General features: G+C 38.8%; 58 protein-coding genes, 1 tRNA gene and 2 pseudogenes (2 of these 61 only partly in view). 31 read left to right on the forward strand and 30 right to left on the reverse strand.

Annotated features, from left to right (window positions below; all coding sequences use genetic code 11):
* Together QT327_RS15715 and QT327_RS15720 are read right to left on the reverse strand one after the other, a co-directional pair.
* A protein-coding gene (locus QT327_RS15715; RefSeq protein WP_013667294.1) for a LytR/AlgR family response regulator transcription factor crosses the window boundary here: on the reverse strand, positions 1-605 show its 5' portion. 127 nt of this gene lie to the left of the window's left edge; 605 of the gene's 732 nt are visible here — the first part of the coding sequence; its start codon is at positions 603-605; its stop codon lies off the left edge, out of view.
* Positions 589-1,623 carry a sensor histidine kinase gene (locus QT327_RS15720; RefSeq protein ID WP_130855741.1) on the reverse strand — a complete coding sequence of 345 codons (1,035 nt, stop codon included), beginning with the start codon at positions 1,621-1,623 and terminating at the stop codon, positions 589-591. Before QT327_RS15720 ends, QT327_RS15715 begins: the two co-directional genes overlap by 17 nt.
* A gap of 241 nt (positions 1,624-1,864) precedes the next feature.
* Here QT327_RS15720 and QT327_RS15725 point away from each other — a divergent pair, with 241 nt between their 5' ends.
* Complete coding sequence (locus tag QT327_RS15725; protein ID WP_289553306.1) at positions 1,865-2,362, forward strand: hypothetical protein; 498 nt, start codon at positions 1,865-1,867, stop codon at positions 2,360-2,362.
* 120 nt (positions 2,363-2,482) lie between these two features.
* Here QT327_RS15725 and QT327_RS15730 read toward each other — a convergent pair.
* Positions 2,483-2,570 (reverse strand) — tRNA-Ser (locus QT327_RS15730).
* A 336-nt stretch (positions 2,571-2,906) separates the two neighbouring features.
* On the opposite strand from QT327_RS15730, the gene QT327_RS15735 reads away from it, so the two are divergent.
* On the forward strand, positions 2,907-3,203 hold the full coding sequence (locus tag QT327_RS15735; RefSeq protein ID WP_130855739.1) for a hypothetical protein: 297 nt from the start codon (positions 2,907-2,909) through the stop codon (positions 3,201-3,203).
* Positions 3,204-3,268: 65 nt separating this feature from the next.
* On the opposite strand, the gene QT327_RS15740 is transcribed toward QT327_RS15735, so the two are convergent.
* From QT327_RS15740 to QT327_RS15755, 4 genes are all read right to left on the reverse strand, one after another.
* The gene (locus tag QT327_RS15740) at positions 3,269-3,640 is read right to left on the reverse strand and encodes a DUF423 domain-containing protein (RefSeq protein ID WP_013667298.1); all 372 of its coding nucleotides are present in this window, start codon (positions 3,638-3,640) and stop codon (positions 3,269-3,271) included.
* 38 nt (positions 3,641-3,678) lie between these two features.
* On the reverse strand, positions 3,679-3,810 hold the full coding sequence (locus tag QT327_RS15745) for a hypothetical protein (RefSeq protein ID WP_289553307.1): 132 nt from the start codon (positions 3,808-3,810) through the stop codon (positions 3,679-3,681).
* 10 nt (positions 3,811-3,820) lie between these two features.
* Positions 3,821-4,678: an LLM class flavin-dependent oxidoreductase gene (locus tag QT327_RS15750; RefSeq protein WP_289553308.1), complete on the reverse strand. Its 858-nt coding sequence runs from the start codon at positions 4,676-4,678 to the stop codon at positions 3,821-3,823.
* Positions 4,679-4,747: 69 nt separating this feature from the next.
* Positions 4,748-5,389 carry a M949_RS01915 family surface polysaccharide biosynthesis protein gene (locus QT327_RS15755; protein WP_289553309.1) on the reverse strand — a complete coding sequence of 214 codons (642 nt, stop codon included), beginning with the start codon at positions 5,387-5,389 and terminating at the stop codon, positions 4,748-4,750.
* Positions 5,390-5,478: 89 nt separating this feature from the next.
* Between QT327_RS15755 and QT327_RS15760 the strand changes: the two genes are divergently transcribed.
* From QT327_RS15760 to QT327_RS15800, 9 genes and pseudogenes are all read left to right on the forward strand, one after another.
* Complete coding sequence (locus QT327_RS15760) at positions 5,479-6,132, forward strand: HAD family hydrolase (RefSeq protein ID WP_013667301.1); 654 nt, start codon at positions 5,479-5,481, stop codon at positions 6,130-6,132.
* Between the two features lie 130 nt (positions 6,133-6,262).
* A complete protein-coding gene (locus QT327_RS15765) occupies positions 6,263-7,228 on the forward strand; it encodes a lysylphosphatidylglycerol synthase transmembrane domain-containing protein (RefSeq protein ID WP_289553310.1) in 966 nt (321 codons plus the stop codon).
* Between the two features lie 140 nt (positions 7,229-7,368).
* Positions 7,369-8,844 (forward strand): phosphatidylglycerol lysyltransferase domain-containing protein, encoded by a 1,476-nt coding sequence (locus QT327_RS15770; protein WP_289553311.1) that lies wholly within the window; start codon positions 7,369-7,371, stop codon positions 8,842-8,844.
* 193 nt (positions 8,845-9,037) lie between these two features.
* The gene (locus QT327_RS15775) at positions 9,038-9,721 is read left to right on the forward strand and encodes a response regulator transcription factor (protein ID WP_013667304.1); all 684 of its coding nucleotides are present in this window, start codon (positions 9,038-9,040) and stop codon (positions 9,719-9,721) included.
* A gap of 15 nt (positions 9,722-9,736) precedes the next feature.
* Positions 9,737-11,071 carry a sensor histidine kinase gene (locus QT327_RS15780; protein ID WP_013667305.1) on the forward strand — a complete coding sequence of 445 codons (1,335 nt, stop codon included), beginning with the start codon at positions 9,737-9,739 and terminating at the stop codon, positions 11,069-11,071.
* A gap of 148 nt (positions 11,072-11,219) precedes the next feature.
* A complete protein-coding gene (locus tag QT327_RS15785) occupies positions 11,220-12,032 on the forward strand; it encodes a TolC family protein (RefSeq protein WP_289553312.1) in 813 nt (270 codons plus the stop codon).
* A 155-nt stretch (positions 12,033-12,187) separates the two neighbouring features.
* Positions 12,188-12,577 (forward strand): hypothetical protein, encoded by a 390-nt coding sequence (locus tag QT327_RS15790; protein WP_502910537.1) that lies wholly within the window; start codon positions 12,188-12,190, stop codon positions 12,575-12,577.
* Between the two features lie 51 nt (positions 12,578-12,628).
* Positions 12,629-15,907, forward strand: a pseudogene (locus QT327_RS15795) (efflux RND transporter permease subunit).
* 12 nt (positions 15,908-15,919) lie between these two features.
* Positions 15,920-17,047, forward strand: a complete 1,128-nt coding sequence (locus tag QT327_RS15800; RefSeq protein ID WP_130855735.1) for an efflux RND transporter periplasmic adaptor subunit — start codon at positions 15,920-15,922, stop codon at positions 17,045-17,047.
* 73 nt (positions 17,048-17,120) lie between these two features.
* Here the strand turns inward: QT327_RS15800 and QT327_RS15805 are convergent, their stop codons facing one another.
* A complete protein-coding gene (locus QT327_RS15805; protein ID WP_130855734.1) occupies positions 17,121-17,942 on the reverse strand; it encodes an arylamine N-acetyltransferase family protein in 822 nt (273 codons plus the stop codon).
* 138 nt (positions 17,943-18,080) lie between these two features.
* Here QT327_RS15805 and QT327_RS15810 point away from each other — a divergent pair, with 138 nt between their 5' ends.
* The gene (locus tag QT327_RS15810) at positions 18,081-18,710 is read left to right on the forward strand and encodes a helix-turn-helix transcriptional regulator (RefSeq protein ID WP_013667310.1); all 630 of its coding nucleotides are present in this window, start codon (positions 18,081-18,083) and stop codon (positions 18,708-18,710) included.
* A gap of 82 nt (positions 18,711-18,792) precedes the next feature.
* On the opposite strand, the gene QT327_RS15815 is transcribed toward QT327_RS15810, so the two are convergent.
* The 3 genes from QT327_RS15815 to QT327_RS15825 all read right to left on the reverse strand — a co-directional run bounded on the left by QT327_RS15815 (position 18,793) and on the right by QT327_RS15825 (position 21,675).
* A complete protein-coding gene (locus tag QT327_RS15815) occupies positions 18,793-19,371 on the reverse strand; it encodes a phosphatase PAP2 family protein (protein WP_289553314.1) in 579 nt (192 codons plus the stop codon).
* Positions 19,372-19,663: 292 nt separating this feature from the next.
* Positions 19,664-20,422: a TIGR03915 family putative DNA repair protein gene (locus tag QT327_RS15820; RefSeq protein WP_130855732.1), complete on the reverse strand. Its 759-nt coding sequence runs from the start codon at positions 20,420-20,422 to the stop codon at positions 19,664-19,666.
* Between the two features lie 2 nt (positions 20,423-20,424).
* On the reverse strand, positions 20,425-21,675 hold the full coding sequence (locus tag QT327_RS15825; protein ID WP_130855731.1) for a putative DNA modification/repair radical SAM protein: 1,251 nt from the start codon (positions 21,673-21,675) through the stop codon (positions 20,425-20,427).
* A gap of 203 nt (positions 21,676-21,878) precedes the next feature.
* Between QT327_RS15825 and QT327_RS15830 the strand changes: the two genes are divergently transcribed.
* Entirely contained in the window at positions 21,879-22,295 is a 417-nt protein-coding gene (locus tag QT327_RS15830) for an OsmC family protein (protein ID WP_013667314.1), read from the forward strand.
* Positions 22,296-22,351: 56 nt separating this feature from the next.
* Here QT327_RS15830 and QT327_RS15835 read toward each other — a convergent pair whose 3' ends face one another.
* A complete protein-coding gene (locus QT327_RS15835; RefSeq protein WP_289553316.1) occupies positions 22,352-24,577 on the reverse strand; it encodes an alpha-galactosidase in 2,226 nt (741 codons plus the stop codon).
* 466 nt (positions 24,578-25,043) lie between these two features.
* On the opposite strand from QT327_RS15835, the gene QT327_RS15840 reads away from it, so the two are divergent.
* Together QT327_RS15840 and QT327_RS15845 are read left to right on the forward strand one after the other, a co-directional pair.
* A complete protein-coding gene (locus QT327_RS15840; protein ID WP_289553317.1) occupies positions 25,044-25,661 on the forward strand; it encodes a dihydrofolate reductase family protein in 618 nt (205 codons plus the stop codon).
* Positions 25,651-26,178, forward strand: a complete 528-nt coding sequence (locus tag QT327_RS15845) for a hypothetical protein (protein ID WP_013667317.1) — start codon at positions 25,651-25,653, stop codon at positions 26,176-26,178. Before QT327_RS15840 ends, QT327_RS15845 begins: the two co-directional genes overlap by 11 nt.
* A 122-nt stretch (positions 26,179-26,300) precedes the next feature.
* Here the strand turns inward: QT327_RS15845 and QT327_RS15850 are convergent, their stop codons facing one another.
* The 3 genes from QT327_RS15850 to QT327_RS15860 are packed head-to-tail and all read right to left on the reverse strand — an operon-like array spanning position 26,301 to position 28,525.
* Positions 26,301-26,993, reverse strand: a complete 693-nt coding sequence (locus tag QT327_RS15850) for a response regulator transcription factor (protein WP_013667318.1) — start codon at positions 26,991-26,993, stop codon at positions 26,301-26,303.
* A 52-nt stretch (positions 26,994-27,045) separates the two neighbouring features.
* Positions 27,046-27,393 carry a sensor histidine kinase gene (locus tag QT327_RS15855; protein ID WP_289553318.1) on the reverse strand — a complete coding sequence of 116 codons (348 nt, stop codon included), beginning with the start codon at positions 27,391-27,393 and terminating at the stop codon, positions 27,046-27,048.
* A gap of 22 nt (positions 27,394-27,415) precedes the next feature.
* Complete coding sequence (locus QT327_RS15860; protein ID WP_289553319.1) at positions 27,416-28,525, reverse strand: histidine kinase dimerization/phospho-acceptor domain-containing protein; 1,110 nt, start codon at positions 28,523-28,525, stop codon at positions 27,416-27,418.
* A gap of 226 nt (positions 28,526-28,751) precedes the next feature.
* On the opposite strand from QT327_RS15860, the gene QT327_RS15865 reads away from it, so the two are divergent.
* Both QT327_RS15865 and QT327_RS15870 read left to right on the forward strand, forming a co-directional pair.
* Positions 28,752-29,636 carry a GLPGLI family protein gene (locus QT327_RS15865; RefSeq protein ID WP_289553321.1) on the forward strand — a complete coding sequence of 295 codons (885 nt, stop codon included), beginning with the start codon at positions 28,752-28,754 and terminating at the stop codon, positions 29,634-29,636.
* 20 nt (positions 29,637-29,656) lie between these two features.
* On the forward strand, positions 29,657-32,326 hold the full coding sequence (locus QT327_RS15870; protein WP_289553323.1) for a hypothetical protein: 2,670 nt from the start codon (positions 29,657-29,659) through the stop codon (positions 32,324-32,326).
* 37 nt (positions 32,327-32,363) lie between these two features.
* Here QT327_RS15870 and QT327_RS15875 read toward each other — a convergent pair whose 3' ends face one another.
* The 3 genes from QT327_RS15875 to fabF form a co-directional block, all read right to left on the reverse strand.
* On the reverse strand, positions 32,364-34,085 hold the full coding sequence (locus QT327_RS15875; RefSeq protein ID WP_289553324.1) for a M14 family metallopeptidase: 1,722 nt from the start codon (positions 34,083-34,085) through the stop codon (positions 32,364-32,366).
* 42 nt (positions 34,086-34,127) lie between these two features.
* The gene (locus QT327_RS15880; RefSeq protein ID WP_130855725.1) at positions 34,128-35,024 is read right to left on the reverse strand and encodes a LysR family transcriptional regulator; all 897 of its coding nucleotides are present in this window, start codon (positions 35,022-35,024) and stop codon (positions 34,128-34,130) included.
* Between the two features lie 68 nt (positions 35,025-35,092).
* Positions 35,093-36,337, reverse strand: a complete 1,245-nt coding sequence (gene fabF / locus QT327_RS15885) for a beta-ketoacyl-ACP synthase II (protein ID WP_013667324.1) — start codon at positions 36,335-36,337, stop codon at positions 35,093-35,095.
* Positions 36,338-36,452: 115 nt separating this feature from the next.
* Between fabF and QT327_RS15890 the strand changes: the two genes are divergently transcribed.
* The 3 genes and pseudogenes from QT327_RS15890 (at position 36,453) to QT327_RS28270 (ending at position 38,646) form a co-directional block, all read left to right on the forward strand.
* Positions 36,453-36,866 (forward strand): winged helix-turn-helix transcriptional regulator, encoded by a 414-nt coding sequence (locus QT327_RS15890; protein WP_130855724.1) that lies wholly within the window; start codon positions 36,453-36,455, stop codon positions 36,864-36,866.
* A gap of 123 nt (positions 36,867-36,989) precedes the next feature.
* On the forward strand, positions 36,990-37,625 hold the full coding sequence (locus QT327_RS15895; protein ID WP_130855723.1) for a porin family protein: 636 nt from the start codon (positions 36,990-36,992) through the stop codon (positions 37,623-37,625).
* Between the two features lie 179 nt (positions 37,626-37,804).
* Positions 37,805-38,646: pseudogene (locus tag QT327_RS28270) on the forward strand (DUF4349 domain-containing protein).
* A gap of 21 nt (positions 38,647-38,667) precedes the next feature.
* On the opposite strand, the gene QT327_RS15905 reads toward QT327_RS28270, so the two are convergent.
* From QT327_RS15905 to QT327_RS15935, 7 genes are all read right to left on the reverse strand, one after another.
* Positions 38,668-39,774 (reverse strand): ABC transporter permease, encoded by a 1,107-nt coding sequence (locus QT327_RS15905; protein WP_289553326.1) that lies wholly within the window; start codon positions 39,772-39,774, stop codon positions 38,668-38,670.
* A gap of 28 nt (positions 39,775-39,802) precedes the next feature.
* The gene (locus tag QT327_RS15910) at positions 39,803-40,912 is read right to left on the reverse strand and encodes an ABC transporter permease (protein WP_013667329.1); all 1,110 of its coding nucleotides are present in this window, start codon (positions 40,910-40,912) and stop codon (positions 39,803-39,805) included.
* Between the two features lie 43 nt (positions 40,913-40,955).
* Positions 40,956-41,696 (reverse strand): ABC transporter ATP-binding protein, encoded by a 741-nt coding sequence (locus QT327_RS15915; protein ID WP_013667330.1) that lies wholly within the window; start codon positions 41,694-41,696, stop codon positions 40,956-40,958.
* 5 nt (positions 41,697-41,701) lie between these two features.
* Positions 41,702-42,658 carry an ABC transporter ATP-binding protein gene (locus QT327_RS15920; protein WP_242627169.1) on the reverse strand — a complete coding sequence of 319 codons (957 nt, stop codon included), beginning with the start codon at positions 42,656-42,658 and terminating at the stop codon, positions 41,702-41,704.
* Positions 42,645-43,562: an HlyD family secretion protein gene (locus QT327_RS15925; protein ID WP_130855719.1), complete on the reverse strand. Its 918-nt coding sequence runs from the start codon at positions 43,560-43,562 to the stop codon at positions 42,645-42,647. The genes QT327_RS15920 and QT327_RS15925 overlap by 14 nt, the downstream gene beginning before the upstream one ends.
* A gap of 17 nt (positions 43,563-43,579) precedes the next feature.
* A complete protein-coding gene (locus tag QT327_RS15930; RefSeq protein WP_289553328.1) occupies positions 43,580-44,848 on the reverse strand; it encodes a TolC family protein in 1,269 nt (422 codons plus the stop codon).
* A gap of 260 nt (positions 44,849-45,108) precedes the next feature.
* Positions 45,109-45,711, reverse strand: coding sequence for a TetR/AcrR family transcriptional regulator (locus QT327_RS15935; protein ID WP_013667334.1), 603 nt, complete (start codon positions 45,709-45,711; stop codon positions 45,109-45,111).
* Between the two features lie 178 nt (positions 45,712-45,889).
* Here QT327_RS15935 and QT327_RS15940 point away from each other — a divergent pair, with 178 nt between their 5' ends.
* Positions 45,890-46,483 (forward strand): YdeI/OmpD-associated family protein, encoded by a 594-nt coding sequence (locus tag QT327_RS15940; RefSeq protein WP_130855717.1) that lies wholly within the window; start codon positions 45,890-45,892, stop codon positions 46,481-46,483.
* Positions 46,484-46,622: 139 nt separating this feature from the next.
* Here the strand turns inward: QT327_RS15940 and QT327_RS15945 are convergent, their stop codons facing one another.
* The 3 genes from QT327_RS15945 to QT327_RS15955 form a co-directional block, all read right to left on the reverse strand.
* Positions 46,623-47,138, reverse strand: coding sequence for an ExbD/TolR family protein (locus QT327_RS15945; protein WP_013667336.1), 516 nt, complete (start codon positions 47,136-47,138; stop codon positions 46,623-46,625).
* A 139-nt stretch (positions 47,139-47,277) separates the two neighbouring features.
* Positions 47,278-48,066 carry a cold-shock protein gene (locus tag QT327_RS15950; RefSeq protein WP_013667337.1) on the reverse strand — a complete coding sequence of 263 codons (789 nt, stop codon included), beginning with the start codon at positions 48,064-48,066 and terminating at the stop codon, positions 47,278-47,280.
* A 194-nt stretch (positions 48,067-48,260) separates the two neighbouring features.
* A complete protein-coding gene (locus tag QT327_RS15955) occupies positions 48,261-49,106 on the reverse strand; it encodes a restriction endonuclease (protein WP_013667338.1) in 846 nt (281 codons plus the stop codon).
* Positions 49,107-49,553: 447 nt separating this feature from the next.
* Here QT327_RS15955 and QT327_RS15960 point away from each other — a divergent pair, with 447 nt between their 5' ends.
* From QT327_RS15960 to QT327_RS15980, 5 genes are all read left to right on the forward strand, one after another.
* Positions 49,554-49,748: a hypothetical protein gene (locus QT327_RS15960; protein WP_013667339.1), complete on the forward strand. Its 195-nt coding sequence runs from the start codon at positions 49,554-49,556 to the stop codon at positions 49,746-49,748.
* Positions 49,749-50,154: 406 nt separating this feature from the next.
* Entirely contained in the window at positions 50,155-50,349 is a 195-nt protein-coding gene (locus QT327_RS15965; RefSeq protein WP_013667340.1) for a hypothetical protein, read from the forward strand.
* A gap of 177 nt (positions 50,350-50,526) precedes the next feature.
* Complete coding sequence (locus QT327_RS15970; RefSeq protein ID WP_242627168.1) at positions 50,527-51,693, forward strand: HlyD family secretion protein; 1,167 nt, start codon at positions 50,527-50,529, stop codon at positions 51,691-51,693.
* A gap of 47 nt (positions 51,694-51,740) precedes the next feature.
* Positions 51,741-52,583, forward strand: a complete 843-nt coding sequence (locus QT327_RS15975; protein WP_289553332.1) for a cysteine peptidase family C39 domain-containing protein — start codon at positions 51,741-51,743, stop codon at positions 52,581-52,583.
* A 32-nt stretch (positions 52,584-52,615) separates the two neighbouring features.
* Entirely contained in the window at positions 52,616-53,905 is a 1,290-nt protein-coding gene (locus tag QT327_RS15980) for a peptidase domain-containing ABC transporter (protein ID WP_289554438.1), read from the forward strand.
* A 23-nt stretch (positions 53,906-53,928) separates the two neighbouring features.
* Here QT327_RS15980 and QT327_RS15985 read toward each other — a convergent pair whose 3' ends face one another.
* Positions 53,929-55,104, reverse strand: a complete 1,176-nt coding sequence (locus tag QT327_RS15985) for an acyltransferase family protein (protein WP_130855715.1) — start codon at positions 55,102-55,104, stop codon at positions 53,929-53,931.
* Positions 55,105-55,247: 143 nt separating this feature from the next.
* Between QT327_RS15985 and QT327_RS15990 the strand changes: the two genes are divergently transcribed.
* From QT327_RS15990 to QT327_RS28275, 5 genes are all read left to right on the forward strand, one after another.
* Positions 55,248-55,871 carry a patatin-like phospholipase family protein gene (locus QT327_RS15990; protein ID WP_289553333.1) on the forward strand — a complete coding sequence of 208 codons (624 nt, stop codon included), beginning with the start codon at positions 55,248-55,250 and terminating at the stop codon, positions 55,869-55,871.
* 2 nt (positions 55,872-55,873) lie between these two features.
* On the forward strand, positions 55,874-56,104 hold the full coding sequence (locus QT327_RS15995) for a hypothetical protein (protein ID WP_289553334.1): 231 nt from the start codon (positions 55,874-55,876) through the stop codon (positions 56,102-56,104).
* A gap of 4 nt (positions 56,105-56,108) precedes the next feature.
* Positions 56,109-56,618, forward strand: coding sequence for a DinB family protein (locus QT327_RS16000; RefSeq protein ID WP_289553335.1), 510 nt, complete (start codon positions 56,109-56,111; stop codon positions 56,616-56,618).
* 264 nt (positions 56,619-56,882) lie between these two features.
* Positions 56,883-57,296 carry an AAA family ATPase gene (locus QT327_RS16005; protein ID WP_289553336.1) on the forward strand — a complete coding sequence of 138 codons (414 nt, stop codon included), beginning with the start codon at positions 56,883-56,885 and terminating at the stop codon, positions 57,294-57,296.
* On the forward strand, positions 57,241-57,450 hold the full coding sequence (locus QT327_RS28275; RefSeq protein ID WP_354004778.1) for an AAA family ATPase: 210 nt from the start codon (positions 57,241-57,243) through the stop codon (positions 57,448-57,450). Before QT327_RS16005 ends, QT327_RS28275 begins: the two co-directional genes overlap by 56 nt.
* Positions 57,451-57,629: 179 nt before the next feature.
* On the opposite strand, the gene QT327_RS16010 is transcribed toward QT327_RS28275, so the two are convergent.
* Positions 57,630-57,671, reverse strand: partial view of a heavy metal-binding domain-containing protein gene (locus tag QT327_RS16010; protein WP_013667347.1) — the end only. The gene runs 279 nt beyond the window's last position; 42 of the gene's 321 nt are visible here — the last part of the coding sequence; its start codon lies off the right edge, out of view — the gene reads right to left on this strand; the stop codon is at positions 57,630-57,632.

The following is a 57,671-nucleotide window of genomic DNA, read 5'->3' on the forward strand; positions in this document are numbered from 1 at the left end:
ACAATAAACGATTTGTGCATTCTAATAAAGTTATCCTCCGGCAACTTTTCTTCCATATAACTGATTCGCTGATACGTTATAATAGTTTTAGCAGCCATAACAATTTTGATATAATCTCTAACACTTTCTATATAAAGAATGTCTTTCAAAAAAACTTTGATCAATTCTTTGTTAACATTAAAGTACATGTAAACATCTTCTTGTTTTTGAACTTTATGAACGAACTCCAAACTAGAACCGCTCGTTTGCGAATATTTTGATACTGCTCTTAAAAAGCGTTCAAATCGAAAGGGCTTAACTAAATAATCTAAAACATCTAAATCAAACCCCTCTGCCGCATGCTCACGATATGCGGTAGTCATGATTACTGCCGGTCGATAAAACAACGCACGAACAAATTCTAAACCATTAAGACCCGGCATCTGTATATCAATAAATAAAATATCGACCTCATGATGTTGTATAAAATTAAAAGCTTCCAGCGCGTCGCTGCTAGAAAACACCAATTCGAGTGATTGAATTTTTTCGATATAAGAAATTAATAATTGTAATGCAGGCGGTTCATCGTCCACCGCTATACATTTTATTTTATGCAGTGATTCCATTTTTAATTTTTAGAACAACTAGGAAAGTACCGGATTCCTTCATTATACTTATTTCGTGAGCTCCTTCATAGAGAATTTCCAGTCTTCTTTTTACATTGTCTAAACCAATACCGGGGCGTTCCGATTGGGTTGTTTGCTCAGCATAATTATTCTCAATCTTAACGGTTAAGATGTCGCGTTTCATCGAGATATCCATACGTATCCAAGCATCTTTTTGCAATTTGCCTGCACCATGTTTAAACGCATTTTCTACCAGAGGCAACAATAACATTGGACTTATATAAAAATGCTCTATTTCCGAGAGGATATTTATAGAGATATCTAGTCGATCGCCAAAACGAATTTTCTCTAATTCGATATAATGCTGTATGTATTCTATTTCGTTAATGAGTGGTACAGTGTTTTCCTTTGCCTGGTATAAATTATAATCTAAAAAAGACGAAAGGCGATGAATAAGATCTGCCGCCTTCGGTTTTTGCTGAATGGAAAATGAGTAAATATTATTTAAGGTATTAAAAATAAAATGAGGATGAACCTGTAGCTTAAGCAACTCCAATTCAGACCTGATCATTTCTTTCTGAAGGGTTGCATTGAGTTTTTGTTGTTCGTAATAAGAACGAAAAAAATAGATAAGTGAATATAAACCAACAATAAGGTACATATTAACAAAATCGATAATAAGCTTAGGTACATAGAAAAAAGGCAATAACATTCCTTCGGGGTAGTATAGTGGATATGTGTGATAGTAATAAAATAACCTTCTTATCATCAGCAGCACGAACATGGTTAGCATAGAGGCAATCCAAAACAAGCGTTTGCGGCTCTTCAGATAGAATTTAGCGAAATAGACATGTACCGTTAGGATGGCCGCAATAAAGGTGGTAGGTACCATTACACAAGCTGAAATAAAATATCGCCTATACTCTCCGCTCATGGATGGAACACTTAGCCATTCGTATAGAAAATATAATGTCCAGAAAAGAATAATAAAAATGTATTGGTTATTTAACTTTTTCATCACCGGTTATGGAACTAGTCATTTTAAATCTAAGTTACCTAATATATCCGTCGAACGCCATTTTTTTTGTCATACGGCAGTTTTCGAACGACAAACGACTTATATCAAGACATATTATCATTTAGGCTAAAAACATGTCGTATATCTAAAAAAAAATTGCTGATCTATAAATGATACCTTTCTTTTGTTTTAAATCAATGCTATTTGATCATGAAAAGTTTAAAAAACGGCGATAACTTTTATGGTAATGGTTATCGTGATCATCGGTACGACCGATGGCAGGGCACAAATGCTTGTTGCGCAAAACGGATCGGAAATAGGAGAAGATTTAGACGCCCCACTTAATACCGTACTCACCTCAATTGGATCGTCTAACTCAAGGCTTGTACTGAAACATTTTAATAAGCATTTTTATAATATTTCTGACGCTCGATGGTACAAAGTAAATGATGGCCTGGTTACCAAGTTTAAACAGGAAACCATTCCCTATACGGTAAGTTATAGTGCAACAGGTATATGGAAACACACGATTAAATACCTGAATGAATCCGCTACTCCAGAAGATCTAAAAAAAATTATTCGTTCAAAATTTGATGGTTATTCTGTTTTACGTGCACGAGAAATTCAGATTCCGGGTACCGTTATTTACCTTGTTCAAATACAAAAAGACAAGCACTATAAAGAAATTTCGGTACATAACAAGCGTATTCGCACACTAAAGAGCTTATACCCGCTTTAGCTTAGCATCTCATTTCACAGATTGTTAGCCCCGATTATCAAATTGACGGAATAGTAGTAATCATAATAGGTTGGTTTCCGGTAAAAAGAAAAGCCCGATAACTAGTCGGGCCTGTTTTCGCGGAGAGTGAGAGATTCGAACTCTCGATACCCTTTTGAGGTATACACACTTTCCAGGCGTGCTCCTTAAACCACTCGGACAACTCTCCGTTTATCCCTTACCTTGAAGGACTGCAAAAATAGGAGTTTTGGCGTATTTGCCAAAATAAAAATGTATTTTTCGGCTAATGTGAATTTGGTGACCGGGGCGAAAGGGTACTAAAAATGCTGTCCTATAAAAAATGTACTAAATCTCATACATTTCAGCGTACTATCCCCCCTTATTGTATAGCCATCACCAACTTCTTGCTTATCTGCCCTTATTAGCGATCGGTTTAGTTAATAAATGTTAAAGTTCGCTATTGCTAAGCTTTCTACATATTCCTTGGAATGTTTTTTGCCTAAGGGCACATAGAATCGCGGAAAGATTTTTAACAATCTAACTGATGAAATTGATAATAAATTGTTTGATCGCCTTAGCCTTATGCTCCTGTAGCAAGGATAACTTTGAAATAGAGACAGAAACGGATATATATACGTGGAATCGCGAATTATATCGCATAACGCCTTCCTATAAATACATTAATAATGTTCGCATCTCCGATGAACCCAAAGAAGAGTTTGTTTCTTATGACGTAATTAAATTAAGCTCACAACAAGCGCAACAACAACAAGACAGTCTTTTTCAAGCGTCCAACGGTAAATATCTATATCGTTTTAAAAAAGTCAGTACACACAAATAACAGTCAGGCATTAACTATTCGACAGTAAGATAAGATTCCTTCAAAGTAATATGGAAAGTTTATAGTTACTTTGAAAGAACCTGATAGAGCAATAAAGCCCATCCAATTACCAAGAAAAGTCCACCAAGAGGGGTGATGGGTCCTAAAAAACGTAGTTTACGACCGAACGCCGAGCTGAGACACAAACCATAAATACTGAATGAAAACAAGATGACACCAACAATAAATAGTATACTAATTGTTTGAAATAGTGCCACATCTTTGTATAGTTCACCTATACCTATCAAAACAATTGCATGGTACATTTGGTATCTTACACCGGTTTCAAAACTTTGCTGTTGATCAACCGTAAATTTCTTTTTCAAAGCATGAGCACCAAAGGCTCCTAATATTACGGCAAGGAGGCCAAAAGCAGCGCCAAAAATTTGAGCAACCATCTGTTTTTATTTATTAGTCAAGTGATTTAGCATTATTCTTATATGTCCTGTAACGCTTCTTTCAGTATGGTAAAAGAGGCAAGCCTTTTATTCAGATCATAGATATAACTAGTGGCCATCAACTCATTGATACCCATCTCGGCAATAAAGGCCGATAATTGTCGGCTCAAGGTATCTTTGCTACCCCACAAAAGTACAAGCAGTCATATTATTTACCGCTTGCTGGACCTCGGGGCTCCATGCCAGGGCCAAAGAAGGATTCGGTGGTTGCAATGGCTGCCGTTGATCCGTCAAAATGCCAATAAACATCCGATACAAACTGGAGGAAAGAAACTCCGCCTCCTCGTCCGTATCTGCTCCAATAACATTAACACAAGCCATAACATAGGGTTCGTTCAGATGTTCTGAAGGACGGAATTCTCGTTTATATATGGAAACGGCTGCTCGAAATTGAGCGGGTGCAAAATGGGATGCAAAGGCATAAGGTAAGCCTAAACGCGCTGCTAAATGTGCACTATCCGTGCTTGAGCCCAATATCCATATCGGAATATCAAGCCCTTCACCGGGAAATGCTCGAACCTTGCTGTCCACATTATCTCCACTTAAAAACTGTTGCAACTCTTTGACATCATCGGGAAACTGAAAAGCGGCGTGCATATTATTTTTCCGCAAAGCCATGGCTGTCAGCTGATCTGTGCCAGGTGCTCGCCCCAAACCTAAGTCGATACGTCCAGGATATAGTGTTTCTAAGGTCCCGAACTGTTCTGCAACAATCAACGGCGTATGATTGGGTAACATAACTCCACCGGATCCCACCCTAATTGTCTTAGTACGACCAGCGACGTGGCCAATTAATACGGCTGTAGCGGAACTGGCTATATGTTCCATATTGTGGTGCTCCGCTAGCCAAATTCGACGATAACCTAATTCTTCGATGTGCTGGGCTACTCTTACGCTGCTTTCTATTGCTGTTCCTGCATCTCCCCCTTCCACTACTACTGCCAGCTCTAGAGCTGATAAAGGAATTTGTTCTGTCATAGTTCAACAAATGTAGCCTTTAAGGTGAGTTACCGCTGTAAGCTTTAAGTCAAATTCTATTATAAAATGTCAGCCGTCTTTCAGAATCACTCCCCGCTCCGTTCTCATGATTTCCATTAATTGAAGAACATGCCGACGAATACTTAAAGGCAGTGCAGCGTAGCTCTTATCAAATTTCAACGTACGGCAAGCATCCAACGCGCATTCCTGCGCACGAACGCCAATCTTCGCGGTTTTATAAAAAACAAATATCTTGACTCGTAGCGGTTCTTCATCCGATTTATCCTTCCCTTTATAAGAAGCATAAACGACAACAGGATCGATATACCCATCGCCATCTAAATCTGTAAAAGAACAATAGGATGTCCAGAAACGAATATCTCTTTCTTCCTCCTTTATAAAGTCCTTAAATTCTGTTTTTTTTAAATACCCGCCATGATCCTGTAAGTATAAAATCCCCATAATGGATGAATTAGTAGCTGTGTCACTCCCAGCCACATAATTATTTTCCAAAAGCAACATATCCCATAAACCACCTCCATCTCTATATTCAAAGCCACGGAATACAGGCATATCTAAATCACCTTCATAAGCAATTTCGTCTATTTCGGCAGCATTTAAGATTCTTATCTCTTGGGCAAATGATACGGCTATAAACAACATTGTACCAATCAGGCATATTACTTTTAAGAAAATCTTCCTATTCTTCATTAGAGCAAATAGATTTGGTATTTAAACACCACAAAACTAACTTAGTCAAATTGATTAATAAATAGCCATTTTCAAGTATTTCACCAGCCATGATAAAAAAAATAAAAGCAGTTATTTTTGATCTTGATGGAACGATCGCTAATACGCTTCCACTTTGCATTCGAGCTTTCCGTGAGTCTATAGAGCCACTAATTGGCCAATCAATTTCGGATCAGGAAATCATCTCTACTTTCGGCCCTTCAGAAGAAGGGACTATTATGGCCCTGGCTCCGGCGCATTATCAACAAGGCGTTTCCAACTATTTAAGTAATTACGAAGTATTACATGAAATATGTCCACAACCCTTTGAAGGTATACGTGAAATGCTGGCTGACCTAAAAAAGCATCAGGTTGAAACGGCTCTTGTGACAGGAAAAGGAGCACTGAGCACCGCCATTTCCCTAAAGCGTTTTGATCTTCTTTCTTTTTTTAAGTTGATCGAAACCGGGTCGCCGAAAGGGCCAAGAAAAGTTGAGGGTATTCAAGCTGTACTAAATCATATGCCTGATTTTAAGAAAACCGAGGTCATTTATGTTGGCGATGCTCCCAGCGATATAACAGCCTGTAAGGACGTTGGCATTCCCATTGTAGCGGCGGCTTGGGCAGAGACTGCAGAGGCTGATAAACTACGAGCCTTAGCACCCGACTTTATGTTTTATGACGTTAAAGATTTTCATGGATGGCTGCTTGAAAAAGTTAAATGAAGGTGGTACTTGTTACGGAAAATCTCTATTATTCAGCCTATTGATAAAAGTATGTCGCCACGTATCCAAAACACAAACTTAGTATTATCTTAAAATGAAGTTTATTAAGTTTAACAAGATTTGAACCTAAATGAGCAGCTTAATAAATCGTTTTAAACAACATAACTATTACGTAAAGGAAATCATAGGTCTCCTTTTTGTCCTATTTGGCATTTACTTTTTAAAACAGCAGCGTGAAGAGCTGATCAAAGTAAAAGAAACGACCGTTCAAAGCGACCCTTTATGGGTACTAATTGGCATCATCGGTGTACTTCTATATATCCTACTCCAAGCTCTCATGTATGTCCATAGTTTCAAAACGGTTGGAAAAACATTATCTATCCGACTAGCCACGCAGCTGTTCCTCAAAAGAAACTTATTAAGTGTATTCCTCCCGGGAGGCGGCGTGACATCCTTAGCTTTTTTTACGAAAGAAATTGAACGAACGGGCATCAGTAAAACAAAGATAAATTTTGCTTCCTATATATACGGTGTTATCGGCATCATATCAGTTGTCTTATTCGCCTTTCCGGTTATCCTATACATTTCTTTTACAAATCAACGCTATGGAGGTGAATGGGAAACCTTATTGGCTCTCTGTTTGCTGCTATTTTTGATCGGTTATATCAGTTATGATATTTATGTTGAAGGCAGCTTCTATAGATGGCTATTACTGCGCTTCCCCGCACTTGAGGCAGTTGTTTTAGAACTTAAAAACGGACATTTCAGCAAACAACAACTAGGTTTAACATTGCTCTATTCCATATTGATTGAACTGGTTGGAATAATCCATTTACTATTGGCCATGAAAGCTCTCCATTTACAATACGATGTATCGGCTGCTATACTCGGCTATGTAATTGCAACCTTGTTCCTTTGTATTTCACCTTTTTTAAGGGGGCTTGGAGCCGTCGAAGTATCTTTAGTAGTGGTGCTCAACCGATTCGATTTTAGTACTACAGAGTCACTTTCCATTACTTTTCTATATCGTCTTTTTGAATTTTGGCTACCGCTTCTACTGGGTGTTTTTAGCTTCGTTTTTCAAAGGGTAATTTAATTTTACGCATTTTTCCGTCTGTACTACTTTTCACACTGGGAATCGTCAATATCGCCTCTGTATTAACGCCTGCTATAGCGAGTAGAGTTAAAACACTGCATCGCTTCATTCCAAATGATACGATTCACTTCTCTAACTACATGGTTTTGCTGATCGGACTACTGCTGCTTATCTGCTCGGCATTTTTAATTAAAGGGTTAAGAAATGCTTGGCTAATTGCACTACTACTTAGTTCTTTATCTTTTATCGGTCATCTTACCAAGGCGATCGACTATGAAGAGGCCTCTTTGGCACTGTTCACAATCGTCACGTTATCTGTTACCTACAAACAATATTACATCAAAGGTGATAAGAAGCTTCAAACATTTAGTATCACTACCTCCCTCATCGTTATTTGTGCTGTATTAATCTATGGAACAATAGGCTTTTATCTTTTAAAAGCCAATCACTTTCATGAAAATTTTTCAATTCTTGACTCGTTTGTTAACACCCTGGCTTGTCTTATTCTAGTAGACACCACTTATCTAAATCCACATACGGAATTTGCCAGACTATTTGTTTATTCCATTAATTTATTCGGTGCTCTTGCCATCTTAATGTTATTCTATTCATTCATCCAACCCTATATTTTTAAAACTAAAAGAAACGAAGAAGAATTGATTAGAGCACATGCAGTGATTACCAATTACGGAAAATCAGCGGTTGATCATTTTAAGCTTACCAATGACAAGTTATTCTTCTTTCCTGCGGATATAGATTCCATGATCGCGTATAAAATAGCCAATAGCTTCGCTGTTGTCTTACATGAACCGGTATGCTTTGACTCACCACTAGTTAAGGAGCAAACAATTTATGCATTTGAAAGATTCTGCCAACAAAATAGTCTAAAAGCCATTTATTATCGTGTGGATGAGGATAATTTAGAATTCTATAGATCAATTAAGAAAAAAGCACTTCCTATCGGGCAAGAGGCAATTGTCGACTTAAGCCGATTTAACCTGGAAGGTAAAAGCAACAAATCCTTAAGAAATGCCTTGAATAATATCGAAAAGAAGGGTTTTATTACGAAGATTTACACGCCACCAATAAAAGATGGCTTGCTCCAAAAATTAAAGTCGGTCTCAGACGAATGGCTGATTATGCTCAATCGCGAAGAAATGGTTTTCTCTCAGGGAGCTTTTAATGAGACAGAATTGAAACAGCACACCATTATTACCTTAGAGAACACGGATGAAAAGGTTGTGAGCTTCCTAAATATTATACCGGATTATATGCCCGGTGAGACTACTTATGATCTTATTAGAAAAACAGCCGACGCCCCTAGCGGAAATATGGATTGTATTCTTATAAAACTAATAGAGTATGCTCAACAACAAGGGTTCAAATCTTTGAACATGGGCTTAGCTCCTTTTTCCGGTATTGACTCACCGACGGATATACCACAACGGACCATTAAGTTCGCCTACGAAAAACTGCAACAATTCAAACATTACAAAGGCTTAAGAGAGTTTAAAGACAAATATAATCCCACATGGCACACTAAGTATTTAATCTACTCAAACGACTACGATCTCCTGCATATCCCCCTAGCTTTAAATAAAGTGATGAAAGCTTAACGCAATAAGCAACGCCTTTTTTTGGGCAAGGGCACTTCAAATTTTTTTCAAAATTAGTCTCTATCTTGTGCTCTATTTAGCGTTTTGTTAATTTATTCTGTGGAAACCGATAAGTTTAAGCGATAATTGGCTATAAAGTATATTTTTAAGTCCCCGCATCCGGTTTGCTCATCAGATGTAAAACTAGTCGTAAATGAAAATTTTGGTAATAGAAGACAATAAAGAACTCGCTAGCAGTATTCATGATTACCTAGCTGGAGAAAATTATATCTGTGAGCTGGCTTTTAGCGCAACCGAAGCGCGCGAAAAATTGCTCTTCTTTACCTACGACTGTATAATTCTTGATATTATGCTTCCGGATGGAAACGGGCTCGAGTTGCTCAACTTGGTAAAAGAAGAACACATCAACGGTTCTATATTGATTATTTCTGCCAAAGGAGCGCTAGATGATAAAATAAAGGGCCTAGAAGAAGGAGCCGATGATTATCTTACCAAACCTTTTCACTTGCCGGAACTTCATGCACGTCTGAGAGCCATACATCGAAGAAAAAATCTAGACGGCAATAATATCATCTCTTTTAAGGAAATCACGTTAAATACTAATACCTTTGAATTAAAAATACATGGAAAAGCACTAGATGCGACCAGAAAGGAGTTTGAGCTTCTTCTTTATTTTCTGGTAAACAAAAATAGAGTTTTATCACGACAAGCTATTGCCAACCACCTTTGGGGCGATTACACGGATAATCTTAGCAATGTAGACTTTGTTTACCAGCACGTTAAGAATCTCCGAAAAAAAATCAATATGGCGGGTGGCGACGATTACATTGACACGATTTATGGTTTAGGATATAAGTTCAACACAAACAAGGGTTGATATAAATTCCAGATAATGAAATTAGCGGACAAATTTACACTGTGGTTTTTGGCGATAATATTACTTGTAACGCCTATCAGTATGTTCACGACATTAAGTAACATACGCAATCGTATCGATAATTCAGAAATAGAGCGCTTAAAAGCTGTCAACAATGAAGTAGCCGAGCAGTTGAAAGCAGGAATTGCGCCCGATCAGTATTCGCAGGGAAGACCAATCGCTATATTGAAGATAAACAGCGCCTTACCCCAAAACAGGGTACAAGTACAAAAACAACAATGTGACAGTACCGCTTCCGTTACCGATGAATGCCGAATAACGGTCAGTTGTTATTATACCATAAATGGCATCAATTATCAAGTATCTTCCTATAATTACGTAACGCAATCAAAACAGATTTTAAAAGGGATGCTCTTAACGGCCATTTTGAAAACTGTATTGATCGCTTTAGTGGTTCTCTTAACCGTCCGTTTGGTATCCAAAAAGATTCTTTCTCCATTTAATCAAACACTGAAAAGTATACAGAAATTTAGCATTAAAAAAAAGCAGCCGTTAACGCTTAATCATACTAATACGAAGGAATTCCAAGAACTGAACCGATTTCTGAAAAAGATGACGGACAAGGCAATCAAAGAATATAGTTTGGTAAAAGAATTTAGCGAAAATGCATCGCATGAACTGCAAACTCCACTAGCTGTTCTACGAAGCAAATTGGAGCTACTTACGGAAACGGACATACAGCAAAATCAGGCATCGCTTATCGCAGACATGCAAAACGCGATCGAGAAGTTGTCAAGAATCAATCACTCGCTCCTTTTACTCACGAAACTGGAAAATCAGGAATTTGAAGCGACCAAAGAAATAAACTTCACTAAACAGGTTCTTGAGTTACTCACGATTTATGAAGATAGGATAGCAATTAAAGAGCTAAAGGTAACGCAACACATCGATCCTGATATTACCGTCAGAATTAATCCGGCCTTAGCGGACATGTTGTTCGATAATCTGCTTAGCAATGCAATCAGGCATAATGTAAAGAATGGAACCATTTTCCTAGAAATAAATAAAAAGGGAATTTTAATAAAAAATACCGGCCCCGAACCGATTTTCCCAACAGAGGAGTTATTCCAACGCTTTAAGAAAAGCAATCAGTGCAGCAACAGTGTAGGTTTGGGTCTTGCTATTGTTAAACGAATTTGTGAATTGAATAACTTTGATGTCCAATACACTTACGAAAACAGGTTGCATATGCTAACCGTTGATTTTCCAAGAGCTGGGCTTACGGAGACTGATCGAGAGGAAGGTATTTCGGTTTTGGGACAGGACAATCAAATTGTTACATTAGGATAACAAAATAATCACATTTTGATCACTTCCTTCAAATTCTCTTCAAAATCATTCCCCAATTTCACAAAAGATACTACTAATACTTTTATTTTTTGTGAAATATTCATTCCGTTGGATAATAAGGTATTGCATTTCAAGCCTATTATCATTAATGTTAACACAACATGCTTGGACACAGCAAAAATTGTCTCTAAAGGAAGCCCTCGAATTAGCAATTAACAACTACGGCAGTGTCAAGGCTAAAGCGAATTATGCCAAGGCTTCTTTTTCTTCCGTTGAGCAAGCTAAACGAGATTATCTTCCTAACTTGGTCTTATCCGCGCAACAAGATTATGGAACAGTCAATGGTCAGAACGGACCTCTCTATGGTTTTGGTGGATACGGTGTAGCCTCTTCGGGGCTACCGCTTCCAAACCAGAACTGGAATGCCGCGTTTGGATCGCTTTATTTAGCCAATGTCAATTGGGAATTCTTCTCCTTTGGAAAAGCTAAGGAGCGGATCAAAGTAGCACGAGAAGTTGCCGAACGAGACAATATGGATTTGCAACAGGAGCTGTTCAATCATCAGGTAAAAGTGTCAGCGGCTTATTTGAATCTTCTGGCTGCACAAAAACTCACGCTTTCGTATAAGAAGAATCTCTTTCGGGCCGATACATTCCGCCAAGTGGTTGTCACCAGAGCATTGAATGGGCTCATTGCCGGCGTAGATTCTTCCTTGGCAAATGCGGAGGTATCTAACGCTAAAATAGCATTGACCAAAGCAAAAGATTTTGAACAGGAACAGAGTAACAAGCTGGCGCAATTAATGGGTATTCCTCCAACCGAATTTACCTTAGATAGTTTTTTTATTTCGCATGTACCGGCAGGTATGGAACAGTCGACCGACAGTGATATTGCAAACCACCCTACTTTGAGATGGTATCAATCCCGTATTAATGTGGGGAAAGAACAAAAAAATATCTAAAAACACTTTATTACCCTTCCTTATCACTTGTTGGAATCTTTCAGACCAGGGGTTCAGGTTTTCGAAGTGACTACGCGAGTAATCAACAAGCTTTTACACAAAATTATTTCGACGGTATTAAGCCAAGTCGTTCAAATTATCTCATTGGGATCGGTTTGACTTGGAATTTAACCCAACCACTTCGGATTTCGAAACAAGTAAAAGGACAAACCTTTACGAACCAGGCTTTAACAGATGAATTTGAATTGGCGAATCAGCAAATCCGGGCCCAATTAGTTTTAGCGGATACGAAAATTGAAAATGCATTAAGCAATTATAGAGAAGTGCCAACCCAAGTTAAAGCCGCCTCGGACGCGTTTTTGCAGAAATCGGTACTCTATAAAAATGGGTTAACCAATTTAGTGGATGTCACACAAGCCCTGTATGCGCTCATACGGGCAGAGACGGATCGTGATATCGCCTACAACAACGTTTGGCAGGCTTTATTATACAAAGCTGCTGCTTCCGGCGATTTCAGCTTATTTGTTAACAAAATAGAACCTTAGCATTTATTGCTGCAAAAAAAAAACAGTTAAAAAGAATCTAAATAAACTATCATGAATTTAATTCGCTTTGCATTACGTAAACCGATAACCATAATGGTCATAGTAGCAGGGCTATTTTTCTTTGGAATAAAAGCAGTTACTTCCATTAAGATCGATATCTTCCCAAAACTAGATATGCCTGTAATTTATATTTCCCACCCTTTTACAGGTTATACGCCCGAGCAGATGGAGTCTTTCTTTGCTAAACAATATGTAAACATACTCCTCTATACGAATGGGCTAAAAAGTATAGAGACAAAGAATATACAGGGATTAACCCTAATGAAATTGAACTTTTATCCAGGGACCAATATGGCGCAGGCAGCGGCCGAGCTTGCCTCTTTCACAAATCGTATCCAAGCGATATTCCCTCCCGGATCAAACCCACCCTTCATTATACGTTTTGATGCCTCAACATTGCCCGTTGGCCAACTTGTATTGAGTAGCAAAACGAGAAGCAATAATGAGTTGGCAGATTTAGCTAACACCTATGTCCGTTCTTCTTTTACGTCAATAAGCGGGCTAGTCGCTCCCCCTCCTTTTGGCGGAAATGTCAGAACCATTGTTATCAAAGCCGACCCTGCATTACTTCGATCCCACAATATGACGCCAGACCAATTAGTAGAGGCCTTGAAAATCAATAATCAAACCGCCCCGTCGGGAAATGTAAGAGTTGGCGACAAAAATTACATCACACCTACTAATACAACGATTAAAGATGTTAAAGATTTTGAAAATATACCACTTTTCAAAAGTGGTGTCCAAAACCTTTATTTGAGAGATGTAGCAACTGTCGAAGATGCCGCTGACATTACTTCTGGTTATGCCTTGGTAATGGTAAACGCTCAGTCTATTTAAATGTTGCAAAAAGTGCTGATGCCTCCACTTGGGAAGTAGTAAAAAAACTGAAGGCCGCAGTTCCAAAAATTCAAAGTCAACTGCCGGAGGATGTTCAAGTAAGCTACGAATTCGACCAATCGGTTTATGTTATGAATTCGGTAAAAAGCTTATTAACTGAAGGTGCCATAGGTGCTATACTCACGGGATTGATGGTTATTCTATTCTTAGGCGACCTACGTGGCGCTTTGATTGTTATCCTTACCATCCCAACATCCATTATATCAGGGGTCCTATTTCTTAATTTATTCGGGCAAACCATCAATATAATGACACTGAGCGGTTTGGCTTTGGCAATCGGAATTCTGGTGGATGAAAGTACGGTAACCATTGAGAACATTCACCAGCATTTTGATATGGGAAAACCAAAAGCTTTAGCGATTTGGGATGCCTGTAAAGAAATTGCCTTTCCTAAGCTCTTAATTCTCTTTTGTATTTTGGCCGTGTTTGCGCCAGCCTTTACAATGGGGGGCATACCTGGATCGCTTTTTCTACCGCTAGCTTTGGCTATCGGCTTCAGTATGATTGTATCCTATTTTCTGGCACAAACCTTTGTTCCTATTATGGCTAACTGGATTATGAAGGTAAAGCATCACAAAAAAGCAGATGGATCGAATTTAACCGATGCTGAAGAGCTCGAATTGGCTGGCCTTTCTACCGACGATCATCACGCACAGATCGAACAAAAAATTGCTGCTGCCAGAGCTGCCGACAGAAATCATAATGAAAAGATTGGCGTTTTTGAGAAGATACGAATGCGCTATTTACGTTTTATCGAACGCATTATGCCTTATCGCAAAGCAATTGTTGTTGCCTATCTTTTAATTATTTGTGGATTGGCAAGTATATTGATGATGCAAATCGGCCGAGACGTATTACCAAAAGTAAATGGAAGTCAATTCCAAGTACGCCTACGCGCCCCCGACGGCACCAGAATTGAAGAAACCGAGCGCAAGACAAACAAAGCCATTGAAGCTATCAAGAAGTTAGTAGGTCCGGAGAACGTGTCGATCACCTCTGCCTATGTAGGTTTGCATCCATCTCTTTTCTCCACAAGTCCTATTTACCTATGGATGGCAGGCCCACATGAATCCGTCATTCAAGTAGCATTGAGTGAACACTATAAAACTGACCTGGATAAACTCAAAGAGAACATTCGATCTGCATTTGCTAAAGATTTACCGGAAGTAACAACCTCCTTTGAACCGATAGAATTAACGGACAAGATTCTAAGTCAAGGTTCGCCTACTCCTATAGAAGTCCGATTCTCCGGAAGAAATAAAAAGGTGAGCGAGGCATTTGCGCAAAAGCTTATTACTAAACTTAAAAAAATAGATTACCTAAGAGATGTTCAATTGGGGCAGTCTACCAAATACCCATCAATCAATATTAATGTAGATAGAACAAGAGCCGCACAATTGGGCGTTGATATGAATGACGTTTCCCGATCTTTGATTGCCTCTACGTCTTCTTCACGGTATACCGATAAAAATATTTGGATCGACCAACGCATTGGCAACAGTTACAGTGTTCAAGTACAGATTCCGGAAAATAAAATGAACAGTATCAATGAAATCAATGAAATACCTTTATTGAAAAATTCATCCAGACCCGTACTGGGAGATGTTGCTACCATAACTTCGGGTATAACCTACGGTGAAACTGACAATTTAGGAGCGATGCCCATGTTATCTGTAACGGCTAACATTAATCAGCAGGATTTAGGTACCGCGTCTAAAGAAGTAGAAAAGGCGATTGCCTCACTGGGTGAACTGCCTCGCGGTTTGGAAGTAGAATTGATCGGTTTAAGCAATACGCTAACCGAAACTATGGACAGTTTAGAAAGCGGTCTATTAGTGGCTATTGTGGTCATATTCTTAATGCTTGCCGCTAACTTCCAATCGTTTAAAGTTTCTGGAATTGTTTTAGCAACCGTCCCTGCAGTTATTTTAGGTTCTATCGGTCTTCTATTATTAACAGGATCTACCTTAAATTTGCAATCTTATATGGGTATGATCATGTCGGTGGGCGTATCAATATCCAATGCCGTTTTGCTGATTACCAATGCTGAAGAGATACGGAAGACGACAGGAAATGCTATTTCTTCGGCAACAGGGGCCGCCTCACTCAGATTAAGACCTATTGTAATGACGGCATTGGCCATGGTGGTTGGTATGATTCCGATGGCCAGCGGATTGGGAGAGGCCGGTGACCAATCCTCTCCTTTGGGTAGAGCTGTGATCGGGGGGGCTTGTGGCGTCGACTTTTGCGGCACTTTTTATCCTGCCTTTGGTATTCGCCTGGGGGCAAGGTAAAGCCAGCACACAAAGTGTGTCTCTTGATCCGGAAGACGAAGAAAGTATTCATTACATTCCATCTATTACTAAAAATTAAAAAAATTCAAATATGAACTCTTACAGATTTGTTTTATTGACCAGCGGTTTATTGAGCATAACCTGCATGTTGGCTCGGTGCACCTCACCTATACAAAAAGCGGAGGCCGAAAATCAAAAAGCAAAGGAGGAGTCGGCTCCATTGGAAATATTTAAATTGAGCAAAGGCCAACTTTCTTCTTCTATTAAAATTCCCGGAGAGCTTATTGCCTATCAACAAGTGGATTTATACGCCAAAGTTAGTAGTTTCGTAAAAAAGCTGAATGTGGATGTCGGCAGTGTCGTATCTGCAGGGCAAATACTCGCTACAATGGAAGCGCCCGAATTGAATTCACAACTAGCAGGAGCTGAATCCCGCCTGAAATCGCAAGAAGCTGTTTATCTAGCAAGTAAAGCTACTTATCAACGGTTACTGGAAACCAGCAAAACACCGGGGACGGTATCACAAAACGATCTTGATTTAGCATTGGCTAAACAGAATTCAGATCTTGCGCAATTTAAAGCGGCACAGGCTGCCTATCGCGAGGTCGGCGACACAAAAAATTATCTTGAAATAAGGGCACCTTTTTCGGGTATTATAACTGCGCGGAATGTCAGCGCAGGTGCTTATGTTGGTCCTTCCGGTAAAGGTTCTGAGGCCCCTATTTTTACCTTACAGCAGCAGGACAAGCTCCGTTTAGTGGTCAGTGTGCCCGAACTATATTCAGCCTATTTGAATCGCCAAAATGAAATCAAGTTTTCGGTTAAAGCTTTACCAAGTGAATCTTTTACGGCCAAAGTCGCGAGGTTAGCAGGCGCATTGGATCCCCGTCTTCGTTCACAACGTATCGAAATGGATGTTAATAATAGTAATAAACAATTGCTACCGGGCATGATTACAGAAGTTGAAATTCCGCTTACCGGCGCTGAGCATACTTTTGTAGTGCCTACAGAAGCGGTTCTCAATTCAACCCTAGGAACTTTTGTGATTAAAGTAGAACACGATAGTACGAAATGGATCCCCGTCAATCTCGGCCGTCAAGCGGACGGAAAATCAGAAGTTTTTGGACCCCTTAATGAATCTACACAACTCGTTAGATTGGCGACAGAAGAAATACGAGATAAGGAACCCGTACGTGCGCCTGTAAAATTAATACAATAAGGCAATAAAAGCTATTGTAAATAACGTTACAATAGCTTTTCTACCGGCCTTTTCCTTATAGGTTTTCTCTTTTTTAACTTACTTGCTTTGTACTTATTATGGCAGACAGTACCTCTTCCAAATTATCCAACCCTCTAGTACGAATGTTAAAAGTGTGCTGCAGGGCTTCAATAACCTCACAAGCAGTACTAAAAAGAAACGACTCTTTTCTTCCGCTATCATATCGAATATTCAACACATTATCATGTAACGTATAACGGCCATCATCATCTACTTTCGCCACAATAAGCTGTTTTGTAAAGTGTGAATTGGGATGTGTTGAGACATACCAGTTGGCCACTTCATAGTCTATCGACTCCAAAACCTCTGTGTAAAACTGGTAGATCGACCGCCACTCATTCTCTTGCAATACCTGCAGGATATAAAATTTTTCCTTTTGTATAATGCGAAAGATTCCATGTTGCGTTTCCTGCACAATGTCAGGAGCAAAAAGTAAGGGAGCCGTTAAGGTCATAGCCCCAAACCCAACATCGGCTATATAAGCTTGGCCTTCGTAAACTATATGTAATAACATATGAGTTCTCGCCGTTATCTGGGTTGGATCTATATTCCAAATCACTCTTGCCCAAAATCCACTTACCTGAAAACCTAGTTGTATCAATACCTGCTTAAACAACGTATTATGTTCAAAGCAATACCCTCCTCTATGTGACAGTATTAATTTATCGAAAATATCTTCAATGCCTAGACTTATCGGTCTTCCGGTAAGCGGATTCAAATTTTCAAAGGGAATGTATTTTGGGTGTAGTCGATGTATCTCCATCAACGTTTCCAGGTTGGTATCCGGTCGCTGCGTATAATGAATTCGCTCTAAATATGCTTTTAAATCAACCATATATAAATTTATTAAATGGTTATAGATAACAAGAACATCTAACGCCCTCCCCTCCTAATTATTATTCCTTCGTTCTTATTTCTGATTACCGATCAAAGTTAGTATTTTTACGCATTAAACCAAGCGGATACTTTGTTTATGAATCATCATATAAACGATTACGACAGCGCTCTTTGGTTGCTGAAAAAAAAGGGTCCTCAAACGCTCATTGAAGTCGCTAATGAGCTTAAAATCACCACGGAGGGCGCGCGTTTCAAGCTGCAAAAACTTGCCAACGATGAGTTGGTTACCTCCAGCACGCGAGTAAAGGGACGGGGAAGGCCACAACAGATTTGGTCGTTAACCCGTGCAGGACACGCGCGGTTTCCAGACTCGCACGCAGATCTTACCGTAAAGCTTATTGACTTAATTCGTCAAAGCTTAGGCGAACAAGCCATGGAAACCATCATTTCCGAAAACGAAAAGGCAGGCATAATAAAATACAATGAACACTTAAAGGGTGTTAATGAATTGGAAGAACGAGTCAATAAATTGGCCGAGATTCGGAATCAAGAAGGCTATATGGCCGAATGCCAAAAGCAGGGTGATGTTTATTTACTCATCGAAAATCATTGTCCGATTTGCGCAGCAGCACAGACTTGTCAGGGCTTTTGCCGTTCAGAGCTTAATACGTTCCAAAATGTTTTAGGAGAAAATGTATCCGTTGAACGGATAGATCATATTCTTGCCGGGGCAAGAAGGTGTGCTTATAAAATTTATCTTCAGTAATGCGGAACATTCGTCTAAATAGAGGTTGCTTTTGATAAAATAAAAACAATTGCTTCCCACTCTAATCGTAAACTCTGCACGATCAGGGCCTTATAAACCCCATACCAAAGGCGGATCCAGCACCTAAAATAGCTCCTGCCGCAACATCTGATGGATTATGAACACCTAAATACATGCGAGAGTAACCTACAGTTCCTGCCCAAATGAACGATGGCGCAATTATATACCATTTAGGATAAGCGCGCGACAAGGCCGTGGCCGTACTGAATGAAGCGGACGTATGACCTGACGGGAAAGAATAACTAGACGGCTGATAAACAGCTTTAAACCCAATATGTGCGATGAAGGGACGTGGTCTTTTAAATATTTTCTTCAATCCAAAATTTAGCAAGGCGGTAATTGCTGTACTACTAGCTATATAAACTGCGTTCTGCCGCATCTCTTTGTTTCCATCAATTACACCGGCGACAAACAATCCGGCAGGTATGGCGGCGTTGACATAGTTGTTTGCATCAGAAATGATACGCATTGCCTTCGTTTCTTGCTCGCTCCTCTTGGCGGCTAAATTTTCCAAAATGCGTAGATCAATTTGATCAACTGTCGACTGCCCAAAAAGATTAGAAGTACAAAAAAACAAAAATACGATTGTATAAATTTTCATCTACCTTAATTCCAATTTCCAAACTTAGGCAAATTACATCCCGAAAGCAAAGAAGATTGATCACTGTCGTGATTGGATAAACCGTTAAGATTTAAAAATTGGAATAAAAAAAGTCTTCAACCGGGGAGATTGAAGACTTTAACTAACCAATTATAAACCTAAATTATGATGACACAAAGATAGTGTACTTAATACACTATATTGATAAATTAATTGTAATTTATTTGTCATTTCAACCAAGGACTTATTAAACACCGCATGGTGGAAGTTCAGTTCCAGTGACTTGCTGCTTTTAAATGCTTTTTTCAGTCAAGTATTTCCAGTACCTCTTGGGCACATGTTGAACATGCAATCTCACGTTTTTTCTTTCCTTTATATTGGTGGATTTAAAATACTGTTGCCACAAATCGGCATACAGAATCTCGTCTTCTTCAAGCTGTACCATATCATCCAACAGGACTGTCTCATTTGTTAATTTTACTTCCGAAACAAGGTTTAAATCGTAATAGATGCCGTAGTCGCGTTTTGTATCATATATTAACCAACGTTGATCCGCATAACGGCGCATAAAATGCTCGTTAATAAGCGGAAGCACATTAAAGTCCGGTTCAATCACGGCAAAGTATAAACCATTTTTTTGCTTTTTAAAACGCGTAAAGGCTTTCATGCGATGTCGTTCTCTGTTCACCATCTTTGCAGTCTGATGTATTGTTAGCACGTCATTCCGTCCAAATGCTAAGTGCCCCTCTTCAACGGTCGAAAAATAAAAACAGACAGCCGAGCACAAGGTCGCCTCTATTTGGGGAAGCTCAGACAGAAACGCGCAGAACAAGTTTTCCTGAGCATATTTTGGTATCCGCAATTGTAAACCTTTCCAAACGCGCTGGGCTTTTGATTTATCGGTTGTCACTCTTTTCCACGGCACGAAAATATCTTGTTGTAACGGTTGTTCATTCCGGTAAATGGCGGTTACCGAGACCTTGAATTCGAACATCTCAAAAACCAAAGTTAACCAGCCTTCCCATGTTCCATCATAAATTATTACACACATTTCTAGAAGAGGCTTGTTTGATAAAAGTTGCTTCTTGAATATTTACTTTTCGAAGCATTCAAAATATATGATTTAATAAGCTGCTCAGGCTTATCACAGAAAATTTGCTTATATCCTCTACATATAATGAAATACTTAGCTCTATTGAGCGAAACACCTATTTTTTTCAATTGTTCTATATCAAGATGACCATGCTTTCGCGCATTGACTATTTTATGGGCCGAAGTCAGCCCGATACCTGGTACTCTTAGTATAAGATGGAGATCCGCATTATTGATATCAACAGGAAAAAATCCGGGATTTCTCAATGCCCAACTAAGTTTCGGGTCAATGTCTAAATCTAATACAGGATGTTGCTCATTCACCAGCTCGGATGATTTAAAGCCATAAAACCTCATGAGCCAATCGGTTTGATAAAGCCTATTTTCCCGAAGGAAAGGTATTGCCGAACCAATCCCCGGTAAACGCATATCATCACTTATCGGAACATATCCGGAATAGTATACGCGTTTAAGGTTAAATTTGTCATAGAGATTTTGTGCAACCTTTATAATTTGAGCATCCGTTTCGCCACTTGCGCCGATTATCATTTGGGTACTTTGACCTGCTGGTGTAAACGAAGGAGTATATTTGAATTTTTCTTTTTCTTCTTTTACCTCCATGATTTTCTGCTTGAGGTAATCCATCGGTCGGATCATATCTTGCCTATTCTTTTCCGGTGCTAACAACTTTAAACCTGATTCAATCGGAATTTCAATATTCACGCTTAACCTATCAGCGTATAGCCCCGCTTCGTACATCAGGTCATTACTAGCTCCTGGAATCGTCTTCAAATGAATATAGCCATTAAAATTGTGATCCATTCTCAGTTTTTTTGCAACAAGTATCAACCGCTCCATGGTATAATCTGCATTTTTAAAAATACCGCTACTGAGAAACAAGCCTTCAATGTAGTTGCGTCGATAAAAGTTGATGGTAAGATCTACGACTTCCTGAACTGTAAAAGCCACCCGTTTAATATCATTGCTTTTTCGCGTAACACAATAGGCGCAGTCATAAATACAAAAGTTCGTCAATAAGATTTTCAATAAAGAAACACAACGACCGTCTTCCGTATAGGTATGGCAGATACCGGCGCCCGTATTCCCAATGCCTTTGTTCTTGTTTTGTCGATTGCTTCCACTCGAGGAACAACTTACATCATATTTGGCTGCATCAGCCAAAATTTCTAACTTCTCTATAATCCTGCTCAAAACAAACTAAATTTATTAGCAAATATACTAAATAAAATAGCATACAGAATTATTCGAGAATCAATTCTATTTACCTTCAAATAATCTTCCCCAACTTGATTACTACCGCGTCACCTACGATCACAATGCATTAAAAAAGCTTCCGGATATAGTTACTTTAACCTGTATTTTCACTAGCTTCGTAAAAGTTAATAAATAAGATTATGAAATTCACAAGAAAAGCAAATGCCAATTGGAAAGGCACAGGCATGGAAGGAAAGGGTACAATCAGTACACAAAGTAAGACATTAGATAACGCCCAACTCTCATTCAAAACCCGCTTTGAACAAGGCGTCGGCACCAACCCCGAGGAGTTGGTCGCAGCAGGGCACGCGGGCTGCTTTACCATGCAACTAAGTTTCCTGTTGAGCGAAAAAGATTATACACCGGGAAATCTAGATACCGAAGCCCAGATAACGTTTGAGGACGGCTCAATTACACATATCAAATTAATCTTAACCGGAGAGGTAGATAACATTTCCGAGCAAGAATTTAAGGAAATTGCGCAAAAAGCAAAAGAAATCTGTCCTATCTCTAAGTTATTGAATACTGACATAACATTAGAAGCGTCTTTAGTGTAAGTGCCCCCTCCAAGCAGCTATTTTCCAGCTGCTTGGGAGCAAAGCAAACTTTTTAACTATGACACCGCGGTAAGCTTCAACACGACGCTCTTTCGCTTACTAGACAAATAGGGGTTAAAACCTACCTTCATCAAAAAGTCGCCCGTATAAGTTTCCCCGGGATTAATCAGAGATGATTCTCCGTTATAAAGATTTATCTCTTCCAACCGGTAGCTTTTAACCGGATCTAATCCTTTGAACTTTATGGGGACCGGCGTACCTGTATTTTGACGATAATTTACCAAGTAATTAAATATTACCCCTGAATCCCTATTTTCATTGACATATAGAATAGAAGCATAATCCTTTTCTCGAGGGTTTGCCAATCGAAATTGATCGCCTTGCCAAATAATCGGTTTTAATTCATCGTAGGTTTTCAGTGCTTGCTGACAAAATGCCAAATCTTCTTTTGGTAGTTTACTGACTACAATATCAAATCCTAATTTACCCATCATAGCAACGTCAACCTTAAATTTAATGGGCTGGTCTCCCCAGTCAGTTACATGATTAGCACTGGCCAAAGTCGGATAAAAAAAAGAATATTCATACTGCATGAAAATACGTTCCAAAGGGTCTGTATTATCACTCGGCCAATATTCAGTGAAATAGCGAAGGGCCCCGTAATCAACCCGTCCTCCTCCCCCCGAGCAAAGCATCATCGGTATTCTTGGATACTTGGCCCTGATCCGTTCCAGAACCGCATATAACCCTTTCACATAGTCTACATAGAAATTTCCCTGGCTTTTGAGATAAGGGGAATAGGCGTTGTAAATAACAGCATTGCAATCCCATTTCACATAGGCGAGGCCCGGATTTTTTACAAACAAATCATCCAACGTCTTGAAAACAAAATCCTGTACTTTAGGGTTTGACAAGTCCAACACCAACTGATTTCTAAAATAATATTCAGGACGTCCCTCTTGCTTTACCACCCAATCCGGATGTTTTTCATATAACTCGCTTTTAGGACTTACCATCTCAGGTTCCACCCAAATACCAAATTTAACCCCATTGGACGCAGCCTCCTTTACTAAAGAAACAAGGCCATTGGGTAATTTCTCCCTATTCTCTTCCCAATCGCCTAAAGCCGCTGTATCGCTGTTTCTTGGATATTTATTTCCGAACCAGCCATCATCTAAAAGAAACAAATCAACCCCTAACTTTTTTGTATCTTTTAGCAGAGAAGAAAGTTTGTCTTCATTAAAATCGAAATAAGTGGCTTCCCAATTGTTCAATAAGGTTAATCTACTGCCTCCGCCATCAAGCAATTGATACCTCCGTGCCCAATTATGAAGATTTCTACTCGCATTCCCTATGCCCTGATCAGAAATCGTATAGACAAACTTAGGCGTTATGAATTCTTCATTTTTTTGCAGTATATAAGTAGAGGCGTAATTGTTTATTCCGGCTAGTATACGTAGGTTGTCTTGCGGATCCTTCTCGAAATCAATTTTGAAATTACCGCTCCATGCTAAACCGCCTATAAGCACAGACCCCTCATCTTCTTTGGCAGGACCATTAAAAGACAGCAAAAAGGAAGAATGCTGAAAAAGGTTTGCTCGCGTTCCCAATTTGCTGTCAATCGTTTTTATTCCGTGCGTTAACTTCTCTTCCTCGGGCTGCATTTCCTTGATCCAATCGCCGTGATAATGCTTTAACCAAAAATTGTCCGCTTTTAAGTTTAAATTGGCGGACGAATACTTAACCAACTCCACAGCTCCCTTCTCATGATGACGAATGGTAGCCCATTGCTCGATAACATTTTCTTTTTGATAGATCCGATAATGTAAATCAACTTCAAAAGGATATAGAGCATCTTTTAGAAGCACCCGTAACTCACCGATGTTATGGTTTACAGTGATAAATTCATGGTTCAGATATTTTAAATCCAGCGATTGATTACCGTCTGCGTGTCGCACACTGATCGCAGGTTCCAGCAAGTTACGACTTCCCGACCCTGTATAGGCCGCGCGGTACATCCCGGTATAATCGTCAGCTTGTTTATATTGAGAAGCCAGTCGGCGGTAGTCAGAAGAATGTAGCAATTTAGGGCCCAAATAAACCATATTGAGATCGCCATTGATTTCCACTTGTAAAACAATGGCTTGTTCGCTACCCTCTAAAATAAGTTGCTCTTTTACTTGGTTGGTAAGCTCTTTTTGCTGCGCTCCTGCAATAAGATAACAGCACATGGCAATTAAGACGAAACAGCAGTGTTTCATAAATACGATTGTTCTTTGCATTTATTATCGGTTAATTTACAAATCTGTACTAGTCTATACTATTGAACAAAAGTAGCAATTAACATGCAACAAGACAAGCTATTTGTATGCAAACAATAAGACTAAATCTTTTTTCACTTTTTCTAGTACCTTCTTTATTTTTAACTATCTTTATCGCCAGCATAATAGTTTTAGAATAAAGCACATAGCAACTAATCAACCCAAATAGAAAAGCCAGGCATATAGTCTGGCCTTTTCATTTTATTTGATATAGAGCTATTCTTATAAGCGTCGCATCACACCCCATTATTGTCGCTTCTACACATATTACCTGTTGATTTTTTGAATTAAGTTTGTACTAACAATGACAATATTTGGCCATTGAAAACAAATTATTCCAGTGAATCCGGCACGAGCCGTAGCTTTAAAAAGAACACCTGCCAGCGGTAGGCAGCCAGCGTTCTTGTTATTAAGAAAGTTTATTCTAATGAAAAAAATTATCGTATGTAATTGGCTATCCCTAGACGGTTTTTTTTCCGGTCACAATGGCGAAACCGACTGGTTTTATTGGAATGATGAAATCGAGCATCACCAACTTACTATACTACAAGGGGTAAAATTAATGTTATTTGGCAGAACTACTTATGATATAATGGCAAATTACTGGCCTACAAACGCGGCTGCTCATGAGAATAAACAAATAACCAAATTGATGAACAACATACATAAAATCGTTTTTACAAGCAGCTTAAAAGCGATCAGTTGGAAAAACAGCATTGTTAAAAGAGAACTTAAGCAAGAGGATATACACCGCCTAAAACAAGAGACTCATGGAGACATCCTCATCTTGGGAAGTGGAAGTATTGCTTCGCAACTGTTGAATTTGGATTTAGTGGATGAATTGCACCTTTTCATCAATCCGATTATACTGGGTAGTGGGCAAACCATGTTTCAACACGTACACGGACGAATAACATGGGAACAAGCGAAAAGCGAGTCTTTCAGTAATGGGGTAACATTAAATGTTTATGAAAAGCAGCCTGCAATTTCAAATGAACATCATCAACTCCTTTCGAAAATTGATTTATCATATTATGGAAACTAAGATCAAAAGTAATTTCTTAAAAATTGTCATCCCTGCCTACAGAATGCGTAGTCAACTATTTAATAACGTGCTGGCCAACATAAATGAAACAGATGCTAAACATAGGGTAAACGGTCGCACCAATCACATATTGTGGATGGCTGGCAATTTAGTAAACTGCCGCTATTGGCTCGGAGAAGCATTGGGACTTCCATACAAAGACCCGCATGCAGATTTATTTTCAGATGCCAAAGCTTTAGATGAAAACCTAAATTATCCTAACCTGACGGCACTTATAGGTGAGTGGCATAAGATTTCACCAAAGCTTTTTGACAGACTTTGCAACATAATTGACGATGAGCTTCTTCAGCCCTATGCTATCGGAATGGAAACACCCTTTATCGAAGAAAACTATTTAAATGCAATCGGAATGTGTCTTGACAGAGAAGAATATTTGTTCGGGCAGTTAGGCCTTATGCGGCGAGTTCTAGGTTACGAGGCTATGAAATATGATCTAGATCCCTCCATCAAGTACTAAAGGTCGTTTTTCACTTTTAAGCCCTGCGGAGACATTTACGCGATATATCGCCAGTTACTTGAGGGACAGCCCCCACATATACACCGAAGTAAAAAGATTAAGAATGAGATAATGAACTCGACTTATTCATTGATGATTAATTTGTAACCAATACCCCGTATATTAACAATCTCAATACGGCTGTCCTCTCTCAGGTGTTTTCTAAGCTTTGTAATAAAGACGTCCATACTTCTGGCGTTAAAGAAATTATCTTCTCCCCATACAACTTCAAGCGCCAATTTACGATTGAGCACCTCGTTTTTATTTTCGGCAAGTAACTTCAGAAGTACCGACTCTCTGAACGAGAGTTTGATCGTTCCGTTTGGCTTGTTCAGTTCCTGATTTTTGCTGTTGAACAAAAAATCGCCTATCTCAAAGATCTCTTTTATCTCATTTTTGTTTTTTATTGATGGACGGGATAAAAGCGCATTTATTCGAACAATTAACTCTTCCATACTAAATGGTTTCTTTAGGTAATCATTGCAACCCAGTTCGAAACCCTTTACCACATCGTTGGTTAGAGATTTTGCTGTGAGAAATATAATCGGAACCTGCTGATCTATCCTTCTAACGTCTTCTATAAGACTAAAACCATCTTTCACGGGCATCATAATATCAAATATGCAAACAGTCGGTTGCCAAGCTCTGAACGTGGCATAGGCCTTTACTCCATCTTGGACTAAAATCACGTTAAACCCGCTAAGTTCTAAGCTCTCCTTAACGATCTTACCAAGAAAAGGCTCGTCTTCTGCTATCAATATTTTCACAGCTTCCATATAAAGTAAAATTTTATGTAATCAAGTTAATATAAATAAAAACAACACAATATCATTTAAAAGGTAAACAAATAGTAAATACACTTCCCTCTCCTAATCTACTGCTTACGCTGATCTCTCCGTGATGCATCCTGACAATACTTGCAACGTAACTCAGTCCCATACCGAAGCCTTTTACATCATGAAGGTCGCCTGTTGGAACCCGGAAAAAATTGTCAAACACACGATCCTGACAAGCGGTAGGAATTCCAATACCATTATCTTCTATCGAAATCTTCACAAACGCTTGCTCATAACGCAGGTCAATCTTAATCACAGGTAAACGTCTTGAATATTTTAGGCTATTTTCTATTAGATTATAAAAGACATTCGCTATATGGTCTTGATCCAGCTCCAACATCGGCAGTAATTCTTGCCCTTCGTTAACGTGTATTACTGCATTTTTTTTTTGATAATTGCGGCTGCATAGTTGAGATAACCTTATTAATTAGTAAAAGAACATTGGTTGTTTGAAAGTATAGACTAACTTCGTTCTTTTCAAAAGCAGCCATTCTTAACACCTTATCAACCATACTCGATATACGATTGAGTTCAAGTTGACAGATAGTTAAGTATTCTGACAATCGTTGCGAATTACTATTTACTTCCCTATTTTTAAGCGCTTCGACAGCCAAGGATATAGTTGCTATGGGCGTTTTGAATTCATGGGTCATATTATTAAAAAAGTCATTTTTTATATCCGACATTTTTTTTTGCTGAAAAATAGTACGCAACATATACAAAAATGCCCAGGCCGTTGCTCCTATAATAGCGATTGAAATAAGTAATATCCATTGCATTTTTTTTACGATAAAGAGCAGATTATTGTCTAAAGAAAAATCGACAAAGTAAGGCTGTAATATGCCGAATTTTAAACGCGTTATTTTACGTGAGAACTGCTCAAAGCGTATACTATCCGTATAATAAGGTTGACCTCTACCACTTATATTGGACAATTTTAATGCATAAGACGTATATATATTATGCGTGTGTAGTAAAGAATCAATTTCTAAAGATAAGGGGCCGGATAGCTTTTGTAGCTCAGATTTGTCATGGAAAACATCGGTTATGTTAACAATTTTCGTTTGTTGAACTTTTGAGCGGCCTTTTATATCCGTTTTGCCTGCGTTTATCTGCGTGATCACCGACAATTTAAAAGGCCCTTTTGTTGAATCATCGGGTTCAAGTAACGGAAGCTCCGGTTGTCCCCCCGTCACATCGCTAAATGTTTGAAAAAAGGCATTCATTTTCTCGCCCTTACCTATAATAAGACGCTTACCGCTCCGCAAGCTATCCAATGGAATACCCAACGTCTTCATATCACGCTGGACATGTTTTTGCTGAAGCGTTTGCAATAGCTTTAATATATCCTTATCAAATTGTTCAGCACTCAGTTGATAGGAATTGTATAGCCAGTAGCCTTGTAACAGAAAAACACCGGCCAAGGCAAATGACACAATGATTACTGTAAAACGAATTCGTTGCAATAACATACTACAAATCTACATTTAATTGAATGCAAGCCTTAAACCGTTAACAGAACTTAGCATAAATTAACAGTAATTAACATTCACCCTTATGTTTAACAGTGTTTAACAGTAATAAAAATCAATAAATCGACTAACCTATATACTTTCGATGATGCAATAATGCTTTAATCTAACAAAACGTGTTGATCCATTGATAAAAGCATCCATTAACTATTAAAATATAAGCGAAATGAAAACATTTTTTTTTCTGAAAAGAAGCCTCGCGTTTTTTGGCACTATCGGTCTCGCGTTTTCTGCATTTGCTCAAGAAAAAGATCAAGCACTCGCCAGTGTTGTCTATGACTTTATTCATGTGACAGATACAAACAAGAGAGAAAACCCCAAAAAAGAAAGTATGATCCTCTATTTAGGTAAATTCATGAGCGCCTATAAAAGTAAAACACTCGCTTTAAAGCTAGAAGAAATTAGAAAGGAGGTGGGGGAAGAAAACGACAATGGAAATAAAAGAAAACTTTTCTCCTTTAATTCGCCCAATGTATCCAACGATGAGCTTTTTCTAAATCCTCAAAAGCAGAAACTAATTAGGGTAGATAAAATTGGTCCCACGGCGTACCAAATCCCTGAAGACTATCCGATTATCAATTGGAAGATAACCAATCAAACAAAAATTATTGGTGGATATAATTGCCAGCAGGCCTTTGGAGAATTTGGCGGTAGACTCTATACCGTTTGGTTTACCCCCGAAATACCATTTCCTTATGGTCCATGGAAACTTCATGGCCTACCGGGACTAATCCTGCAAGCATCCGATGCTAAAAACGATGTTCAGTTTAATTATGGGGGATTTAAGAAAGAGCTAGACAGCAAAGTTTCTATAGCACTTCCCGATAATGCTCCGCAAACAACACTAAAGGATTTTATGAAAGCGAAAGCCGCTTTTGAGAAGAATTTAATGTTCAATCAAAAAGCCCTCGCACCGGGGAATGCTAATACGAGAATCGTCCTTAAGGATCAAACCGGGCGCCAATTATCTGAGAACGAGTTCAAAGAAATGATGGAGTCTCGGGCGAACGAAAAAAACCCGATAAATAATCCATTAGAGCTTAATAAATAACAAGCCTCATCCATAAGTAAATGAGATTCATCGTACTGTTTCTTTCTTTCTTCTCTATATTGGTAGTTCATTGCCAAGAATTGAAAATTAGTGGTCAATTAAAAACAATTGACGGTAAAGGTATTCCATACGCCAACATCACATTAAAAAGTGCGCAGCAAACAATTATTGCCTATACCACCAGTAACATTGAAGGCTATTTCAGCTTCACATTAAACGATACTACTACTACTGCACATTGGTTAGAAGTAAACCACTTAGGATATAAAAAGTTCAGGACATCCGTAATAAATGGTAAAATGGAGTACCTGATCATGCTCGAAGAACAACCGATTGATTTAGCGGAAGTGGAAGTTAAGAGCCCTCCCATACGTTCAAATAACGACACCTTAAGTTATGACGTTGAATCTTTTGCTAAATCAGAGGATCGTACCATAGGCGATGTGTTAAAACGTATGCCTGGAATAGAGGTTGAAGAAAGCGGACAAATAAAATATAATGGCAAGAATATATCAAACTTTTATATCGATGGAGATGACTTATTAAACGACCGTTATAATATCGGAACAAGAGCGATTCCACAAGACATGGTAAAAGATGTTGAAGTATTACAAAACCATCAACCCATTGAAGTGCTACGAGATAAAAGCTATAGTGATGATGTGGCAATTAACTTAAAAATAAAAGAAGACGCCAAGCTTAAGCTGACAGGACAGATAAAAATGGGTGGCGGAATTCCGAATTTATACGAAGCTGAACTAAATAGCCTATTGTTCAATGATAAACACAAAATGCTTAATGTTGCTAAAGCGAACGATATTGGCGTCGATTTATCAAGGGAGCTAACTGCCTTTAACGCCGAAAACCAATTACAGTCTATGAATAATCAACGACCATCCGAAATACTTTCTTCGGGTACCGTATCGGAACCAAATCTTCCGAAGGAACGTTACAATTTCAATCACTCAGCCTTAGTTAGTGCAAATAATCTAACGAATTTGAAAAACAGTTTTCAGTTAAAATCGACGATAAATCTGTTATATAACCGCAACGATATGAACTACAACAGCTTGACAAATATGTATGTAAACAACGATACGATTCGTTATAGCGAGGTACAAAACATAGAAAACAAACCTTTAATGGCAGATTTCTCAGTGAGTCTTAAAAACAACAATAAAAAGTATTATTTCAACAACATGCTTCAGGTCAACTTTAGCAACGAAAAAAGCGTGTCTGATCTTCAAAGCAACTCCTTTGACTTTAGTCAGCAACTAAAAACAGGGCAGTATGACTTTTCAAATAAAATATCCTACCTCCCTTCCTTAAAGAACCAACATATCCTGAGCTTTAATTGGTATCTTAATTACTTTAATAAGCCACAGACGCTAACAATAAACCCAGGCATCAATGACGGAGCACTTAATGATAGCATTCCCTTTCAAGCCGTCAATCAGATTACTAATTTACCAACTTGGTTTAGTAATTTGTCATTGAGCTATCGGATCCCAAAAGGTCGTATTAAACAGCATTATCTAGTTGGCCTCGTAAGTGAATGGCAACACCTGACTTCTAATTTAGAATTAAGGCAGGCAAACGGAGACTGGACTCCTTATGGAAATAGTTTAGATAATGATTTATATTGGAAGCGACATAGAATAAACATAAATCCATCTTTTGAATACGAAAAAGGTCCTTGGGAAAGCCTCCTTTCGTTTCCACTTTCGATACAAAGTATAAATTATGAAGATGTCGGATTTACATTTAGAGAAAATTTCAGCAAATGGCTTTTCAACCCTGCATGGAACTTAACCTATAACCTAAATAGTGAAGATTATCTTGCTGTCAACTACAGTTACAACAACCAAATAGGTAATATAAGCGATCTCTATCGCGGGGCTATTCTTACCAATTACCGAAGCCTTCAATCTAACAATGCAAGCCTCCAGGAAAGAAATCTCCACAATATCGGTCTACGCTACAATTATCAGCGTAACCTTCAAATGTTTTTTATGAATGCATCTATTAATTACAGTAAGGTTCGTTCCAATACAATTCTTTCTCATATAGTAAGCAATAATCTCTTTCAAACCGTTCTTTTACCTTTTAGCAATAAAAGCCATGATTTAAGCATCGCGGCTGGCATTAGCAAATATTTATTCGATATCGACGTCAATATTGGTGCTAATGCCTCTTGGAATAACACCCGTTATAATCAGTTTTTAAACAACCAATTACTTCCTTTTAATAACCTAACCTTCAGTTTCAGCCCTTATTTTGAAACTCGCTTATTGAATTTCCTATTTTTAAAATACGCCGGAAAGGGAAATTGGACCACCAGTAAAATGATCGGTGCAACCGCAGGAATTGATTTTCCCGACAGACAAATTCAATTTTTTGATCAATCTCTTGACCTGACATTCCGACCATTTGAAAATGCTTTTTTTAAGCTGAGTGGCCGACAACTTTTAACCACGCAAAAAAATGCGGAAAATGTAAAGTACCTTTTTACAGACCTCAACTTCCGTTATAAAATAGACAAATGGAAGACTGATATAGAGTTGGATGCAAGTAACCTTACAGACATTAGGTCTTACGAACTATATACGCTTTCTTCCAATCAGTTTGGATACAGTCAATACGATTTAAGAGGCCGCATGTTACTCCTTAGACTTAGTTTTCGTATTTAAAACACGTCGAAACGCAAATGCTGATCGTTAAACGTGTTTAGTCCGTCAAACGTCCAATAGGATAAAGCAAGTGTGTCTTCTCGTAATAAGAAGAATGTTTATAAATCCAATCGAGCTGTGCTTGGCCACTTTTCATAAGCGATGAATCGGCCTGTTTAGCTTTTTCAAAGGCATGTGCCAATGCTCGGTTTTCTTTTAATAACCTCTCAGCTTCTTCTTCAAAAATGTAAGAGGCAAAGTATTCTTTCTGTCCTAAAATTGCGTCAAAAAAATTCCAACAGAAATATGAGTCCACCGCTTGAGGCTCAAGTGTCTCTATAATATACCGGTTTTTCTCTTGATCCGTTTTTACTATCACGTCTCCTGCATAAAACGGAACCTCCATTTTTTTCGTCACAAGCTCTACCTCCCTATGCAAATAATGACCTTCGAATGGTTTTTCTAGACTTTTGAATCGCTTAATATAGTACATGTCAAGCAATAGGGTTGTGTCTCGCTCGAGCGTTTCCAGCTTCACTCCATTTAACGCTAAAAGTTTAACAACTTTTTCATAAGCTTGGGGAATGATATAAGCCGATGGCTTTTTCACAGTTAATTTTGGCTTGTATCGATTATAAAGTTTTATCTTTCGGGTAAAAGGTTTGTTTCTATCGTAATATAATCGATCCTGTCCACTTACCTCACTTGGCTTGTGCATAGCCTCATACCCATAAAAATCAATTTGCCTATAATTAAGCGTATCCAGTTCCCATGCCAGCGGAAAAACCTGCTGATCCTTTACAGATTGCTTCGCTTTTTTTCTAACTGCCAGCAATTGGCTTCCTTGCTCATGGGTAATGTCTATTAAATGTTTCATCAGCGCATAAGTTGCATTTACTCGCTGCGCAAAAGGTTTCCACATATGAGTTTCGGGCATATAAGCTATGGTATTATGCAATGCAGCATATCCAGTGGAATATCTGGGATTTTCCAAAAAAGACACGATACCGGATTCCGGCGTCTCTCCGCGCGAATCTACATAAGGCACCAGTCGGTACCCCTCTCCTTCCATTCGATTATATAGCTCCTGCGTATAATTTTTCAACATATAATCAGCTAAAATAGTGTTCAATTTGTCCGGTTGCGTATCGATAAGCGTCATCACATACTGATAATCAGCACCGTTACTTGCGTGGTTATCGATAAAAACATCGGGGTCCCAGCGATTAAATATTTCCTGGAAAGTCTGAGAATTACGACTGTCTGTCTTAATAAAATCACGATTGAGATCTAAATTCTGTCTGTTCCCCCTAAACCCGTATTGTTCCGGGCCGTTTTGATTAACTCTCGATACCCCGCGATTTAACATACCATCAATATTGTATACAGGGATGAAGCAAAGCACAACATTGTCCGGAACAGCATCTTTTATTAACAAATCCCGAATTAGCATCATGGATGCGTCAATACCCTCGGGTTCTCCGGGATGGATTCCGTTGTTGAACAATATGATGCTTTTATTTTTCTTTCTTAGGCTAAGGGGATCGAAATCACCATCCTTGGACAAAACCATCAGCTGAAGTGCCTTACCAACATCAGTTGTACCAAAAGAAAAGAGTTTAGCCTGCACATAACTACTATCCAAATGGCGATAAAATGCCAGTACTTCTTCGTAAGTAGCAGTACGATTATGTTTATCATCTAACTCAAAAGCAATCTTTTGAGCTTGAACAAAAAAGGAGAAAAAAATGAGCGGGAGAAAGACAAATGATTTTAGCATTTTCTGTTTGTTATTTTCTTTAGGGTGTCCCCTAATTCTTAATCATATACCCTCTTCTACAAAGATCTTTTTTACTAAGTTGATTTCCCTTTCATACATAGTTTTTTTCCTGGTACCGAAATACAGCGTGTTTTCCATAACCGGGTCACCGGTCCATATAAGATGAAGCTTTTTGGACTCTATTTCGTTCTTGCACAAAAAATCCGGAATGATTGAAAAACCAACCCCCTCGCTTAAGCATCGGACAATAGAGCATATATTAGGGACGATATAGTTCGGTTTAAAATCCGGATGGTGCCTGAAGTTCAGATACCAGAATCTTTTTAGGTTCTCCATATCAGCGGCGGTACTATACCATACTTGTTCCTTAAGCCATTTCTCTGCAGCCATCAAATCGCCCTTTACAATGAGCTCTTCCACAATTTTCGCATCTGTTTCCGCACCGGCTACCAAGACGATCCGTTCTTTAGAAAATGGGCTAAATTCCAGGTTTTTTTCCAGACCTTTCTGAGGCGTAATAATCAGATCTAATAAACCTTTATCTAAATCGTGAATCATCTGCGGATACTCCCCAAATTTAATAATTACATTAAATGGCAGGGATGATATATGTCTTTCCAGCGTAAATTGAAAAGTTTCAAAGCACATACCAATACTCACGGTTGCGCGATCGATTTTAGAACTTCGGTGAAAAAGCTGTTCAGAAGTTTCTAATTTCGTTAAGGGTTCAAGAATGAAGTTATATAATACCTTGCCTCGTTCGGTGGGGACCATCCGCTTTGCAGAGCGATCAAACAGCTTATAACCGGTATAAGTCTCCAGCGAATTTAAATGTAAGCTCACCCCTGGTTGTGATATAAATAACATCTGCGCAGCACCGGTAAGTGTTCCGGTTTCATAAATAGCCTTAAAAGTGCGAAACCATTCCAAATTTAGCATATCTATTATATTAGTAATGCAAAGTTAACACATTGCACATACTATTAATACACTACATTTTTTAATCGCTAACTTAATTTCTTAAAAACAGCGATGCCGTTATGGCCCCCGAAACCAAAAGTGTTACTCATTGCTACTTTAACATCATGTTTTAGTGCATTTAATTTTACAAGTTGAAGACCTTCAGGTATTGCTTCGTCCGGATTGGTTAAATTAATTGTGGGAGGTATAATCGAATCACGAATTGATAGAACACAGGCAATGGCTTCAATGGCACCCGCAGCACCTAATAAATGACCGGTCATGGACTTCGTTGCGCTCACATGCAAACGATCAAAACTGCTCTCGAATAGTTTATGGATTGCCTTTAGTTCACTCATATCGCCAACAGGGGTAGAAGTCGCGTGCGCATTCAGATAATCTACTTCTTGAGCTTCAATATTGGCATCCTTTAGGGCTAGCTTCATTGCCATATAAGCTCCTTCGCCTTCAGGATGGGTGGCGGTCATGTGATAAGCGTCTGCCGTCATCGCTGCACCAACTATCTCGGCATAAATTTTAGCTCCTCGTGCACGCGCGTGCTCATATTCTTCTAATACCAAAGCCCCCGCTCCTTCACCCATCAAGAATCCATCGCGACCTTGGTCAAAAGGCCGGCAAGCTAACGTGGGTTCTCCATTTAGCGTAGTCATTGCCTTCATTGCACAAAACCCACCTATTGACGCTTCCGTAATAGGCGCTTCTGAACCTCCGGTAATCATCACTTTTGCCTTCCCCCATCTTATATAATTAAAAGCATCCATAATAGCCGTATTGGATGTTGCGCATGCCGACACCGTCGTATAATTGATCCCTTTCAGCCCATGTCTTATAGAAATCAATCCCGAAGCCATGTTAGCGATTAGCTTCGGAACAAAAAACGGACTAAACCGCGGTGTAAAGTTTTCAGACACATATTCCTTTACCTGCTCCTCAAAAGTAAGCATCCCCCCTTGCCCAGACCCCCATATGACACCTATATCGTAGGGATCCATGTCCGCGAAGTTTAATTGTGCATCACTAATCGCCTGATCAGCGGCTATAAGTGCATATTGTGTAAAGGGGTCTGTACGCTTGATCTCACCCCTATCAAGCCATCGGGAAGGATCATAATCTTTAAGCTCGCAAGCAATTTGTGTTCGAAATTTATTGGCGTTAAATTTTGTGATTCTCGTGGCACCCGAAACACCTTTTATCAAGTTCTGCCAAAAAGTCTCAACATTTTCGCCAATTGGCGTTAAGGCTCCAAGCCCGGTTATAACGATTCGATTCATGATTTTAAATTTAGGTGAAGCAACGGCCTCACAACAACTACTTGCATTTAACAAGCACTTGCAAATATAAAGCAAACCGCCTTATATTTGCAAGTGTATAAATTTCCTTGTAAATATGAGATCTGATTGCCCTTTAAACTACGCTCTTGAGCTATTTGGTGACAAGTGGTCTTTATTGATTATCCGGGACATAGTATTCTTTGATAAGCGATACTATCAGGAATTTTTACTTTCTGAGGAAAAGATATCAACCAACATTTTAGCAAACAGATTGCTCATGCTCGAAAAAAACGGGTTCATAAAAAAGAAAAAGGCACCCGATCATAAACAGAAAATAGTATATAGCTTAACCGAAAAAGCGATCGATTTGGTTCCTTTGATCATTGAAATTGGTTTATGGTCGGATAAGCACGGCCACCACATTCCGGCCTATAAAAAGGAGCTTATCTTAAAAGATGTAAAAATCAATAAACTGAATGCCCTCCAACAGCTTAAGGACAAGTTGTACCGCAAGCATATTTCTAGCTAATAGGTATTTCTACAAGGCATGCCTTCGCGACACCTAATCTTTTAACATTTTTTAAGGTTAACTGAACCAAACCTTAAAACTTCTTAACACTTCATTAGCTAGTTTTGATTTAAAATTAGCAATATGAAAAAAACTATTTTTATTTGTATTTTACTCGGCTTGATGGATAAATCTTTATCAGCCCAACAATGGAATATTCGATATAGTGTAAGACTGGGAGGCAATTTGCCTTATTACGCATTGTCCAATATAAACAATAATACTTCTCGTGTAGCGTCCAAAAAGGTGGGTTTTACCGTTACCGGTTTAGTCGAAGCATCAACAGCTCGTTACTTTGCCATCCAGTCCGGTATCTCCTTCCAACAACTCGGTTCACAGCTAGATTATTCTGAGTTTGGCAATACACCAGTCAAACAGCACACCTTCTGGCTTCAGCTTCCTGTTAATTTTGTAGGAAAGCTTCCATTGAAGGATAGCAGCTATTTCTTTTTAAGCATGGGGCCATACGGGGGATTTGGACTTATGGGATCAAACAGCTTTGCTTCAAACTATACGGGGAATCGGGAAGATTTCACATTCGGCGATTCAGGAAGCCAGAAAAGGTTTGATTACGGCGTGAATCTCCATTTTGGTTACCAGTTAAAAAAAGGATATAATCTTTCTGCAGGTTACTTACTGGGATTGGCCGACTTATCAACCAGCTCGCGGTATGAGCAACGGAACAGAGCTTGGGCGTTTACGGTTGGTTATTCCTTTTAAAAACAGAAACAAGCCTGCATATAGGTTACCTTTGGCAGAAAAAAGGAATGAAAGGTTATAGAATTTGATTGAAGAAAACATCTTATGAAAAAATCAAAGTCCATATCATGATGGACTGAAAGTTGTGATGCGGTTCATACGTGCAAAAGAATAAAGATAAACGAGCTAATTATTTGTAGATGAAAAAGAAAACCCAGGTTATCGATCAGTTAGCGCTTCCTCTTCTAATAATTTTTTCATTCCTGCTATTTGCTTGCCATAACGGGATAGATCAACAGCATGCCATTGGCAGCGCAGCTACAGCGGAAGCGATTGCACTTAATGAACCGGAACCTATACAAACTATACCATTAGAACGAAGGCTAATTAAAGAAGGAACCATCTCTTTTGAAACAAACGATTTATCGGAAACGGCCAAACTAATTGGACAAGCAATAAAAAAATATAATGCTTATATAGCATCAGAAACCGAGAATAATTATTCGGAAAGCCTCAGCAGAACCATCGTTGTTCGCGTAAATGCTAAGCAATTCGACGCCTTTATTGGAGATGTGGCTAAAGGCGTCAATCATTTTGAAACAAAAAACATACAAGTAAAAGATGTTACCGAGGAATTGTTGATATACAGGCTAGGTTAAAAACAAAAAAAGAGCTGGAACAACGCTATCGCACATTACTCCAACTTGCAGCTAAGGTTACTGAAATTCTCGAAATCGAAAAGCAATTAGCAGAAGTTCGCGCCGAAATCGAATCGGTTGAAGGGCGTTTACGATATCTGGCGAATCAATCGACTTATTCTACCTTGTCGATTACTTATTATAAAGCTGCTCCTAAGCAAATTGCTTTTGGTCAAAAGTTCGAACAGGGACTTTCCAACGGTTGGCAAAACTTCGTATGGTTTACGGTAGGCCTCATTAATATTTGGCCATTTTTATTGCTGATAGTAATAGCCATGTTTTTTGCTCGACGTTGGTGGCGCAAACGTAAAACAAGACAACGAATGGACGCATCAACGAATTAAACAAGCTGGTAATTCGAACGATTAGCTCGTTTTCCGATAATTCCAAATGGCCCAGACGTTTAATATGATTGCAAAAACAATTAAATATAAAAATTCCAATTGTACGTCACTAAAGTCGCTGCCTTTTAAGACAATCATTCTTACTACTTTTACGAAGTGAGTTACCGGCGTTAGATCAGATAAGGTTCGAGCCCACCGCGGCATGCTATCGGTAGACGTAAAAAAGCCGCTCATGAGCATAAAGATCATCATAAAAAAGAAGGCTATAAACATGGCTTGCACCTGATTATCGCTGTAGGTAGAAATAAGCAAGCCGAAACCCAACACGGCCACCAAATAAACGGCCGCAAATAAGTACAAAAGCCACAAACTTCCTTGTAATGCAATTCCATAAACAAAAAAACAAATCATCAATCCTAAGGTGAAAATAATAATCCCTATTACCCAGAACGGGATCATTTTACCTAATATAAACTGCCACTTTTTAATCGGGCTTACATTGATTTGCTCAATCGTACCAATTTCTTTTTCCTTTACAATATTTAATGCAGTCATAAAACCACCTATTAATGTTAGCAGCAATACCAACACCGCTGGAACAACATTAAATTTATAGGCCTCCAAGGGATTATACCAGCTTCTTTGTAGAATTTCAATACTTCCCCTTGGCCTCGATTCCGCGTTCCATTCCAATTCTGAACTGAAATCTGAAATAATCCGATTCAAGTAGGCTGTACCAATGCCTGATTTTGTCCCGTTAATAGCGTCAGCATAAACTCCTACCCGCTGCTTCCCCTCTCTTATCAGATTTCGTTCAAAATTTAGCGGGATTTCCAAAATTATGTCCGCTTCTTCCTTTTCAATATGATGAATGGCACCGTTATAACTGGTGTTAGAACTAATAGGAATGAAATACCCTGAAGCGTAAATTTTGTGAATTAGGCGCTGTGAAAAAGAACTGTGGTCCTTATCAACAACAGAAAGATTAATGTGCTTTACATCAAAGTCCATGGCTAGCGGTAAAACAACCAATTGAACGATCGGCATAGCGAACATCATAGCCAAGATAGACTTATCCCGAAATATTTGACGAAACTCCTTTTGCAATATAAATCTTAAAATTTTCATCTTTAGCGCCGTATTGTTTAGAAAACTATTAAAGTCTTACTTTAAAACGTCTCAAGGCTAAACTGAGCAGTATAATTGTCATCAAAGTCAGAACCAGTGTCTCCTTCCAAACATAGGTCAAACCCAAGCCCTTTAACATAACCGATTTAACTGCAAGATAATACCATCTGGACGGAACAATATGAGAGAGCACTTGAAAAAAGCCAGGCATATTTTCCAATGGCATAATAAAACCGGTGAAAATCAAGGTTGGCAACATCATTCCCATAAGCGATATTAACAGAGCTGTTTGCTGCGAATTGGTTATATTTGATATTAGTAACCCTAAAGAAAGACAAGTAACAATAAATAACGTACTCTCAAAATAGAGCAACAAGATGCTTCCTCGAATTTCGACATCAAGAGCAAAGGCGGTTAACAACAAAATCAACGTAAAATTTGCAAGCGAAAGCAATAAATAAGGAATTGCCTTTGCAATAAGTACGAAAACGGGCTTAAAGGGAGATACGAGTAGTATTTCCATGGTTCCCATCTCCTTTTCTTTAACAACTGAAACAGATGTTAAAGCAGTGCATACAATCATCAAAATTAACGCCATAACCCCTGGAATAAAATTCAGGGAACCATTCCCTTCTTCATTGTAAAGCATTCTCAATTCCGGTTGTATTTGTAAAAACAACGGATTGATCGATGGTGTGTTAAATTCACGCCCAAAATCCATAAAAATTGACGTCAAATAATTTGTCACGGTTTTCGAAATATTAGGATCAGAACCGTCGGTAATAAGCTGTACCGGTGACTGGCCAAGATGCAGTTGATCGCTGCTAAAATTAGACGGAATAATAAGAGCGGCCTTTATGTCTCCTTTTTTAAACGCATCTTCAATCTGTGTATAATGAACATTTGCCTGCTCTACAACGAAATAATCTGATGTCTTAATTTTTTCAATTAATCTTTGGCTTTGAAAATCTTTCGCATAATCAGCCACTATCATCCGAATATTCTTCACCTCACTCGATAGAGCGAACCCAAATAAAATGATCTGTACAATGGGTAAGCCGAACATGATCAACAGGGTCCGGCGATCTCTAAAGACATGGTAAAATTCTTTCCTAATAAAAACTAACAGCTGCTTCATTTTTCATGATTTTGATGAGATCGAAACCTTTGACCATACTGAGTTAATTGTCGTTTCGTTTGGCTCCTCTTGCCAATTGATAAAAGACTTCGTCCATTGAGTTAGCGTTATAGGCTAATTTCAGGTTAGTCGGTGAATCAAGTGCTACTACCTTGCCGTCCACCATGATAGACACTCTATTACAATATTCTGCCTCATCCATATAATGAGTCGTGACGAAAACAGTAATTCCGGCATTTGCCGCACTGTAAATCATATCCCAGAACTGTCGGCGGGTTACGGGATCTACACCTCCGGTAGGTTCATCCAAAAAGACGATCTTTGGTTGATGAAAAATGGCAACCGAGAACGCCAATTTCTGTTTCCATCCAAGGGGCAACTCGCCGACCATTTTATTCGCTTCTTGCGTCAAGCCCAAAGCTCGTATCAGTTCCTGTCCTCTTTTATTGATCTCTTTTTTGTTTACACCGTAAACGCCACCAAAAAATTCAATATTCTCCGAAACCGACAGGTTCTCATATAAAGAAAACTTTTGGCTCATATAGCCGATATGCTTTTTTATTTTTTCCTGTTGCTTATAAACATCATAACCTGCTACCTCTGCTTCACCGGATGAGGGAAAAGATAAACCACAGAGCATGCGCATCGCAGTGGTTTTGCCGGCGCCATTTGCACCCAAAAATCCAAAAATTTCTCCTTTAGCAACGTCAAAGGAAATACCGTCAACTGCCACAAAACCGCCAAATCGTTTGGTTAAATTGCGGCACATTATTACTTTTTCCATCGTCTTTATTCTACACGGCCCGTAAATTCTATTCGTTCCATTAAACGAATAAAGCTATCTTCTATCCCTGGCTTAATCTCTTTTACAATGATGTCCCTGTGCCCCAAGTTCGTGGCTAAATCTTGCAACGTAGATAATCCATCTCTTTCGGGATATCGTAATGTAACATGGATGTATTCACCAAAAGCGTAGCTGCTCTCTATCGCTTCGTTTTGTCTATAATCTTTTAAAAGTCGATAAATATCGGCTGATTTAGCGGCATATAATTTTGTTGGATATCGCTTGATTATATCTGCAGGTGGATCGACGCTTAAAATTTTCCCTTGCTGGATTAATGCAATCCGGTCGCAAAGAATAGCTTCATCCATATAAGGGGTGGAGACTAATATGGTTATACCCTGTTGTTTGAGTGCTTTTAGCATATCCCAAAATTCGCGTCGCGAAACGACGTCCACCCCTGTGGTTGGCTCATCTAGTAAAAGAACCTTGGGCTTATGGATCAGTGCGCAACATAAGGCTAACTTTTGTTTCATCCCGCCTGATAGCTTTCCGGCCCGCCGATGGTTAAACGGTTTTATTTGCTCGTAAATATCTTTTATGAGGCCATAATTCTGTTGGATATTAGTGCCGAATACCGTAGCAAAAAAACGGAGGTTCTCGAGTACAGTTAAGTCTTGATACAGTGAAAATTTCCCGGGCATATATCCAACCAGATTACGAATCGCCTTATAGTCTTTTATTACGTCGAGACCGACAACACTTGCCGTTCCCTGATCAGCAAGTAGAAGCGTAGTTAGTATACGGAATACGGATGTTTTGCCCGCGCCATCCGGGCCAATCAATCCAAACAATTCACCTTCATCAACAGAAAAGGATACATCATTCACAGCTACAACTCTTCCCTTATCATAGCTTTTGAAAATATGGTGGAGTTTTACTGCTTCCATTCTACCTTTTTCCATTTTTCTGCGTTGCTAAAATCACTTGTCCGTACATCCCGATTTTTAAATATCCATCATTTTCCACCTTAACCTTCATTGCATATACCAAATTAGCTCTTTCATCCTTTGTTTGGATGGTCTTTGGTGTAAACTCCGCCTGATCACTTATCCACTCAACCACGCCGGGATAATCCTTGAATGCAGCCTTACCTTTATCAACCTGCACCCGAACGCGCTGTCCTATTTTAACATCCGCAAATTTTTCACCGGTAATATAAGCGCGCAGGATCATTTTTTTGGTGTTAGCTATACGATATAGGGGTTTTCCAATGGTTGCCATTTCATTCGCCTCTACATATTTAGCGAGAACGGTTCCTGTAACGGGATTGACAATCTTGCTTTTCCGAAGTTGGTCGTCCAACTGTTCAATCTGTGCATGCAACGGAGCTGTCTCTTCTTGCAAACTGACCGATGCAATACCTAATGATGATTGTTGACCTTCAATACGTTTACGAATGATATTTACCTGTGCGGTTGCCGCATCCAATTCCTTTGGGGTTGCCGCATCAGCCTTAACCAGGTTGGTCAACCGTTCTTGCTCGTTTTTAGCATACCGAAGCTCTTCCTGTAAAGCTGCAATCTCTGTGGCGATATTAGGACGTTTACTCAGTATGGCACCTGCTTGTGCTTCTAATTGCTTCTTCTTGAGAAACAGCTGAAGCGTATCAATATAACCAATTACTTTCCCTGCGGGGATAGTTTGCCCCTCTTCCAATAAAAGCTCCCTTATAATGCCGTTTGCTTCCGCAGGTACGATGGTCTCTACGGTTTCAAAAGCACCCGATGCGTCGTAATTTATATCGTTCGTTTTACAAGATACGATGGAAAAAGCCAGCAAATTCGTGTATAATATAACTGTTTTCATTTTTCTTCTTTGGTATATCAATAGGTATCTCCTGTTATGTATAAATAATCGTATTGTGATGCAAGCAATTGAATCTCGTGTATGATTTTATTTAATCTAGCCTGATCCTCTGCATTTACTTCCCGTAAATAGTCATTTGTGGTGATTACACCATGTTCTAATTGAGTAACCGCGGTTTTTTTTACTTTTTCGCGCAATGCGATAATCTCGTTGTCGGATTGCAATAAATCTTGGTAGCGTCGTATTGTCACTGATTCCCGCTTGGCTTGCGAATGTGTATTGAATAGAAATGTTTCTTTTTCGACTCCTATTGCCAATCGATTAATTTCCAAAATTGCTTTTTCCTTTTTTTGGGTGTACAGCCCCCCCAAATTCCAACTTAAGCGCAAGCCACCGATGTAATAAGCATCAAAACGAGGTTTTAGAATATTAAGAGCCGGCCTGCCGTAACCACCCTGAAAAAAGAAATCAAGTCGAGGCCTATTTCTCACATTAACCAATTCTTCCTGTACCGCAATATTCGTAAGTTGATCATCATACAAAGCAAGTTCCGGTCGTTGAATCGTCTTCGGTAGTATAGGTAATTCCGGCTTAATCAGTTTTGTACTGGCATCTAAAGTTTTATTAAGAAATAAACCGAGCACCTCCAAATAGGCCGTTCGATTCGCCTTCAAATCAACCGCGTGCTGCGCTGCTTTTAACAATTCGGCCTTCAAAACGTTAAGATCCGCCTCCAGGGCAGTCCCATTGGTAACTGCCGCTTCGACTTTATCCAGCCCTAGCTGGATATCCTTCATTAACAGTTGATTCTGGTTTAATTGCTCTTCTATCATTAAGATGCTGAAAAAAAGCTGGTTTATCCGGTCCTTTAGTTGATAAAGCGCTACTGAAAGACTTTGCTCTTCAATCGCCGATGTAGACCGGTGTAGCTCAATCTTTTGCTTAATGTTTCCCCCGTCATAAATCGTTTGATTTAGCTCGCCATAGAACTTATACTGATCTTTGGTCAACTGCGGGATTTCAATACCCTGCATTTGAATAGGAATTTCAGTAACGGCCGACTGATACGTTGCTTGTGCATTAATAATAAACTGAGGCAAATAACCCTTTGCCGCCTTTTCAATGGCGTACGCCTTACTTCTTTCCACTAAGTCGCGCTTCTTAATAAGCGGGTAATTAACTTGTGCCTGATTTTGACAATCATCTAAAGTGAGACTTAATTGTCCATAAAGCTCTGGACTGAATACGATTAATATCAGCCCTATCCATAGTGCCTTACTTCTCATTGCTTGTTGTTTTTTCTAATCTTCGTCTGCTAATAGTGACAAAAGATTTTCTAATTGTCATTATTCTAAATACTTCAAGTAATAACATTGGTCATACTTTTTAATCATTTGATTAGTTGCAAACCAAAAAAATTTGTTCTCCAACTAACATTCTTCAATCACGGCAAAGGTAGAGGTATTTTTTTATTTAAAAAATATTTCTAATCATTTGATTAAAAATAAAGATCAAAAAAGTTTCTTCGCCAATTGATTGACAGTGTTTATATTTCCGTACGTAAAATGCTATTGAACCATAACGGGATCATTTTTTTCCGTTCTAGAATAAATTTTTTGAACTCGCCGCTTCTAAATGCGTCTGTTTGTGTAATAACGGGTTGAGCAAGTATAGGAAAAATGATCATGCTCAATAAATTCAAGATTAAGTGAAACACGTTAATATCAGGACGGAGCTCGTTTAATTGTTCATAAAATTTAGAAGTCATCAGCTTCCCTGATATTCGGCTACTAAACAACTTGGGATTGTTTTTTATCTCGCTCAATACAAATATAGGTAGATCCGGATTGTGTAGAAGCATATCAATATAATCATTCGCAACTGCCTGCACCTTTTGCTCCAATGAACTGTCTTCATCGTTGAGAAGCCTCACAATCATCCCAAAAAATTGTTCAAACTTCTCTTCCATAATGATGTGGAACAATTTCTCTTTACTCCTAAAATAGTAATTTAATAAAGCTAGATTCAAGCCAGCTTCATCTGCAATATCCCTTGTACGAGTAGCTGCAAACCCTTTTCTTGTAAAAACAATTCTTGCAGCTTCTTTTATTTTTTCTTCCGTTGAAATATCTTTATCTTTCTTAACCATTTTATGCGATCTAAATTTAGGCCAAAAGTAAGGAGGAGTATAACAATTTAAAAACAAAATTTAATCATTTATTTAAAAAAGTACGCAATCACCGGTTATAGCGCCAACTTGTATTTCATATTGTCGCTATTCCGCTTTCGCAAATAGTCGTATCTTCGAACTACTTCATTATTTGAATATGGAAAGTTTTAAAAGTTCAGACGATTTCTATAGGGCTCAGCAACAATGGCGCGACGAGCTCTATGAATTAAGAAAGCTCATAGTATCTACGGGTCTAAAAGAAGAACTCAAATGGGGCGGTCCCGTTTATACGCATAATGGCAAGAACATAGTAGGCTTAGCGGGATTTAAATCTTATTTTGGTATCTGGTTCTATCAGGGTGTCTTTTTGAAGGATCCGCACCATTTACTCATTAATGCTCAAAACGGCACTACAAAAGCGTTACGCCAAATGCGTTTCACAACGCTCGAAGAGGCCAATTTAGACATTATACGAACTTACGTACTGGAAGCGATGAGCAATCAGGAAAAGGGAATTGCAATCAAAGCGGATAGAAACAAACCAATTATAGTGCCTCAAGAACTGAACTCCGTTTTTGACAAAAATCCCGAGCTAAAAGAGTGTTTTGATCAACTGAAAAAGACTCAGCAACGGGAATTCACGGAATACATTGAATCGGCCAAACAAGAAACGACTAAAAAAAGTCGTTTGGAAAAAATCATTCCGATGATTATCAAGGGAGTTGGGCTACACGATAAATATCGCGGGTAGCCGGTAAATAAAAAACCCGGTATTTGGGATACCGGGTAAAAACATACGTTTTTATCAACCTAAACCTATTGATAAAATAACGGTACGATATCGAGATTATTATATCCTTTTAATTTTTTTTATTTTTTTTGCTACTTCATCAAATTCGTCGGTAAAGTCCCAACTTTATGAGAAGTTGAACTTCCTCCCTGCCAATATCGCCAATAGCATATTGCGTAATCCCATTAATTTTCATTTCATCGAGTATATTCACCAGATCGCTATAACTCGACAGGTTGCTTGGGCGAATAATAACCATTAAAGGCTTGGTGGAGCCGACTTGCTGACTCTTTATCTTTGTCATCTTATCTTTTAGCTCCGCTCTTATTCCATTCCTTCCAAAATCAGTTACTTTTGGGCCTTCGATCGGAGTTTTCTGAAGCCCCCAATACCATGCTGCTTGATGATTGGCACCAAGCAATATCGTCATCGTGCGTTTGTCAGAAAAACCGGTGGCATTCCCTAAATCTACTTTATCCGGCAGTGCAATGTCCATCATCTTCGGTTTGGCCAAGCTCGTTGTTAACATAAAGAAGGTTATTAGCAAAAAGGCTAAATCCACCATTGGTGTAAGGTCAACCCTTGGTTGCATCTTACCGCGTATTAATTCCGCCATGACGTAATTGATTAGTAGTAACTTTTATATTAGATGCCAAAAACGAATTGATTCCATAACAGCTATTATGGCTTACGTCTTTTAGAGATTACGCAGAATGCGGACTATAGTATAAGATGTAGGTAGTTTAGGATGAGACCTATTCTTTAAAAAATTTAACATGGCTGATCATTTCCAACTTTTTGATTTCTTCGGTACTAAGATCGTTGGTATCTTCAAGCTTTTTGGCGATCAATTCATTGCAAAATATATTCCCGTAGCTATAGGTATGGATGCGCATCAGTTCAGAAACGCTTAATTCATCAGCAAAAAGTACAAGAATATCTTCAGGAATTTCGAAATCGTCAGCCTCAACGTGTCCGATATACCGAAATTTCGTAGACTTCCACACAAGAAAAAGCTTACGTGCGTTGACGTTTTCTCCGAAGAAATTAAAAATTCGCGTCAGTAGCTCATTTCTCTTTTCCAATCCCATACTTCTTGTAAATACTTTTTCAAGAAACTCCCCATAAAACAAAAATTTATCGTCCGGTAACTTGCTTGTAAAGTATGTGGTAACCTCTTGGAAAATTTGCTCGCGTGATTTCCCATTGAGGTATTGATAAGCAGCCAATTCAGCAAGTGACAGGTGATTGCTTTTTGGCATAGTCGATCGTTCGCTTAGTTCTTTAGTTGCATTACTCCCCTTTAACGCCAGCGAAGCGATCAATTCCCAGTCGTGCACATCACCAACTAAACGTGAATGGATTGCTACCGCGTTGTGGCTCTTTGGATCGACACGTCTTTTAAACAGAATGGCATCTCTTGAAGATAAATTGGTCGGTTTCAACTTAAAACTCTTAATATGAACGAATACCTGACCGCTCACTGTATCTGCTACACCGAAACCTTTCGAATTATTGAACCACTTAATCACTCCTATTTCCATAGTTCTCGATTTTATGAAGAAGGATGAAAAGGTAAACTGAAATAAATGAAACGTCTTAGTTAATCGCTCCAATGAACACCTTAACAACAAGAATTTCAAACATTAACGGCACTTAATTTAAAGAATTATCTATCTTCATTGCAAGATACCGAATATTTTTTAAAACGCAAAAGCAAGCTAGCCTTTGTCCTTATTTATTCCGGATTCACGGGAAAACCGTATACAAGCTCATTAGCTTCCTGGTAAATTTTCTTTCTGCGATAGGTGGTGGTATTTAAATGTTCAAGTATTCGAGGCTCATCCAGAATGTCTTTCACAAGCATATAATTTAAAGAAAGCAACTTATCTTTCTCCTGTGTATTAATGGAAGTCAGGCAAGTTAAGGGATATAGGCCGGCGCTATCAACTCGGTTTTTTATGCTCAAACCATTGGGATAATCCCAGGAGAGCAAATTCAGCTTATAATAATTTGCGAATTCGATTGCATCTTTTGTTAAATACGCATTCGTAACAAGCCAGGCTTGTGTAAATTTAATGGGGCGATCAAAGAAGTTGAATTCTTTATCGCTGAGATCAACAAATCGTGAGAGAAAATACATGGGGTTTGTAACGCTAACCTTCGCATCAACCGTATTTCTGAATTTACATTCGATCAATAATAAATCATTATCTTTTTGGGCAATTACATCAACTTCATGACTTACCGCATTTCCTTCAAGTATGAGACTCGTCAACGTGTGATGATTTGTATGTTCAAATAATCTTGCCACCCATTTTTCAAAAAGATAGCCTGTGGGCCCTAGGTCACGAAGTGCCTTCTTAAGGCTGTAACGAGCAGCTAACGAATTTCGCTGCTGCTTTAATAGTTGAAAAGCTAACCGATATAACTGTTTAGTAGACATACCATCAAATATCGTTTTGTTCATCTTTTCCCAAACGAGTTCAACGGTCTCATTCGAAGCCCCGGATTTTGTCAACGAACCTTTCAATCGCTGTAAATCAAAATCAACTAATTCCCCCGAGTATTTTCTTACCTTCATGTTTCCTTGTATTTTTTGATCTTTAAAAATGGCAATTTTAAATAGTATTTTTCTAAAGTTGGTATAGAGAAGCTTAATTTTCTCTAGTATTTTCTTCCTGCCTCTTTACATACTGTTTCCCGAAGTTGTTTGTTCTTCTTTTGTAACTAAATCAAAACTACTGCTGTTACTCCATTAAAAGCCGATAAATCACATTATAAAAAATGAACAAAAAGACCAAACACTTAATAAGACATAGATTTTTAAAAAAAACAGATTAAAAATACCTTCAATTAAGTGAAAATCCACTTTTTTCATGAGTGAATAAGGATTAAGCGTTGTTCTGCTTTCATTGCTTCGGTGAAGCCCTAATTTACTTAATTATATATATTTGTTACGTGCTGGCCAGCGCAGGCGTATCCTGAAAAGCCGTGATAGAGTAAGGGCAACGACAAAAATCTCTTTGTTATGAAAAAATTAGATTTAAACAACCTAGGCGTAGAAGAAATGAACGCTACCGAATTAAGAACCGTAGAAGGTGGCGGTCCTGTTAACGATTTATTGAATATTCTTGTAGGCGGTGTTGGCACAGTCCTTAACGATACATTCAAATTCGTAAACAAAACATTGGTGACTATTTTCCAAACACTTTCTTCATTATAAGACAAAGTGTTTAAAAAGCCACTAACAGTTATCCCCAAAAGGATAACTGTTAGGCTTATAACATGGCGGCACGTCCGCCTCAACCCTTTCCTCCTTTAGTGGCAACTGTTAACTATGAAATCATTTTATACAACAGGCGCAAGTTCATGCTTAAAAAAAACTGAACAAAAAGGCAAGGATCATTTAATCAACAACCTTCAGATAAAAAAAACGGCTAACGCATTATATTTCAGCAAGAAAACTACGTGTTTTAGCACTGACAACTTAATAATCCTAAACGGGCCACCCTTCCAACCGCAGCTCCTATTAGCTTATTAATTATATATATTTGTTACATGCTGGCCAGCATAGGCGTATCCTGAAAGGCCTTAAAAGAGTAAGGACAATAAGCAAAAATCTCTTTGTTATGAAAAATTTAAATTTGAACAACTTTGGTGTTGAAGAAATGAACGCTTCTGAATTAAGAACTGTAGAAGGAGGAGGTCCTGTTAATGACTTATTAGGTATTGTTGTAGGCGGTACTCGTACAATCCTTAAAGATACTTTTGAGTATGTAGGCAAAACTGCAACAACCCTTCTTCAGACTATTTTCTCTCTATAGATTACAGTTCTAATAACAAACATTAACGGTAGCCTTTAACGAAGGCGACTGTTAATGTTTAACCAGTCCGGCAAATATTATCGGTAGCCCAAAGCTCCTCAACTCATTTATGTTTTGGCGCAATTTGGGATGATCGGTAAGCGAGCAATCAACAACCAAGTCATCAGGATTATGTCAATGCCTATCTATTCAGTAGAAACAATCAGTAATACATCCATTGTTTATACTGCACGTGTCAAAAAAACAACACAGATTATTTATCTCGGCATTTTATTATTATTTATATTGGCATTTGCTTCCCTCCCATTAGTAACAATAAATATAAGCGTAAAGGGCAGCGGCCTATTGCAGTCTTCAATTGAAAAAACAGACGTTAGCATTCCTGTTAACGGCAGATTGGTATATTTCAATTTAAAAGACAATCAAAAAATGACATTAGGCGACACACTGTTGATCATCGACGGAAGCTCGTCCAATAAACAAGACCTCTTGGTAAAGGGAAGGCAACAAGAAATCTCTTTATTTGTTAAAGATCTTCATACCTTAATCAGGCAGGCTAATGCCGAAGATTTCAGCCCTCCCAATCTTCAATCAGGACAATACTTTGCCATCTGGCAACAATATATACAAGAAGTTGAAAACGCCCGAATTGCCAAAGAGCAAGCGGAAAACACATTTAATCGCTATAGTAAGCTATATAAAAAGAAGATGCTATCTTCAGCAGAATATGACAAATACGATTTTGAGTATAAGCAAGCGTCTGCTGCTTTAGCAATGGTTTCAAGAAAATATAAGGCTCAGTGGCAAACAGAGGTCAATCAATTACAAAACGAACTGCGTCAATTATTAAGTCAGCAAATTGATATCAATGAACAAAGAAAACAGTTTGTGGTAACGGCCCCTATTGACGGTTCGGTGCAAAATTTAGTGGGCATGCAGAAGGGAACTTATGTTTTCGCAAACCAAAAGGTAGCTGAAATTTCTCCCGACACCACCCTACTGGCTTTCTGCTATATAAATCCTTCCGATATTGGTTTAATAAAAAAAGAACAAGAAGTTCGCTTTCAAATAGATGCTTTCAATTATAATCAATGGGGGCTGTTAACAGGGCGGGTAATTGATATTTCTGACGACATCGTCATGTTGAACGACAAACAACCGGTTTTTAAGGTGCGTTGCGCTTTGAATAATGATCATCTTACATTGAAAAACGGCTATAAAGGCTACGTAAAGAAGGGCATGAGTTTTACGGCAAGATTTTCTGTTACCGAAAGAACGCTGTTTCAATTACTATATGATAAAGTGGACAACTGGTTAAATCCCAATATAAAGGCGGCATCGTAGCATGTAGCAAAGTGCCGTGTACGAGATCGCAAATTAGAAAGAAGTTTATGACCACGAGAGTAAAACAACGTGATATAACCGACTGTGGAGCTGCTTGTATTGCATCTGTTGCCGCTCACTATAAATTGGCAATTTCCGTAGCGAATGTAAGGCAGATGGCAGGGACGGATAAAAAAGGAACCACGGTACTCGGCATCTTAGAAGCGGCCCAATTGTTAGGCTTTGAGGCAAAAGGAGTTAGGGGACCCTTTGAAAGCCTTTTTAAAATTCCAAAACCGGCCATTGCTCATATCGTAGTGGAGGGAGTGCTGCAGCACTATGTTGTCATATATAAAGTGACGAAGCACTGGATTGAGGTCATGGATCCACTGGATGGCCAATTTCATAAGAAATCGCACGAAGACTTTAAAAAGATATGGACCGGTGCCCTTGTCTTATTGATTCCTTCGGAATCATTCGAAAAAGGCAGGAAAACAGCCAGTGCCTCTTACCGTTTCTGGAATCTTGTAAAGCCACAAACCGGAACGCTGATCCAAATATTGATGGGAGCCCTCGTATATACTGTTTTGGGGTTATCTACGGCCATATTTGTACAGAAAATCGTAGATTTTGTTTTGGTTGACAGAAATGTCAACCTGTTGAATCTCATGAGTACAATGATGCTGGTTTTGCTCGGATTTCAACTATTTATTGGTGCCACAAAAACCATTTTCACACTAAAAATGGGACAGATTATTGATGCTCAACTTATACTTGGTTACTATAAGCACCTGTTAACATTGCCTCAAAAATTCTTTGACACCATGCGAGTCGGTGAGGTTATTTCAAGAATCAATGATGCTGTAAAAATCAGGATATTTCTCAATGAAGTAAGCGTTAACTTTTGGTAAACATTTTCATTGTAACTTTTTCTTTTTTAATGATGTTTACCTACTACTGGAAACTGGGCTTACTTATACTTACCGTGATTCCAATGTATCTAGTAGTCTATTTTATAAGTAATAAACTGAATAAAAAGGCCCAAAGAACATTAATGGAGGATTCTGCTGAACTCGAATCTCAACTTGTTGAGAGCCTAAATTCTATTCGGACCATTAAACAGTTCGGCGCCGAAAGCTACGCCAATGAAAAAACCGAAACAAGATTCGTAAAGTTGTTGAAAACAGGATACCGTTCCAATTTGAATGGGGTGTTTTCTACTACCTCCTCGGAATTGATTTCAAGACTGATTACAATTGTTCTTTTATGGGTAGGAGCCACGTATGTCTTGAGCAACCAAATTACGCCGGGCGAACTCCTTTCATTTTATGCGCTCATCGGTTATTTTACAGGGCCGGTCACGTCGCTAATCACCATGAACAAAACAGTCCAGGATGCCATGATCGCTACCGACCGTCTTTTTGAAATACTCGATTTGGAGCGCGAAAAAGACAGCAGTGACCTCGAATTAACGAAAGAAAATATAGGCGACATCCAAATTAAGAACGTATCCTTTAGGTATGGAACACGAGATAACGTCTTTGACGAATTAAGCTTAACAATTCCCAAGGCGAAGTTTACCGCCATCGTTGGTGAAAGTGGATCCGGCAAGTCGACCCTCATTTCCATCTTGCAAAATCTTTATCCCGTTCAAAGTGGAACTATTACCATTGGCAAATACGATTTAAAGCACATAAAAAACACCTCTCTTCGCCAAACGATTTCTGTTGTACCTCAACATATTGATTTGTTTTCGGGCAATGTAGTAAGTAATATTGCGCTGGGAGACTATACCCCCGATATGCAGCGGATCATCGATATTACCACTCAGCTCGGAATTATAGATTTTATTGAATCGTTACCCCAAGGCTTCTACACCTCTATAGGGGAAAATGGTTTGTCACTTTCCGGTGGGCAACGCCAACGGATCGCTATAGCCCGAGCCTTATATCGAAATCCGGAGATTTTAATCCTTGATGAAGCAACATCTTCACTCGACTCCGCTTCAGAGAAATTTGTATTGAACACCATCGAACATCTGAAAAAAGAAAATAAAACCATTATTGTCATAGCACATCGCCTAAGCACACTTTATAGTGCCGACAAAATCATCGTCCTCGATAAAGGTAAGGTCATCGAACAGGGAACACATCAAGAATTACTACTAAGCACGGATTCGCTTTATGCACATTTATGGAAAATGCAATCCCAACAGCTTATTCTGAAAAACTAATTGGTGGTATATACACGCTGCGTTTAAGTGACTAACAAAGGGTTCTTGGTCCTTTGTCGCCGCTTTTTTAGGATCGTGCTCTTTAGTTTCATAAATGGATACTCAATAACCCGATTTAAAAGAAGGGCAATCAGTATACACATTAAGGCGCAGACAGCAACACGCCAGTTGCTATCAATTGGGATATCTAATGCGTTAAGAGGAGCCTGAAGTAGATGATTAACAAACTTGTGGCACAAATAAATACTATACGATAAAGTAGCGATTAACGCGCTAATCCGCCATTTAAACCGATATAAAAAACTTGCAGGCAAAATGGCACTTAACACCATAAAACCAAAGGCAACAGAAATCAACGGAAAACCGAGAACAGTAGGCCAAAAATCGAGCCGATCCTCTTTTAACAGTAAATAGGCAACGGAAATCAACAATGCACCTATTATGAATAAGGCATTTGCATGCTTTTCAATTCGTTTTATCCATGTTGGGAAAAAGTTTACCAGGGCCGCAATCCCCACTCCTACCAGCAAACCGTCGAAACGATTATAAGTGGGATAATACACCCATTTATTATAAGCTACAAATCTTCCATCAGTTATATTATTTGCATAAAACGGCTCCACAAAATAAAACCAGTTCAGGGCCCTCAATAAAACGCTGAGCAAAAAAAATCCCAGTAACAGCCAAAAAGCTTTACCGGGGCGCGTCTCATCCCAAAAAGCACTTATATAGAAAGGGAGTGCCAAATAGAACTGCTCTTCGATACATAAAGACCAGGCATGCGAAAAGCTACCTTCCGTACCGAAATCCAAATCAAAATTCTGCGTAAACGTGAGAAACTGCCACCAAGGAGCGATTCCTTCGCGTTCGCGAATCATAGGAAACAAAAAATATAACGAGACAACGAAGAAATAAACAGGTAAGATCCGAAAACTTCTGCTAATGTAAAACTCCTGAAAGTTTATACGTCCAAGAGATATCATTTGACGAATTAATTGGTTTCCTATCAAAAAACCACTCAGCACAAAAAAAAGGTCAACACCTGTCCAACCAAAACTCCCGATGAGGTCAACCCATTCAGGTCTGACATAAGCTCGGTAATGACATAAAAAAACCAGAACAATAGCAAGCGCCCGCAAATGATCAAGCCCCGCTAAACGCTGGTTATCAGCGTCTATTAATTTCTTCCAATAAGTCATTAGTGTTAGTTATTAGTCAGTTAGCCGCAATATAGAACAAATTACCAATCGATCAAAAATTTCCACTCGTAAATATTTTTTCTATACATTAAGTTATGTAATTTCTTCCTGTCTTTTAAACATTATCTATATATTAGCTTTGAATGAAAACTTCAATCTCATTGGTATTATCTAGCGGTGGAGCGCGCGGCATAGCTCAAATTGGAGCAATTAAGGTATTAGAAGAACAAGGGTTCACCGTAAAATCCATTGCAGGCTCATCTATTGGCAGCCTTATTGGCGGATTATACGCCATGGGCAGATTGGACGATTTCACCTCATGGCTAAAAACATTAAAGCGACGGGATGTCTTTAACTTAATGGATTTCACGTGGAGTAGTTCAGGTGTCATGAAAGGGGAACGCGTTTTTAACAAAATTAAGAGCTTTATTCCCGATATGTATATTGAAGACATGCCCATTCCTTTCATTGCTGTATCTACTGATATACTTCATCAAAAAGAAATAACCTTTACACAAGGGAGCTTCTTTGACGCCGTAAGAGCCTCTATCGCTATCCCAGGTGTTTTTACGCCGGTTAATCATATGGACAATATCCTTGTAGATGGGGGCTTGATAAATCCATTACCACTCAATCATCTTCCTAATCAGGGAGACGCGCTGGTGGTAGCCATAAACCTAAATGCGCCGGAAGAAACAACTTTTTCATTGGCAAAGGCTAATAGTAAATCGGTGGCTACCTTACTATTACACAAAAAGCAATATTGACCATGCTTGGAAAGATTACAGAACTTTCCATTGACCTATATAAACCGGATATTGTCGTTCATATACCTCGGAATGTAGTAGGTGTTTGGGATTACCATAAGGCGGATTATCTTATCGAAATAGGAAGGCAAAGAACGTTGGCAGCTTTACATGATTTTTGTCAGGTAAGCACAGAAGGTGTGCCCAAAAACGTCAAACATAGTAACAATAACATAAAATGGAATCAACGTTAGAGGTTTGGATGCGGGCCCCATTGACGGTGTTCCTCCTTTATTGCAACCGGTAGCACATGCATTGCTTCAGGTAAAGGAAGAATTGACAAGCTTGCTAGCTGATTTTCCCAGAGAAAAACTTTGGGAAAGACCCGCAAACATCGCTTCTGTTGCCTTTCATTTACAACACATTACGGGAGTAATTGATCGTATGTTCACTTACGCGCAACAGCGGGCCTTATCAGACGAACAATTTGTTTACCTCCAAAACGAAGGGCAAAAAAAAGAATCGATTGATACCCATCAATTATTGAAGCAACTTGATAATCGCATTTCAAATGCTATTCAGGAGCTGAGAAAGATAGATCCTGCCTCACTAACAGAAGCAAGGGGTATTGGAAGAAAAAAAATCCCAACCACACTCATCGGTTTGCTTTTTCACGCAGCAGAGCATGCGCAACGTCATGTCGGACAAGCATTGGTAACCGCTAAAATCATTCTAAATAGCGCAGCAAGCACCGAGGACACCCTGTAAATATTCTTTTTTAGTCGCCTAAAACATAACAAAAATAGAAAAATTTGTATCTTGCGGAGTCTTTGGTATAATCATCCCGGTTGGACTTAATAAGTGAACCTTTACCTCATTAACCTCTCTTTTTATTATAGCCTATATCTCTTCTATCGTGCCTAATTTTACCTGCACAAATTAATCCCTCCTCTAGTTTTAAAGTACTTGGCAAAGATCGGCTTATGAAGGCTATCCCTGCTGAACATAATGTTAAATTCAATAAACTATTAAATGAAACCATTAATATATAACAAGACGAACTTCTTTGTCTTAACAGGTGGCCCTGGTTCGGGCAAAACGTCATTAATACAGCAGCTACATAAAGAGGGATTTCTAACTATAAACGAATCCGGTAGACGCATCATTCAGGAACAGAAAAAAAAAGACGGCGATGCACTGCCTTGGAAGAATAAATTACACTTCGCTAAAAAAATGCTGGAAATTGATATGAAAAATTATCGAGAAAATCTACCAACACAAGCACCCGTCATTTTTGATCGTGGAATACCGGATATCCTGGGCTATGTTAAACTATGTCACTTAGATCCCTTTCCCTGTTTAGAACAGAGTGTTAATTCCTTTCGATATAATGCCTTTGTATTTATCCTCCCCCCCCTGGCGGGCCATCTATCATCAAGATGCTGAGCGAAAGCAGAGCTTTTCATTAGCAATGGAAACGTATCGCATGATGCGAAGTATCTATACCTCATGCGGCTATAAACTTATTACTATACCAAAACTTAGCGTCGAAAATCGGGCGAATATCCTACTACAGCATATCAAAAATCAGCAAACATAAACGAATGATGCGATTCCGGCCCGTATTGTATTCAAAAAGAAAAGTCCTTAACCGGGGAGATTAAGGACTTTCATTAACCAATTATAAACCTAAATTATGATGATACAAAGATAACCGATTTTGGACACGATGACAAAAAGCCTTGCGACTTTAACAAAATTTTAACATTTCTTTGCTTCTTATTCTATTACAACAGCTGTTCCGCTCGCAGTAACCATAAG

Source organism: Olivibacter sp. 47 (assembly GCF_030372825.1).
Taxonomy (GTDB): Bacteria; Bacteroidota; Bacteroidia; order Sphingobacteriales; family Sphingobacteriaceae; genus Olivibacter; species Olivibacter oleidegradans.

Excerpts from the sequence above, each read along its gene's own strand:
- QT327_RS15800 (WP_130855735.1), top strand. The coding sequence starts at position 15,920 with ATGAACTCTTACAGATTTGTTTTATTGACCAGCGGTTTATTGAGCATA.
- QT327_RS15865 (WP_289553321.1), top strand. The coding sequence starts at position 28,752 with ATGAAAACATTTTTTTTTCTGAAAAGAAGCCTCGCGTTTTTTGGCACT.
- QT327_RS15890 (WP_130855724.1), top strand. The coding sequence starts at position 36,453 with ATGAGATCTGATTGCCCTTTAAACTACGCTCTTGAGCTATTTGGTGAC.
- QT327_RS15940 (WP_130855717.1), top strand. The coding sequence starts at position 45,890 with ATGGAAAGTTTTAAAAGTTCAGACGATTTCTATAGGGCTCAGCAACAA.
- QT327_RS15995 (WP_289553334.1), top strand. The coding sequence starts at position 55,874 with ATGCTTGGAAAGATTACAGAACTTTCCATTGACCTATATAAACCGGAT.
- QT327_RS15935 (WP_013667334.1), bottom strand. The coding sequence starts at position 45,711 with ATGGTTAAGAAAGATAAAGATATTTCAACGGAAGAAAAAATAAAAGAA.
- QT327_RS15985 (WP_130855715.1), bottom strand. The coding sequence starts at position 55,104 with ATGACTTATTGGAAGAAATTAATAGACGCTGATAACCAGCGTTTAGCG.
- QT327_RS15860 (WP_289553319.1), bottom strand. The coding sequence starts at position 28,525 with ATGTTATTGCAACGAATTCGTTTTACAGTAATCATTGTGTCATTTGCC.
- QT327_RS15915 (WP_013667330.1), bottom strand. The coding sequence starts at position 41,696 with ATGGAAAAAGTAATAATGTGCCGCAATTTAACCAAACGATTTGGCGGT.
- QT327_RS15850 (WP_013667318.1), bottom strand. The coding sequence starts at position 26,993 with ATGGAAGCTGTGAAAATATTGATAGCAGAAGACGAGCCTTTTCTTGGT.
- QT327_RS15965 (WP_013667340.1), top strand. The coding sequence starts at position 50,155 with ATGAAAAATTTAAATTTGAACAACTTTGGTGTTGAAGAAATGAACGCT.
- QT327_RS15805 (WP_130855734.1), bottom strand. The coding sequence starts at position 17,942 with ATGGTTGATTTAAAAGCATATTTAGAGCGAATTCATTATACGCAGCGA.
- QT327_RS15765 (WP_289553310.1), top strand. The coding sequence starts at position 6,263 with ATGAGCAGCTTAATAAATCGTTTTAAACAACATAACTATTACGTAAAG.
- QT327_RS15830 (WP_013667314.1), top strand. The coding sequence starts at position 21,879 with ATGAAATTCACAAGAAAAGCAAATGCCAATTGGAAAGGCACAGGCATG.
- QT327_RS15725 (WP_289553306.1), top strand. The coding sequence starts at position 1,865 with ATGGTAATGGTTATCGTGATCATCGGTACGACCGATGGCAGGGCACAA.
- QT327_RS15930 (WP_289553328.1), bottom strand. The coding sequence starts at position 44,848 with ATGAGAAGTAAGGCACTATGGATAGGGCTGATATTAATCGTATTCAGT.
- QT327_RS15870 (WP_289553323.1), top strand. The coding sequence starts at position 29,657 with ATGAGATTCATCGTACTGTTTCTTTCTTTCTTCTCTATATTGGTAGTT.
- QT327_RS15855 (WP_289553318.1), bottom strand. The coding sequence starts at position 27,393 with ATGTTGGAGCTGGATCAAGACCATATAGCGAATGTCTTTTATAATCTA.
- QT327_RS15875 (WP_289553324.1), bottom strand. The coding sequence starts at position 34,085 with ATGCTAAAATCATTTGTCTTTCTCCCGCTCATTTTTTTCTCCTTTTTT.
- QT327_RS15975 (WP_289553332.1), top strand. The coding sequence starts at position 51,741 with ATGACCACGAGAGTAAAACAACGTGATATAACCGACTGTGGAGCTGCT.
- QT327_RS15910 (WP_013667329.1), bottom strand. The coding sequence starts at position 40,912 with ATGAAGCAGCTGTTAGTTTTTATTAGGAAAGAATTTTACCATGTCTTT.
- fabF (WP_013667324.1), bottom strand. The coding sequence starts at position 36,337 with ATGAATCGAATCGTTATAACCGGGCTTGGAGCCTTAACGCCAATTGGC.
- QT327_RS15750 (WP_289553308.1), bottom strand. The coding sequence starts at position 4,678 with ATGACAGAACAAATTCCTTTATCAGCTCTAGAGCTGGCAGTAGTAGTG.
- QT327_RS15990 (WP_289553333.1), top strand. The coding sequence starts at position 55,248 with ATGAAAACTTCAATCTCATTGGTATTATCTAGCGGTGGAGCGCGCGGC.
- QT327_RS15760 (WP_013667301.1), top strand. The coding sequence starts at position 5,479 with ATGATAAAAAAAATAAAAGCAGTTATTTTTGATCTTGATGGAACGATC.
- QT327_RS15720 (WP_130855741.1), bottom strand. The coding sequence starts at position 1,623 with ATGAAAAAGTTAAATAACCAATACATTTTTATTATTCTTTTCTGGACA.
- QT327_RS15845 (WP_013667317.1), top strand. The coding sequence starts at position 25,651 with ATGGAAACTAAGATCAAAAGTAATTTCTTAAAAATTGTCATCCCTGCC.
- QT327_RS15810 (WP_013667310.1), top strand. The coding sequence starts at position 18,081 with ATGAATCATCATATAAACGATTACGACAGCGCTCTTTGGTTGCTGAAA.
- QT327_RS15835 (WP_289553316.1), bottom strand. The coding sequence starts at position 24,577 with ATGCAAAGAACAATCGTATTTATGAAACACTGCTGTTTCGTCTTAATT.
- QT327_RS15920 (WP_242627169.1), bottom strand. The coding sequence starts at position 42,658 with ATGGAAAAAGGTAGAATGGAAGCAGTAAAACTCCACCATATTTTCAAA.
- QT327_RS15895 (WP_130855723.1), top strand. The coding sequence starts at position 36,990 with ATGAAAAAAACTATTTTTATTTGTATTTTACTCGGCTTGATGGATAAA.
- QT327_RS15905 (WP_289553326.1), bottom strand. The coding sequence starts at position 39,774 with ATGAAAATTTTAAGATTTATATTGCAAAAGGAGTTTCGTCAAATATTT.
- QT327_RS28275 (WP_354004778.1), top strand. The coding sequence starts at position 57,241 with ATGCCTTTGTATTTATCCTCCCCCCCCTGGCGGGCCATCTATCATCAA.
- QT327_RS15970 (WP_242627168.1), top strand. The coding sequence starts at position 50,527 with ATGCCTATCTATTCAGTAGAAACAATCAGTAATACATCCATTGTTTAT.
- QT327_RS16005 (WP_289553336.1), top strand. The coding sequence starts at position 56,883 with ATGAAACCATTAATATATAACAAGACGAACTTCTTTGTCTTAACAGGT.
- QT327_RS15960 (WP_013667339.1), top strand. The coding sequence starts at position 49,554 with ATGAAAAAATTAGATTTAAACAACCTAGGCGTAGAAGAAATGAACGCT.
- QT327_RS15770 (WP_289553311.1), top strand. The coding sequence starts at position 7,369 with ATGGTTTTGCTGATCGGACTACTGCTGCTTATCTGCTCGGCATTTTTA.
- QT327_RS15945 (WP_013667336.1), bottom strand. The coding sequence starts at position 47,138 with ATGGCGGAATTAATACGCGGTAAGATGCAACCAAGGGTTGACCTTACA.
- QT327_RS15950 (WP_013667337.1), bottom strand. The coding sequence starts at position 48,066 with ATGGAAATAGGAGTGATTAAGTGGTTCAATAATTCGAAAGGTTTCGGT.
- QT327_RS15815 (WP_289553314.1), bottom strand. The coding sequence starts at position 19,371 with ATGAAAATTTATACAATCGTATTTTTGTTTTTTTGTACTTCTAATCTT.
- QT327_RS15740 (WP_013667298.1), bottom strand. The coding sequence starts at position 3,640 with ATGGTTGCTCAAATTTTTGGCGCTGCTTTTGGCCTCCTTGCCGTAATA.
- QT327_RS15955 (WP_013667338.1), bottom strand. The coding sequence starts at position 49,106 with ATGAAGGTAAGAAAATACTCGGGGGAATTAGTTGATTTTGATTTACAG.
- QT327_RS15925 (WP_130855719.1), bottom strand. The coding sequence starts at position 43,562 with ATGAAAACAGTTATATTATACACGAATTTGCTGGCTTTTTCCATCGTA.
- QT327_RS15840 (WP_289553317.1), top strand. The coding sequence starts at position 25,044 with ATGAAAAAAATTATCGTATGTAATTGGCTATCCCTAGACGGTTTTTTT.
- QT327_RS15780 (WP_013667305.1), top strand. The coding sequence starts at position 9,737 with ATGAAATTAGCGGACAAATTTACACTGTGGTTTTTGGCGATAATATTA.
- QT327_RS15980 (WP_289554438.1), top strand. The coding sequence starts at position 52,616 with ATGTTTACCTACTACTGGAAACTGGGCTTACTTATACTTACCGTGATT.
- QT327_RS15735 (WP_130855739.1), top strand. The coding sequence starts at position 2,907 with ATGAAATTGATAATAAATTGTTTGATCGCCTTAGCCTTATGCTCCTGT.
- QT327_RS15755 (WP_289553309.1), bottom strand. The coding sequence starts at position 5,389 with ATGAAGAATAGGAAGATTTTCTTAAAAGTAATATGCCTGATTGGTACA.
- QT327_RS15785 (WP_289553312.1), top strand. The coding sequence starts at position 11,220 with ATGTTAACACAACATGCTTGGACACAGCAAAAATTGTCTCTAAAGGAA.
- QT327_RS15820 (WP_130855732.1), bottom strand. The coding sequence starts at position 20,422 with ATGTGTGTAATAATTTATGATGGAACATGGGAAGGCTGGTTAACTTTG.
- QT327_RS15880 (WP_130855725.1), bottom strand. The coding sequence starts at position 35,024 with ATGCTAAATTTGGAATGGTTTCGCACTTTTAAGGCTATTTATGAAACC.
- QT327_RS15775 (WP_013667304.1), top strand. The coding sequence starts at position 9,038 with ATGAAAATTTTGGTAATAGAAGACAATAAAGAACTCGCTAGCAGTATT.